This is a genomic window from Photobacterium leiognathi (assembly GCF_030685535.1).
Classification (GTDB): domain Bacteria; phylum Pseudomonadota; class Gammaproteobacteria; order Enterobacterales; family Vibrionaceae; genus Photobacterium; species Photobacterium leiognathi.
Window position 1 is genome coordinate 1,326,443 of sequence record NZ_CP131599.1, and the last position, 57,671, is coordinate 1,384,113.

A 57,671-nucleotide genomic window follows, 5' to 3' on the forward strand; every position below is an offset into this window, starting at 1 on the left:
TTGCTAACTGACCATCGTAAAAATCTCGATACACGCTCTGCTGTTTACTCGAAAACGGATTGTCTTCATTCGCTAACACATCGCTACTGCTCCGCATTTGACGTAACACCATTTGCAAAAACATCGCTTCAAATTGCCCAGCAACCACCTCTAGCCCTTGTTGATCGGAGATCGAATGTTTAATTTGCTGCAAACCATTATTATCGTGATACAGCACATTATTCTTACTGAGCGTCGTGATATTAGTTTCGCTATTCATTAAAGCCTCCTAGATCACTACCAGCTCTGCATTCAATGCGCCCGCTTCATGTAATGCCTGTAAAATAGACATCAAATCATCAGGTGACGCACCTAAGCTGTTCACGGCATTCACAATAGTATTAAGCTCTGTTCCTTCAGGCCAAATGTACATTTGCGTCTCATCTTGGTTAATATCGACAGTCGAGTTGTTGACACGCTCTGTAGTGCCTTGACTAAAAGCATTAGGCTGGCTGATTTGTTGGCTTTCTGAAATCGTCACAGTAAGGTTACCGTGACTCACCGCCGCTTCACTCACTCGAACATTTTTGCCTACGACCACGGTTCCTGTTCGAGCATTAAATACGACTCGAGCCGCTTTTCGCCCCGTCATTACTTTTAAATCTTCCAACATCGACATAAACGTCACTCGTTGTTGTAGGTCTTGCGGCGCACGCATTTCTACTCGCCCTTTACTTACCGCTGTCGCGACCTTAGGCCCAAACGTAGTATTGATTGCACGAGCAATATTCTTCGCGGTAGTAAAACTCGGTTGACGTAAATTCAGGGTGACTATGCTGCTGTTATTAAAATCCGTCGGTATTTCTCGCTCTAACGTTGCACCATTAGGAATGCGCCCTGTGGTTGGAGTATTGACGGTGATTTTTGAACCGCTTTGCCCTTCTGCTTTTACCCCTCCGACAACCACATTTCCCTGTGCAACAGCATAAACCTCACCATCTATACCTCTCAGTGGCGTCAGTAATAAAGTACCGCCACGTAGGCTTTTTGCATCACCAATAGATGAAACCACAACATTGAGCTCTTGACCGGGTCCTGCCATCGCTTCAACGGTAGCAGTAACACTCACTGAAGCGACATTTTTAAGCTTTGGATCGATCCTATCGCCAATTTGTACCCCAAATTGACGCAGCATATTGGTAATAGACTGGCTGGTAAATTTCACTTGATTTCGATCTCCTGAACCATCGAGGCCAACCACTAAGCCATAACCCACCAGCTGATTTGAACGTATGCCTTGCACATCCACTAAATCCATCATAGGTACTGCTGTTTTCGCACTAACTTTAAGCGGCATCCAACCAAACGTCACACACAAAAAAGTCAGGATTAAATAAACCATTTTTTTCATTAGAAAGGCATCCATGGGCTAGTGAAAAATTGTGTTAACCAGCCTGCAGCATTGCTATCAGCCAGTGCCCCTCGTCCTGAATAAGTGATCCTTGCATCACCAATTCGCTGAGATGAAACTTGATTATGACGATTCACATCATCAACCCGAACCACGCCCGTTAAGCGTATGTATTCATCCCCTTGGTTTAGTCGAATCCACTTTTCACCTCGGATCATCAACACGCCGTTAGGTAGGACTTTATGCACCGTAACTGTGATTGCCCCTTGCAGCTTATTGCCTTGCGTACTAGCAGCCGCACCATCAAAACCACGGTCGCCACTGACACTGGCAGAGAGATCATCAAAGGTTTTATTACCTAATGTCGGCACAGCAAAATCAATAGATGATGATTTACCAAATTTAGTATTGGCTTTTTTACTCGATTGGGTTTGCTCATTAAGTAATACAGTAAGCACATCACCCACACGGTAGGCACGACGATCTTGAAACAAGGTCATCGAGTAATTATGGCGATACAAACTGCCATGTTTGGCTTCAGGTAAGCTGTAATCAAGATCGGGCGGCGCAAAAGCAGCATCATTAGGTTCAGGTGGAATAAACTCTTCACGTACCGCACAACCTGATAATAGAAAAAGAAAACATAGCAATATTAGAAACGGATTCATCCTCACTCCTTACACGGCTTGAGCGACAAATTTCAGCATATCATCAGCAGCAGAGACGACTTTGGCATTCATTTCATAAGCCCTTTGAGTGGTGATCATATCAACCATTTCTTCAACCACCTGTACGTTTGAGCCTTCTAATGCCCCTTGCTTCAAACTGCCTGCGCCATCAGTGCCTGCGATGATCTCTTGTGCCTGTCCACTGGCTTGTGTCTCTTTATAAAGGTTGCCACCAACCGCTTCTAAACCCGCAGGGTTAATAAACTTGGCTAAGGTGATTTGACCTAATTCTTGCGGCTCAGGATCCCCTGCTAAAGTGGCTGTAACAATGCCGTCCACACCGATAGAGATACTATTGGCATCTTCTGGAATTTGGATTTGTGGCTGTAATGGTAAGCCTTGTCCGTTCACCATTAAGCCTTCTGAATTAACGTGGAACTGCCCATTACGGCTATACATAACTTGACCATCAGAGTTTTCAATTTGGAAAAAACCCGATCCCATAACCGCTAGATCCAGTTGTTGTTGGGTATTTTGTGAATTACCTTGCGTAAACACTTTTTGTGTCCCAACAACTCTAACACCACTACCAAGTTGCACACCGCTAGGAAGTTGATTTAACTGATCAACTTGCGCGCCTGGTTGACGTTGAATGCTATAAAAAAGATCTTCAAAAACAACCCGATCTCGTTTGAAACCTACCGTATTAACATTGGCTAAATTGTTAGAAATCGCAGTCATTTTGGTATCTTGCGCTGCCATTCCTGTTTTACTAACCCAAAGTGCTGAATGCATGACGACTCTCCTTGTAACTAATCAGTACCAACGCCATTAGCGAGGATTCATTAACCGTGTGCCTGCTTGTGCTAACGTTTCTGCAGTTTTCATCATCCGCACTTGCATTTCAAAATTGCGAGTCAGCGACATCACGCTAACAAGCTCATTAATCGCAGAAACATTACTGCCTTCTAAATGCCCGGCCGTTATAGCCACAGTAGGATCTTGCGCAAACACTTGATCGTTGATGGGATGAAATAGACCATCACTGTGTTTTTGCAGTTGAGTGAACTCAGGATCGACTAACTTCAATTGTCCAACTTCCAGCTTGGCACCACCGCCAGGCGGCACGACAGTCACTACACCTTTATCGCTAATTTCCACATCTTGATGCTCTGGTAGCACTAAGGCTTCCCCTTCTGACATCAAAGGAAAACCATTAACTCGCATCATGCCCTCTTCATCGACTCGAATATTGCCTGCTCGGGTATAGGCTTCATTGCCAGCTATGGTTTGCACGGTAAAAAAGCCATCACCGTTAATCACAATATCTAATGCTCGCCCTGTTTTGATCACATCACCAGCATCAAAGCGTGTCGCTGCTGAATTAGTCACAACCATGGTGCGACCATCAAAACCGGCACCTTGCAGAGGAATACTTTGTACCCGCTCCATATCTGCTCGAAATCCAGCAGTGTCTGCATTTGATAAGTTATTTGAGCGCACATGCTGCGCTTTCATTACTCGACTAGCACCACTGGTTGCGGTATATAAAAAACTATCCATAACAACCTCTTACTACACTGCATTGAACAGTGATTGGGTGAGTTTGGCCGAAGTTGAAATGGTTTTGGCATTGGCTTGATAGTTACGCTGAGCTGTCATTAAGCTAACTAATTCACTGGTAAGATCGACATTCGAGCCTTCTAGCGCACCAGCAACCAACCCGCCTAATGTGCCCGTACCCGGTGCACCATTAACGGGAGCGCCTGAACTAAAACTTTGGATCCAAGAAGTGCCATTGGTTTTTACCAAGCCTTGAGGATTAGCAAAATCAGCCAACATCACCTGACCTTGTAACTGAGATTGACCATTAGTGTAAGTGGCAAACACCATCCCGTTATCTTCAACACGCACACCAGCGAGCTCACCTGAGGTATAGCCATTTGGCGCATTAGTGCTCACGCCAAAATCCGCACCAAACTGAGTCGTCCCAGCTATATCAATATTGATATTCGCCGCATCCGCACCTGCTGGGTTGAAATTTACAGCAAAAGGAGCCGTTGGTGATTGCAGTGTACCGTCGGTATTAAAAACAACATTTTGGGTTTGCGACGGTGTAGCCGCGCCATCAACGACCACATTCACTTGCCACTCATTAGCATTAGTTTTAGTGAAATACTGTGTAACGGTATGAGGGTTACCTAAAGAGTCATACACTTTTGAGGTATAAGAAGAATTAAAGCTATCAGTTGAATTAGGATCAAACGGATTAATAGCAGGATCAATAACACTCGACCGGGCATCTAAGTTAGCCACAAAAGCTAGCTCATCTGTCGCTTTTGCTGGCAGTGAAGCGGTGGTGATTTTTAAATTTCCTACCGCGCCTGCTTGTAAATTGTTATTCGCATCAACGGTATAGCCTTGAAGTTTGGCACCATTATTACTAACAATGTTGTTATCTTTATCAGATCCAAACACACCTGAACGGGTATATAAAGTTTGCCCAGTATGATCTTTAGTGACAAAAAAGCCACTGCCCGAAATCGCCAGATCTAACGGTCGACCTGTCCCTGTAATTGAGCCTGTTTTATCAAAGTTCTGCGAAATAGCGGCAACTTCTACCCCTCCAGCTTGCATACCATTGTATACCGCTGAAAATTCAGTACGTGACTCTTTAAAACCTGAGGTAGAAACATTGGCAATATTATTACTAATCGTATTTAACTGAACATTGGTTGCGTCTAATCCACTTAATGCAATATCAAAACTCATAACATCCTCTTTTCTTCATTCCTTTATTGCTTTCGCTAACGATGAAAACCAAGCGAAAGCTTAAATAGATTTACTCGCCAAACTGGCTAATTTGATAAAACGGTACTCGACCAATACCTTCAACATTGACCAACGCAGCACCGCCATTCGATGGCACACGTACTTGTGATACTTCTCCTGCCAGCAAAACACTGGGTTGTGGTAAATCTTTCGCCACTTCAACACTGATTTGATATTGCCCTTTAGCTAAACCCAACGCGTTAGGATCAATCGTAAATTCCACTTCACCTTTATTTTTAGGGCCTAACGGCATGATTTTCTTGTTACCAAGTTGATCTGTTAAAACAACCGAGACGGTGCTTGATGCATGTTCTAATTCAATTCGTCCTTGCTGCTTAGCATTCGTCAATTCAACTTCATTACCTTCAACATAAACGGTTTTCCCTACTAACCCAGCCGTTGATAGCACTTGCATGTTATCGAGTAACACCATGCTGTTTTGCATCAGCTTTGCCATGTTTTCAGTGCTTTCTACTTGGGAAAATTGCGCTAGCTGACCAACATATTCAGTGCCATCAAGCGGATTTAACGGATCTTGATTTTGGATCTGTGCCACCATCAAATTGATAAATTCATTTTTCAATCCATTAGCATCATTGGCGCTATTCGGATTGCCCGCAACGGTAGACGTTGATGACTCAATAGCGGGAACATCGGTACTTAATGCACTAAATTGGGCAATAGTCATTAATTACCCTCCCCTAAACGCAGCAACCCTTGCTGCATACTTTTTACGTTACTAAGCACTTCAACGTTAGTTTCAAAGCTTCGGGTAGCTGACATCATGTCTGCCATTTCAGCGACTACATCTATATCAGGGTAATAAACATAACCTTCATCATTAGCGAGTGGGTTGCTCGGTTCAAAGCGCTTTTCTGCCTCACCTGCGTGTTGAACAACATCCATGATCCTTACTTCTGCACTGGGATAATTAGCTTGATCGCCAGTTAACTGTGTTTTGCCATAAACAGTCGCAAAAATAGGTTTCAACGCTTGATAGGCATCATCAGGATTTGCCGCTACCGCATCAGCATTCGCTAAATTACTTGCGACAGTATTCAAACGTATAGTTTGTGCATTCATTGCAGAGCCAGCAATGGCATAAATATCAGTAAAAGCCATGGTTAACGCCCCTTAATTACTTCAGCCAAACCTTTAAATTTCATATTCATGAAGGTTAGGCTGCTCTGAAAATCCATATTGTTCTTGGTAAATTTGGCTTGCTCGACACTCAGTTCGACCGTGTTACCATCCTTGGAATTTTGATATGGCACGCTATAACCATCAGACACCAACAGCTGAGAAGTGGCCTTTTGTACTTTTCCCAAATCCATCTGATTTACGATGACATCAAAACGAATATCTTTGGCAAGATACCCAGGGGTATCAACATTTGCTAAATTACTGGCAAGCACCTTGGCTCTTTGCACTCGAAAATCTAGTGTTTGTGGATGAACTCCCAATGCACTATCAAAATTTATAGCCATCAATCTCTCCTTAGCAAGCACAATAGCTATTGCAATAAAAAGAGAGAATCCAAAATACATGCCATAATAATAAGCATTATTTTTCAGTTATTTATGAACATTACGGAAAGGAAATTTCCTCTAAAGGAAGTCAAACGGAAAGGAAAAATTGTGCAGATATTACATGTAATTTCACTGATGATGTTATTGCTGCTACCCACATTAGGATGGGCGAATTCAGCATCACAGAAAGTCGCCTCAAAAGATCATAAACTTGATACCAAATTGTTAGAACAACAATTAAAAAGAGCCGTAAATCAAGAAATCGACAACTATAGCGAGCGTCATCAATGGTCGAACGTTACCAGCAAAATTAAGGTAAAACTGCCAACGGCAGCTTCATCACTACCTTCTTGCCCAACGCCATTAGGCTTTTCGAGCCAAGATAACCAAGCCCAACCTATTGGACGCTTAAAACGACAAGTTAAGTGTGAAAGCACGCCTATGAACTGGCAGTTCAATGCAACTATTTATGTTGAAATCACTCTCCCCGTACTGGTTGCCAAAACACAGATCAATCGAAATGAAATGATTACCAGTGACATGCTCAGTCACCAATCAATACGACTAAAAAGCTCTAAAGCCATCCTTACCTCAACAGATCAAACTATCGGCTCATATACAACAAGAAGAGTTCGCCAAGGACAACTGATCACTGAAAACTTATTAAAGAAACCCTTTTTGATAAATAAGGGAGATGAAGTGCTCATTGTGGCAAAAAGAGGAGAATTCGAAGCCTCTACAAAGGGTATCGCTTTAGAGCATGGAAAACTGAACGAGCAAATAAAGATTCAAAACAAAAACTCGCATAAAGTGATCTCTGGAAGAATTTTTGCTCAAGGAAAAGTGGAAACAATATTTTAAAACACGCCAAAAAGATACCGCTCACCTTAAGAATAAACAACAATATTTTGACAGCTTTTTAGGTATTTATATCGTTACAATTTATACCTTTTATCAATACAATACTTTTATATCAATATTGTTTCTAAATATTAATGACAGATAAATAACATTGTTAAGCCTTTATTTTTACAATATACAACAGCAATAAATTACTATTTTAGGTCATGCCTTCATGCAAAAGAAACTTATTGCAGTTGCTATTAGCTCATCAATTTTGTTGATGGGTTGTCATGATGACGATACGTCTAACACAACCATTATTCCTCCTACCGAAATTCTGCCGAGTGAACCGCTTCCGGAACCAGAGCCTGAGATCACGCCTCCACCTGTTGATCCTGAAACAGGTGATCCGGAAGTCATCCCTCCAGTAGAGCCAGATCCAACCGCCACCGCACTTTTTGCTTTAGATAGCGATCTTAGTTTTGGCAACAGCGTGCTATGTAATGGTGAAACAGCAAACAGCCTGATTATTAATAATGGCGATACTGTCAGTTGCTATTACGGTGCTGTTGAGCTTGCAACATTTAGCAATATCGAGCTTAAAATCACCAAAGGCAAAGCCTTAGAAAAAGTTAAGCGCTTAAACTTAGCGGATTCAGATCGTTTTGTTGCGATCACAGATGCTATTGAACTGCAAAATGCGTTAGATAACACTCGAAGCCTATTACTTAAAAGTGGTACTGCTATCGGTGGCGTAGTTGAGCTGTCATTATCTTCTGCTGAGCAAGTACGTTTTAACAGCTTGTATCATTCCACGGAATTACAGACCTTAAGTAAAGATGAATTTAACAAGTTATTAGTCGATAAAGTCGAAGAGAATACCGAAGCGGATAGCAAGCCTTCTACTCATGAACCGGATGTAAAACCAGAAGTCACTCCTGGTACAAGTGACGATCTAAATTCTAACTTTGTTTCTGCCAATGCGGAGGCAAACTTGGTTTATCAACCGACAGAGGTGATCCTATCTCAAGGTACACTGGTTGATAGTCACAACAATCCAGTACAAGGTATTGAGTACTACAGCCATTCATCTCGAGGCATTACCGATGAACAAGGCAAATTCTCATTCAACTGGGGTGAAACTGTCTCTTTTGGTATCGATACCTTTGAATTAGGTGAAATCAAAGCCAACAAAACGCAGTTTTCCATTACAGATTTAGGCGCTGAGCACCTAGGCCGTAATGCTGAACGTTTATTGCAGCGCTACTCCCATGATGATTCACAGCTTGTGATCAACGATCGTGTTCGCCAAGTCTTTGCCATGTACCCGAACGTCATCAATGAAGCGATTAACCTATCACTGTCAGAGCCTGTAATGCTTGATAACGGCACAGGTACTCAAACCCCTATTGATGGAGAGTTTGATAAACAATTTAACCAAGGTTTAGCACTAGATATCGACACTGCGATTTGTGAAGGTAAATGTAGTGCCACACGCAGTATCTCAAGCTTATCGTTTCCTCGTGTGATGGATGCTGGCGGTAACATTCAAGCGGATATTTTAAAGCTATGGGGTGCTGGTGTTGATGCGCAGTCAGAAGGCTGGAAACCTGTCACTAAATTCCACGTATTTAGTGACGAAACCTGGTACTACGGCAGTCCAGGTTATCCTCGTGGACAAGGTGCAATCAACATTTCAAATGCAGCATTTCCTGTATTGATGCCGCGTAACGATAATAACTTTTGGCTACGTTTTGGTCAGAAGAAAGCATGGGACGAACGTTCTCTTGCATACATTACTGAATCACCATCAACAGTGAAGCCAGATTTAGTCAGTGGTAACACTGCAACCTTTAATCTGCCATTTATCAGTATTGGTGAAGTAGGCGCAGGTAAAGTTATGTTGTTAGGTAACAGCAAATACAACACGATTCTGGTGTGTCCTGAAAGCTATAGTTGGGATAACGGCGTAAGTGACAACGGAGCATGTTGGAATAACACCCAAGATTCCGAAGATATGGCGAATTTCTTCTCCAATACCTTCCGTTATTTAATTGGTGATAAATACGCTACATCAGCAGAGCCAATCAACATTGGTACCAATATTCCTGATGTTTATTTCCGCCGTTCAGGACATCTAGTCATTGGTAATAAAGCACCATTTGTCATTGATCCTCGCTTTAAGATGACAGCTCAACAGCTTTCAAGCTTTAGTGGTATCGATCCCGTTGATATGCCGTTGTTAATTCTAAATGGCTACGAAAATAGTGTATCAATCAGTGGTGAGATCCCTTCTTTTGCCAACACCGATCAACCTAAACTAACTCAACAAGATGTTTCTGATCTACTCAGTTATGTAGAGCGTGGCGGTAATATCTTGATCATGGAAAGTATTACTAAACGTGTAAACGATGACTTTACTCGTTTACTGGACGGTGCAGGATTAGCAATTAATGGTCAATCAACCGCAGGTGGTAATGGCCCAAGTTATGGCTACCCTGATCGCGTACGTTCTCAACGTCAACACGGTTACTGGGTCTTAGAGCGCTATGCTGCAGTTAAAGATGGCGATACAGATAAACTAAAACAGCCGTATAACATAGACGAAGTGACTGGCACAGTTACATGGGATTTTATCGAAAACAAAAAGCCTGACGATAAACCAAACTTAGAAGTCGCACATAAGCTAATTAAAAACGAGCAAGGTGAAAACGTTAAGCTGTTAGCTTTCGTTGATACCTTCCAAGAAGGTAAGGAACGAGCGCCAGAAGCTATTGAAGCAGACAAACAACGTATTCTTAAAGAGTTCAATGTTAAAGAATGTACGTTAACGGATTATCACTATGAGATTAACTGTCTAGAGTATCGTCCGGGGAATGATATACGTCTATCTGGTGGTATGCATCGCGCGCTTTATAAAGAGTTACCACTTGATGAAGCGACAGCAAAAGCCATGATTAAAGCGGCAGATCTTGGTACTAATATCGAGCGTTTATATCAACACGAGCTGTATTTTAGAACTAGAGGCAGCCAAGGTGAACGCTTAAGCAGTGTTGATCTTAATCGTATCTACCAAAACATGACTGTATGGTTATGGAACGATCTCGATTATCGCTTTGAATCTGGTAAAGAAGACGAACTTGGCTTTGAACGCTTTACTGAGTTCCTAAACTGTTATGGTGATACCGCTGCAGGGCAAACCACCTGTAGTGATGCGCTAAAGAAAAGTCTTGAAGCCAACAACATGGTTTATGGCGCAGAGAAAGAAAACGTAGGTAAATACGCTGGCTGGATGAACCCAAGCTACCCATTAAATTACATGGAAAAACCGCTAACACGCTTGATGTTGGGTCGAACTTACTTCGATCTTGATATTAAAGCAGATGTTCGCCAATACCCAGGTGAAGTTACAACAAGTGGTGGTAGCACTAGCATCACTGTTGATTTAAGCAATAACACTGCCGCTTGGTTTGCAGGAAACCGTCAAGCTACGGGTCAATGGGCAATTGCACATGAACCAATGACAATCACAGCATCAGGTAATAGTAATCCGATCACAGTAACCGTTGCACTGGCAGATGATTTAACAGGACGTGAAAAACATGAGTTAGGTTTAAAGCGTCCGCCTCGTATGACCAAGACCTTTACTCTACAACCCAATGCAACAGCTAATTTTACAGCGCCTTATGGTGGTCTCGTATATGTGCAAGGTAATGAAACCAATCCTGTGACATTAAACTTCTCAGGTACGGTGAACGCCCCTTGGTTTAAGGTCGATAAATGGATTAACGATCAAAGCTCACCAGCACCAATTGGTGAAATTGAATCGAATACCTTTATTTACACCGCTGCCGCTGAGAATTTAACAGCAAGCAATTACGGTGGGGATAGAACCAAATTTGCAGCAGAACTTGATATGTTCTCCGCAGATGTCAATGATTTCTACGCTCGTGATGAAGCGGTCGGAGAAGGAAATGGTCGTAATGGCAAAGCGACAGATAGTACGCGATCGAATAACAAGCACCACTTTGTAAACGATATCGCTATTTCTATTGGCGCAGCCCACTCCGGCTACCCAGTGATGAACGGCAGCTTTAATAAAACATCAACATCACTATCAACTACGCCACTAAATGACTGGTTGCTATGGCACGAGGTTGGTCACAATGCCGCTGAAGCACCATTTAATGTGGAAGGTGCTACAGAAGTGGTGAACAACATGCTGGCACTTTACATGCAGGATAAATACCTCGGTAAAATGACCCGTGTCGAAGCTGATATAAAAATGGCACCTAACTTTGTCCGCCTAGAGCAAGGACATGCATGGGCTGCTGACGGTAACGGTGAACGTTTACTGATGTTTGCTCAGTTAAAAGAATGGGCAGAGCAAGAGTTTGATATCAATAACGCTATCAAAGCACCTTTGCCATCTTACTACGCGAATACTGTAACCGGACTAAAAGGCTGGGATTTGATCAAGCTAATGCATCGTTTAACGCGTAATAATGAAGAAGACAACACGCTATTACCAACCAATAACGTTTGTCGTGATCAAAGTGAATTAAGCAAAGGTGATCAACTAATGTTATGTGCCTCTTACGCTGCACAAAAAGATCTGTCAGATTTCTTTGCTGCATGGAACCCAGGTTCAAAAGCATACCTTGTTCCTGGTGAGTCTAAGCCACAATATGAAGGTGGGATCACTTCAGCAGGTTTAAGCGCAGTACAAGCACTTAAACTACCGAAGCCAACATTAGATCCGCTATCAATTAACAGTGTGACGGTAGCACCTCGATAAACAATTAAACACCATAACCCAAGCCGCGAGTCACTGACTGGCGGCTTTTTTTCATCAACACATTATTTCTATTTAATCTTTCAACATCATTGGTCGCCCAAGTAAAGAGAGCTTCTTGTGCAGGAATAAAACCGATGAAAATAGATAAAATCGCCACCACTCAATTCAATCAAACGCAGTTAACCAATACTGCACAACAACCAACAACAGAAAAAAAACTGTTGCTAGCGATAACACTTCAACCTCAATAGATAGCCAGTTATTAGCTCAAGCAAAGCAGCCTCTGAGCGCATTACCCGATGTGGATATGGCAAAAGTGGAGCAAATTAAAGCGGCACTGAATCGAGGGGAAATTAGCTTAGATGTTGATGCTCTCTCTAGTGCAATTTTGCAATTTCATACTGGACATGAATAAAGCCAAGGTTCACAAAACTCACGGAGTCACACATGCCGCAAGCTTTAAATAAGCAGAAAATCATTATCAACTTAATCAAAGATATTCAGCGTGATATTGCCAATTATCATCAGCTTCACGCCCTAATGCTAAAACAACATCAATGCTATTTGACCTTTAATGGTAACGTATTAGCGCAATTAACAGCCCAACAGCAACCTCTTCTTGAAACGCTAAAACTGCGTAGCCAACAACGTTATCAATCGATGCAAAGCCTTGGTTTACCTATTTCAGCTCAAGGTATCGATAAATTACACAATGTATTACCTGCACAATTACAAAAACAAGTTCAGCAGCAATGGAGTCAACTAGAAAGTTTGATAAAGCAATGCCATGCCCTTAATCAGCGAAATGGCGTGCTATCAGCGAACTTTACCGAACTGCTTTGTCAGTTATACGAGCCAGAAGCAAAGTCACGCTATGCGTTTCCTCATCTCATGCAAGGTTAATATCATGAGATATTGCTTGAGTCGTTATCAAATCGCCGCTATCAAAGCTCAGTTTAGCATCTGGATTGCTGTGCTTACACTGATTTTTCCCCTAACAAGCCATGCGATACCACAGCATTATCAAGTCAAGTTTGAGCAGCAAGTCACCAAGCACTACCAGCGTTTATCGCCCCATAAAAAAGTCATCAATAACCAGTTCACTCGCCATCAAAAAACGGTGCAACATATCATTCAGCAATTAGATAAGAATGGATTGCCTCGCAGCATGGTTTTGATCCCCATGATTGAATCAACCTTTGATCAACATGCGGTATCACATGCAAAAGCAGCAGGTTTATGGCAGTTGATGCCAGCAACCGCAAAACGCTTTGGCCTTACGGTTTCTAACCAGCAAGATGAGAGGTTTAACATTACCCGAAGCACAGAGGCAGCACTGCAATATTTGATATTTCTTTACAACAAGTTTGATAAAGATTTAAAGCTGACTTTAGCTGCATATAATTCAGGGGAAGGACGAGTACAACGTGCTTTAAAGCGCGTAGTTGATAAACATTTTTCTGCGCTTCGCTTACCTGATGAAACCGTTGATTATGTACATAAGTTTTATGCTTTGGCGAAACTGGTTGATCTTAAAAATCTTGTAGACTCATCAACAGGCTATCGCTTATCACCTTCCTCCACCAGCACGTTATCAACTCATCATGAAGTACGCTTTCTCAAACAATTATTTGAAACAAAAACCGTGATTAACATGGATCCGATCAAACCTTTGATCAGTTTTAACTAACTATCTATGTATGCTAATTAAGCAATCAATATCAGACAAAAAAGTTGTAACTTTCCCATAATGAAAAGTAACAAATGAAACAAAAATTAAAAGTCAATATAATCAATTATTTATGATTAAAATCAAAATAACCCTACAAACGTAATGCAATAAAACACATAATATTTGAGACAGTTTTAGGACAAAATCACTTACACTTCAGCTTTGTATTTTATAAAATATGATTTATGTTTTCATATTGTTAACGATTGATAAGTATTATTTTAAAATCAAATTAATCACCACAGAGAATAATTTCAACCAAAACATTCCCAGAACAAATGTAACAAATGTAACAAATGATGTGCTCTTCTTGTTAAATATAAAAATAAATCTTTTATTTTCAATAAAATAAATCATCTTATCTATTTTTTATCAAGACGATAAATATCACTAATTATCTTCTAATGCACTTGTTTTGTATAAATTACGTTAATTAAATATCTAGTCAATTAACCTTATATATGAAACTGACGCGCTTACCTTTTTTTATTTTATTGTATGCCATCTCATTTAATACCTTTGCTGAAAGCTTTACCGAACTTAATGAAAATATAAAACTTGATGCAAAGACAAATACTTTTTACAGCTTTATTGTTGATTCAAAAGGTTATCAGTGTAAGAAATTAAAAGTCTCTGGATTTATGTTTGGTCATGCTCATGGCTTACCAACTGAACCACTACTTATTACTAAGCCTAATAATAAGTGCTTATTAGACGGTCTTTATTTCAATATGCGTGGACAATGGAAAGTAAAACTATCTATTGGTGATGATGTTGTATCAGATTATTCGTTTAGTATTTAACAAGTTCACATTAACTGCTCTTATTATTTTATTAACGCTCTATTTTATTATTCATTCAAAAAGTGAAAAGCCTAGTTTTAGCAAACTTGAAATAGAGTTAATAAAAGAAACATTGTTAGATGAATCGTTAAGAGATCACAAAACAGCATTATTCAATATAGAGGATAACTCACTTCAAGCGCTGGGCTATCGTTTATTTAATGATAAGAAACTAAGTAAGAATGGTGACATTAGTTGTTCGTCATGCCATGTTCCAGAAAATAATTTCCACGATATTAATAATGTAAGCCATGACGTATTAGGGCGAGATATTAAAGCACCAAGTATTGTTGGGGTATCAACCCAACCTTGGTTCTTTTGGAACGGACGTGCAGATTCTCTATGGGCTCAGATTTTAGAAGCGCTAGAAAACGAACATCAAATAACACCTGAATTTACAGTAAATTATGTTTGCGATAACTATCAGCCATCGTTTCAATCAATACTGGCTTTCTGTGATTCAACACAAATAGACATCACAGAGAAATTCACGCTGATAGGAAAAGCCATAACGAGTTATGTAGCAACGCTAAAACACACTTGGACGCGTTACGATGAATATATTTATACTCAATTCATCCAACAACAAGATGCTAGCCACCTGCTCAGTTATGACGAAATCAGAGGATTAAAGCTATTTCTTAGTCGGGATCATACTGGCTGTGTTGATTGTCACAGTGGACAACGATTTACCAATGACAGCTTTTTTGCCATTGGCACAGGTATTGGCAGCAATGATGACCGAATAGTAGGTATTCAAAAATATAAATCTTCTGAATTTAAATGTGAGGATTGGGATAAAGCCAGTAACTGTATGAATACTCGGTTTATGAGAACATCAGGGCCTGATTTAAAAGGCGCTTTCAAAGTTCCATCCCTGAGAAACCTACGCCACTCCCCTCGCTTTATGCACGATGGTCGATTTGGCAATTTAGAAGATGTACTTAACCACTATACGTATCCAACTGGATATATGAACGATTACGTAGATATAAAACCGATACGATTAATGCCCCATGAACGTAAGCAATTAATCATGTTCCTCAATACTTTAAATGACCCCTTTGTTCCAGCAGGAAAGTAAATGAACGTTAGACATATTATTTTATTATTTATAGCTTTATTTTTTTCATCCTCATCATTTGCACACGTACAATGGTTCGTAGCACCTGAAGATATGAAAGATGTGTATTTTGAATTTGATTTATTTTATATGGCAATATTTCTTTTCATCTCTTTTTTCACTGCACTAGCAGTAATGATAACTCGTCAAAAAAATAAGCCAGAATTTGTAAAAGTATTGATGGGTGCAGATGTTAAATTGAGCCGTCGTCTTTATGTCATGGTATTTGTTTTTATTCAGGTACTCTTTTTTTCTATTCAGGTAATTAAAGGTGGCTTTATTGCCCCTAATATTGTGTTACAGCCTCAGTTTATTTTCCTCGGTCTGGTTTCACAATTATTAGTTGTGATCACAGCAGCAGTGAGTATTACACTATCAGGATTTATGGTGATACTAACAACACTTGTTATGATTGCCTTAACACCATGGGAAATTTGGATTAATTACGCATTTGAATTCTTTGCTATTGGTATTTTTATGATGCTGACTGGCTCGTATGTATCAACTATTGATAATAAATTCTTAGCTGCGTTTAACTTACCCAATACTGATGAACTATGGCGTGTGGCATTATTAACACTGCGTATAGGCATTGGTGCTCAACTTGCGATCCTTGCGTTAACTGAAAAAATGGTTTACCCAGGGCTAGCGGTTGTCTTTATTGAGATGTTCCCGTTCTACAACATCTTCCCACAAATTGGCCTACATGCAGGCACTGATCTGCACTTTGTCTTCTTTATTGGCTTATGTGAACTATCTCTAGGTGTACTACTGATGACAGGTGTTGCAAACCGTTTAACCATGACAATGCTAACCTTCGCCTTCGTGACAACTGCAATCATTCACGGTGTACATGAGGTTGAAGGCCATCTACCTATTTTCGCAGCAGCATTTGTATTGCTGTTAACACAACGTAATAAGCAGAGCACCTCTCGTCATACTCAAATGAGCAGAAGCCCAGCGTTCGCATAACAGCTATCGCAATCCATAAAAACAAAAAGTCGGTTGAATGTAATCACTTACATCCACAACCGACTTTTCTTATTGGCGCTATTTACTTATTTATAAGCACCAGCGCTGTAGGGCTTTGTTGTGAAATTCGTACAGAATACCAAACGCCCCGAAATTAAAATGTTCAGTTTCAGGCATACCAAGCTCTGTAAGCTTGTTCAGCGCTTTAATCATGACGTAAGTTTCACCAACTTGAGCAGTATATTTCTTCAGGCTTAATTTTCCACCTAACAACGGCTTCACTCAATACTTTAATTATATTTACTAAAAATGCGTGAGTCTTGGTGATTGATTGGTTGATAGCGTGCACTTATGGTAACCATAACGATTTTTCCATTCCTTGTTAGAACCATAGATTTTCTGACAACCTACCGATAAGTTTTGAGGATGTTCTCGCTCCAAAAAGACAGCCCCTTCTCATAGCGGAATGAGCGGACCAGCTCGTAAGCATCATGGCAATTTCTAGTGCCATGCTTCTTGACCTTCCACTCAACTTCAACAGTAGTATCAATGGTAAGATGTTGTATCGCTCTTCTGACTTGGTTTTTAAATGAAACCTCAACACTCTTAGCTCGTCGGCTTATAAAAAGTGTAATACAGACCAACATACAAGATGTTAGCCACCTTTAATACTGAGCCTAAAAAACTTGAAGCGCTCTCAATGAAATAAAAAATGCCTTTCATCACCGATGCAGTAATAATGGTTAAGTCACTGAGTTGAAATGTTTTACCACGTTTACTTTGTTTGTTTTGCTTCCTATCTGCTATCACTTTCTCATTAATCCAAAGCTCAGAGAACCATTTGTTTTGTAATGAAGTTTGACATGAGGCTACGACGATTAGTATATGTAGTAGCTCAGATCGTAGTTTCTTAATTTAGTTCCATCGATTTAAAATACATCAATAAATCAAAACTCAATCAAGCAATTGATATTTAAGAATTCTTTTCGAACCCTTATTATCAATCATCGATAAATATAAATCGGTGACATCTCTAAACTTAGGAATCACTGCAATTGATTCAATTTTCTGATTTTTGTTTTCTTTTTGAATCAACTGAGCATCAGAATATATAGCTATATCGTGCCCAACCTTTAGAAAATCCAAATGTATGGGAGATATATAATTAATATATTGTTGAAAGTGTTCTTTCTTATCAATTACAAACAACGAAACATAGAGCGTATTATTGAGTTTATTAACTGTTATATCAGAAATAATGGCACTGACGCCTTCATTGCTTGGCGTGAGAATATCGTATTCAAAAAACTTTATATTTTGCGTCGCATTATCAAAATCAAACTCATTTAATACCGATTTATCAATTTCTATTAACTTATTTTTTGAATTATCGTAGGTAATCAAATAGATAGTATTTTCATCATGCGTACTCGCAACAAAAGAAGACGCTTGATATCTATTTATAAACTTACTGAATTGCGAATTTAAATGTGATGAGCCAAATTGAAAAGTATGGTGTGATGAACTGACTGAATTGCCCTGCTCTGTTAGTAACGTTAACGCATTACTCTCATCTAATTGATAAATATAACTATCGGATTTAATAATAAGACTATGATCATTGGTAGATATTTTTATCAGGGAAGAGAGAGGAATATCAAATTCAGTTTGATACCTTAAAATGCAAGCAAAGACAGAAGAAGAGAACAAAAGACATAACAACGTAATATGAAATATATACATAGTGCCCTCCCCTAATCAGTGTGTGATTATGAAGTTAAAGCATTTTTCACGCCAACTTATTACCAATAACATCAACTTTTTTAGGACTATTATGTCAATTTTAAAATGTATATTCTTATACGGATTACAACTTAACCATTCTAGTTTTGCTATCTAAATTTATTTTGTTACTCTGAAATGAGATAAAAATAGCCTCAATAGTGAGGCTAATCTACACAAACAAAGGCTTTTTTAGGCTTCATGAGCACGAATTTCACGTAAATAACGATAAATCGTATGAATTGATATATCTAACCCTTTAGCCGCTATTTGTGCGCTGTCTTTTAAGTCAAATATTCCAAGATCATGCAAACGCGTGACAATTTCACGGCTCTTCTTCGATGGTGGGATCGTTGTATCATTCACGACCTGCTCACGCACATTCTCTATCGAGCTATGCATCATTTCATCATTATTTCGAGCAAAGGTTTCTGCTGTCACACTGTGATCAAAATGAGAGTGAATATTTGGCAGTAAACTCTGCATCATCGATTGGAATGGTGCATCCAAATTTGAATTCACACATAACATACCAATCGCCTGTTTTTGTTTATTACGAATAATCGTCGTTAATGAGCGTAGCGTTTTGCCATCTGGGCTTTTCGTTATATAGGCATCAGATACATCTTTACCTTCGTTTAGCTTTACCAACGCAATATTGGTAATCGGCGCACCCACTTCTCGCCCTGTAATGTGACCATTTGCAATTTTCATTATTGATGGATTTTTTGCATCTAAACAATGCAAGAGAACTTCTGTGTGCTCTCCCCACATAGCAGCAATACCATCAACAATATTCTCCATAGCGTGAAGGATATCGTAATCACTTTCTGTTAATTCATGCACTTTTCACCTCCACTTGGAACGCAGTGCTTGTAATGCTTTGGTAGCTATATTCCCAAGTAACGTTAAGGCGCTTGGTTAGGTATATTCTACCAACAATAACGTTCTCAGAATATCAATGTACGATTTTATGTCTGGTAACATACATTATTTATACAATTAATAAAGCCTAATCAGAACAATTGAATACATTCGCAACACGAAAGGAAATACACTATACCCAAGTGACTTCAAGATGCCTGATTCAGAGCGAGGTCACTGAGTTGAATTCAAGGAAGACAACGAAGCGGAATAGCGAGCTCTTTCCAAGTTGTCTGACGCAAGAAGTCGGCTCAGTGACACGCTCCCAAAGGGCGAGCGTCCTTAGCTCTCAGACTTTGTTAACGATTCTCAATGTAGAACCACTATATCTACGCATCGTTGCCGCGCCTGAGAACTAAGGTCATCTCGCTGAACATAGCATCTTGAAGTTACTTGAGTATATCCATCTTATGTTAATAATAGGTAACCATTATCCCCTTTCAAAATACTCTTACAGTAACTATTGATAGAGAAAATTCACTGCGTGGATATACAAAAAAGCCATTGTTTTACTCTGTCGTATAACAGAATAAAAACAATGGCTTTCTTTAATCTTGGAAAATTATGCTGACATAATTTCAATGATAGTGGCATCGGTATTAGACATACCTTGTTTCACCATTTTACCTACGTTACGAATTGTCTTCTCAACTTCGTCAGCCACAATACCTTGAGATCGTGCTTCGTTATTTTCAATTGCCATTAAGAAGCTCATTACCGCAGAGTTTGTTGAGCTTTTCACTTTCATAGCACAAGTTGATTTTGCACCGTCACAGTACATACCAGTGGTATCACTTAAGGTGTTTTGAATAGCAAAACACATTTGCTCAAACGAACCACCTGCTAGGTACACCATGCCCATAGCAGCAGCAGAACTGGTTACCGCATTACCACAGAATGGTGATAATGGTGGGTAGAAAGATTTCATGTAAATCGCACCAAGGTGGCTCATGATCAAGGCACGTGCTAATTGCTCCTCTGAAGAACCAAAATGCTGTGCTGTTTCTACTACAGGCATAGTAGCTGCAATACCTTGGTTACCACTACCAAAGTTACTCATAGCAGGGAGTGCTGCACCACCCATTCGTGCATCAGAGGCAGCTGCTGTTCGCATTACAATGTTGTTAATTAAACCATTGCCAAATAACCCTTTAGCAATGCTTTTTTGAATTGTTTTACCTACTTCCAATCCGTAGGAGTTTTCTAGACCTTCATCAGATAGCGCGCTGTTTAAGTCACGAGCTTCAAGAATGAATTTGATCTCTTCAAAATCAACATTCGTTGCATAGTCGTAAATCCCTTCAATTGAGATATCTACACCTTCACATACTGATGCCGTTGATTTTGGTTTCTCATCTTTATTCTGATCAGAGCTTGCATCAAACACAATGTTGCCGTTTAGGGTTTTCTTGATAACTTGTGTATGACCACCGCTGATTTCTACAACAGCAACATCATTACCTGCTTTAGCAATCACTTCACAGTAAATAAACTCTTCAACATCTTTACGACCCGCTTTTACTTTACAGGCATCAATCAGTTGTTGTGCTTTTTCTACATGCTCTGGCTTGATGTTAACAAGCACTTCTAAACCACCATTAGGGTTACCACCCACAGCATCGGCTGCTGACGCAATGGCTAAACCAATACGTCCTGTGCCCGGTACAAATACACCCATTGAGTTTTTGAAAAGGTTATCAGATACCTTTACGTCCAATTCTTCTGGCATTTTCCCCAATAGATCAGCGGCAACAGCTGATGCATAAGCGGCTGAAATTGGCTCAGTACAACCAAACGCAGGTTTTACTACTGCATTGATGATGTTTTTGTATTGCTGCCATTGTGTGTTCATGAGTGGTACCCCTACTGGTTTCTTATTATTTATTGCTGTCTTTATTATTTACGGTGTGCAATCGCTTCGATTTCTACAAGAGCACCCATTGGAAGATCTTTCACTGCAAAGCAGCTACGTGCAGGGCACTCTGTTTTAAAGAAATCAGCATAAACAGCATTGAAAGCAGCGAAGTCTTCAATGTTTGCTAAGTAACATGTTGTTTTTAAAACCGTATCCATATCACCGCCACCAGCTTCAAGAACAGAGCGTAGGTTAACTAATGACTGGCGAGATTGTTCTGCAATACCACCATCCACAATGCCACCTTTCTCTTTACATACAGGAAGCTGACCTGATGTAAAAATTAAATCGCCAAATGCATTGCCATGTGAATATGGGCCAATTGCGTCAGGAGCTGATTTAGAGGTAATTACTTTTGTCATGATTTTTTATCTCGCTATCGAAAATTCAAATTTAGTTTAACCTTTAAAACTAAAAATTTGCAATTTTTTTTGATTTTATTTTCAGTATCAATCTTTCCAAAAATGAAATAAAAAAGATAAACACATGAAAAATAGTCATAAAACACAACTATAGCTGTAAAAAATTACAAGTATGCAAATAAATATGAATAGAATAATAGCAAAAATGATTGAACAAACGACCAAGTTAAAATATATTTGCAGAAAATAAAGCAGTGGCAAAAAAGGCAATCACGGTTAATTTGCAACTTTTTTTTCATTTACGACACGACCCATAAAAAGGCGCCGCATGAAGAAACAACTTATACAAGCAGGTCTAAAATCCATCTTCCCACTATGTGTGGGGGCATTTCCTTTCTCTTTTATAGTAGGGGCAATTAGTATTAATGCTGGTATGTCCGTGCTACAGAGTACGTTATGGTCACTGACCGTCTTTGCAGGTTCAGCTCAAATGGTCGCTTTGGGTCTTGTCCAATCATCGACAGAGCTTATTGTGATTGCATTGACCACCTTTGTTATCAACCTCCGTCACGTACTCTACAGCGCATCCCTCTCGGAATATGTAAAAGAGTATTCAATGCCGACCCGTATGTTAATGTCTTACGGCTTAACCGATGAAGTATATGCTTCAACTGTCGGTGAAATGAAAAAAGAGAAACCAGGCCGTCATTGGTTCTACTTAGCAGCAATGTTTGGCTTCTGGGTTAACTGGGTTGTTGCAGATTTCTGTGGTGCGGTGATTGGTTCTTCATTCCCACACATTGCGGATTATGGTTTAGATTTCGCCATGGTTGCCGCTTTCATTGCTATCGTTATTCCACAAGTTAAAAGCCGTGAGTGTATTGTTGCAGCCGTAGTCGCGACAGTAACAGGTATCTTACTTTCAGGCCTCCCTTACTCTTTAGGTTTAGTTGTTGCTGCAATCGTTGGTGTATATGCAGGCTACCGTATGGATTTATCAACTGAACGTATGGAATCTGAGATCAAAGAAGAAGTGCGTAAAGAAATAAAACAAGAACAAAACGACTCTCAACCAATTAACGCAATTGCTGAATAATAAGGGCTACTATTATGGATTCTCACGCACATATCGCTTTAAGTAACGAATTTGTAATTTACTTATCTTTAGCAATGGCAGTCGCTACTTTCCTGATCCGTTTCTCTGTTATCGGTATGGCTGGTCGCTTTAATATGTCAGAGCGTTTTAAAAAGACATTACGCTTTGTTCCTGTAACAGTATTGCCAGCAATCATTGCAGTAGAAATTCTAGGTAAAGGTTCTAACTTTGCGTTTAACCTTGAAAACCCAAAAGTGCTTGCTGCAATTGTTTGTACGATTGTCAGCCTACGTTTTGGACTTATCTGGGTAGTAATTAGTGGTTTAGTTTCATTGGTAATCTTCCAAAATTATTTAGAACCAATTACTCAGTTTCTAACGCATTTCATGGCATAGAACACTAAGCCATTCAAAATAGATAATCCCGAGTTCTGCTCGGGATTTTTTATCTCTCATTTATCTCATCACTTTCTTTGTATCGATTATGTTCAATATGTTGATAGACGATTGCCTTGAATAACAAGCAAAGTTAAATAGATACGCTTTAAAAGGAATTGAATTTATTAATAAGCAATAAGATAAACAGTGAATAAAAAATAAGATAAATGCAATTACATATTCTAAATATGATAAATGAAGTTTTAGATAGGCATAAAATAAAACAGCCTAAGTAATAATTAGATTATTTTCTTAGGCTGAATTGCATACTCATATTATGTTATAACATGAGCAGAGTATGATTCGTTTAGATAAAACGAATTTTAACTGCTTTTAGCTTATTGCTTGAATCATCTAGAGAAAATTCAACCATGCTACCAGAAGATGGTTGTGCTTGACCGCATACTTGAGATGCGTCAAAACGAATATCACCACCAAGATCGCTTGTAATTAGGCCGATCTTTTCTACTGGGTTAAAGCTGCGAATAATACCTGTTTGTGAAGTCATAGTTATATTTCCTTTATGCCCAAACACCGCTTTCTATTAGCGTATTTGTTTGTGGCTATCAATTTGAGTTCGAATAGTTAAACCCGCAAATTAAATATTAATTACGGTAATTATCGTTTTACTCATTGACCTACTACTTCTGAGCTAAAAGTTCACCCTTCTTTTAGCCGATCATTGCGCCTTTCGTTTGCAACATTAACGAATAACAATGTTAGAAATGAAGTTTTGATTTTAAAAACACTTGAGGTCCGAGTAACAGACGAGATAGACATTAAACACTATTTTTTATTCTGTAAATATTTTTATGACAGATTTTTGTAAAAAACTGTGGATAACCACTGAGAAAGATTTTTAACTATTGTTTTTAAACAAGTTTATTTTAAAAATATTTTTATAATTAAAATCACTTTTCGTTCAAAAAACAGGCAAAAACCACTAATAAAACAACTTTCAATTAGAATTGATACCGATGATTTTTCACAATGTACGATAATACAGTCAAAAATCTGCTTATTTTTTACTCTGCATAAATGCAAGGAATAATTACGATATAAAATGATTAGAATTCTTATATAAGCAAGAGTAAAGTATGCTTAAAAGACCTAAGGTTAATAAGGAACCTCAATGAAAGGCATTCTATCTATTCAATCACATGTTGTTTACGGTCATGCAGGAAATAGCTCAGCTGTTTTCCCAATGCAGCGTATGGGCTTTGAAGTATACGTACTGCATACTGTTCAGTTTTCTAATCACACTCAATATAAAGAGGGTTGGACAGGTAAGGCATTCTCTGGTGACGACATTAGTGAATTAGTTGCTGGTATTGAAGGTATTGATCAATTAAAAAACTGTGAAGCGGTACTAACTGGCTACCAAGGTAGCGCAAGCCAATGCCTTGCTATTATCGACACAGTGAAAAAAGTAAAACAACACAACCCTAACGCAATTTATATCTGTGATCCTGTTATGGGCGATCCAGAGAAAGGCTGTATTGTTGCTGATGGTATTGCGGAATACCTGATCAACGATGTAATGCCAATTGCTGATGCTATCGTTCCTAACCAATTTGAACTAAGCCAATTCGTTGGCATGGAAATCCATAATCTGAACGATGCCGTTGCCGCTTGTAAAAAAGCACTAACAATGGGTCCTAAAATGGTACTGGTAAAACACCTACACAGTATCTCTGATGAAAAGTTCACTATGATGCTAGCAACAGCTGAAGGTTGTTTCCTAGCGCAGCGTCCACACCTAAAATTTGACAAACAACCTGTGGGCGTGGGCGATCTTATTTCATCACTCTTTACTGCTGGTCTATTAAAAGGCTGGGCACCAGAGCAGGCTTTTGAACATGCACATAATGCGTGTTACGCGGTATTAAAAGAGACCTCACGTCGTGGTGAATGGGAACTACAAACCATAGCTGCACAAGATGAGATTGTTGCACCTAGCGAAGTATTCCCGATCAGTGCAATCACCGAATAAGCCTTGGCCTGATAAAAGAACAAACAAAAAAAGCAGCATCATTGCTGCTTTTTTATTATCTGTTGCTTAAGAAAAGATTTAGCGTACTTCCCCATACGCATTAAAGGTCACTCGTCTTACAATACTTAACGTTGTTGCCACTGAAATCACCCCTGAAATAAAAATCGCCACCATGATCACTAACTGGTATTTCACCGCAACTAATGGCTCAGCCCCTCCGAGGATCTGACCTGTCATCATCCCAGGTAAACTAACAATGCCTAAAGTCGTCATTGCTGCTAATTGTGGCGTTAACGCTGATTTTACCGCAGTTTGAATAAAAGGAAGCGCAGGATCAGGAGCACCAAGAGAAAGGTAATATTGATATTCACTGTGATTTTCTTTGAGTAAGCTACCCCATCGAGACAAAGCTAATACATTCGCCATTAAGCTATTGCCAAGCAACATACCAGCGATTGGAATCATATATTGCGCTTGCCACCAAGGTTCTACTTGGATCACACCTATCAACATCACAGGTAAAGCTACGATGAGTGCTGTAAATTGACCGACGCTCACCGCTAGTAACACTCGCTTTAAATTGACCTCTGCACGTTTACAAATGGTATAGCTCGCAACTAACGCCATGATAGAAAGCCATACGATATTAATCACGACACTTTGCAAACCAAACAAGGTGTGTAAATAAATACCGACAACTGAAAGCTGCAAGGTCATACGTAACACTGAATTAATCAGAGTACGATTTAACCCTAGTTTCCAACGCTGAAATAAAAATATCGGGATCAACAGCAACAGATAAAAACCAGCCATCGCTATCCACTGAATATCTAAGGTGCTATTCACTGACTCTGACATCACATATTTTCCTTATCCAATAACATGGTATGGATCTGAGACGCTTTGGAAAGCCAAACAGGATCATGTGATACAGAAACACAAATGATTGATAGCTCAGACAGCAATTGGATAATTCGATCTCGCCCAGCAGGATCAAGTGCGGATGTGGGCTCATCCATCAACCACACATTACGATGCATTAATATGCCTCTGGCGATGGCTACACGCTGCTTTTCGCCCCCTGAAAGGGTATCAATAGACTTATCCAATAACACCGTAATACCCGCTTGTGATAAAGCAGATAAACACAGCTTATCGCTAGGTACAGGCAAATGAGTAATAGCTCTTAAACGCCAAGGAAGATGTAAGACATCACGTACACATTCTCCGCCCATCACTGCTTGTTGTGGAAAGTAACAAATGTTTTGACGCCAAAAGTTTAATGCTTTTACTTCAATCAATTGTTTATTGAAGGTAACAGTACCCAACTGAGGTGCTTTAAGTCCGGCAATCACTTGTAGCAAGCTGCTCTTACCACAACCAGAAACACCAGATATCGCAAGGTGTTGCCCTTGTTTTATACAAGCAGAAAGCGAGGAATCACTATGCGCTTCAAAGCCTGAGCGTAATTGATTAAAGACTAATGTATCAATTTGATCTTGAGATGATTCTGATTGCATCCATTGCACCCAAAATACTGAAAACGAATGTTAAGTGTATTGAAGCAAGATAGCTGACTCAAACAGTTTTCGCTCGAAATAAAATGGCGAAATGTGAAATAGGATATGGTGGAGATTCTTAGATACGTAACGCTGAATCACAGATACAAAAATGCCGACATAATGTCGGCATTTTTTAAACTTTTAACGTAAAAAAGAATTAAGCTTTTTCAACGTTAGCAGCTTGAGGACCTTTTTGACCTTGCTCGATGTCAAAAGAAACTTTTTGACCTTCAGCTAGAGTCTTGAAGCCTTCGCCAGTGATAGCACGGAAGTGAACGAATACGTCAGCGCCGCCGTTGTCTTGAGTGATGAAACCGAAACCTTTCTCTTCGTTAAACCACTTAACGATACCAGTTGCTTTAGACATGATAGTCTCCAAAATTTTTTAAATAATTCGCAAAATTGCGTATGTAGCCAGAAAAAGAATTATTTACGTTATAGCTTATGAGTGGAAAGCTTCATGACACTGGTAAAGCGTTACAGCGAAGGTTTTCTAAAACATAATGTTACATATAAATAGGTCTGACTTACAGGCCGAGGACTATAGTAATGAAATTGAGCCGATTGTATAGCTTTATTTTTCAAATAATTAATATTTTATATTACAAAGCAATAAAACCCCATTTAATCAATAAGTTAATAAGATACTTATATTCTTAATATTCTATTAATATATGGCTTTTAGCCCAAATATCAGAATTTAACTTTTGTTGAATTGGATCAATTTTATTTGAAAGCGTAAATAAGCGCTTTTAACGATCTCAACAATCATCAAAAAGCGTTTAATTTATTACATGCCTACGATAAAATTTATGGCTGTGTACGGTTTAATGTCACTACTTCATAACCAAGTGGCACAAGATGCTGACGGCTTTGATCGATGTAATCAATCACCGCTTGCGCGTCAGTATTACAACGTGTGTTTGCGGCCTTACAGTTAGGCGCTTTACCACCTTGGTAGTTAACCTTATATTTATCGCCGACTTTATCAATATTCTTCACTTTAAAGCCCGTTAGCTTACCATCAACGTAAACCACATCAACACGACCAGAGTGATCTTTCTGCGCTTGGTACAATGGTGTCCAATTATCGTTACCTGTCGCGTTATAGTTATTGATCGCAACATTGTAAGTTTTATTGTCTTGAATTGGCGTCCATACAGGGTGTTTTTCTGTCCCTGTCATTACTTCCACTTTACCAAGTTTGCCCGCTTTATGTGGTGTCGTCTCTGTGTAGCTATAGCGAATATGACCACCGTATGGGAATTTACCTGCGTGAGCCCCTTCAGGCAGTGTTGCGGTAACCGCTTCTTGCAATAAGTCTTTAATCACTGAACCTTTTACAGGCACCACTGACATGTAATTAGCAAATGGTAACAACTCTAGCGATACATTACCTTCACGGTACTCTCCCGCTTCAATGTTAGTACGAATACCGCCAGCACCAATCAGCGAAAAGTCTACTTTCATGCCTGTCACTTTCTGTACTTGTGGTTCATTTGCCCAGTAGTACTGACCTTCTGCGACAATCGGCGCAACATCTGAACCATGCTTATCGGTCCCACGATCACCAGGACGACGCTCATGTTTAATTTCTACAGGTACTTGTGCGATGGTTTTACCGTAAGCTTTATCAACCGCTGGCTTGTATTTAGTATCAATACGTTGACGTAGTAACGCATCTTCATCGGTAATGGTGATTTTGTCATGATTATCGATGAACTTTTCCACTGTCGCTGTTTCTACAGGGCTGAACATGTCAGTCTTTTTACGATCTGCATGATGATAGAACTCGTCGTTACTCAGTAATGTATTATGACCTGCGCATGTCACTACATCGCCTTTAGCATCAAATTTTACGTTTACACGACCAATGGCTTGAGCATATTCACCAGCCTGTACCACACAAGTTTCTGTTTTGCCGTTCGGGTTCTTCACCATTTGGGCATAAATACCGTTATTGTTTAAACCTAGATCGGTAAAATCACCCAATAATGTGTGAGAGTGACCACCAACAATTAAATCAATACCATTTACTTTCGAAGCCACATCAAGATCAACGGCATTACCAATATGGGTTAGTGCAATGATGTTATCAATGCCTTTACTTTGCAGCATATCAACCGTTGCCTGTGCGGTTTTCACCATGTCGTTAAACTTCACATCCCCAGTATTAGGTGCAATGTTTGGCATGTTATCCAATGCTAATCCAAATACAGCAACAAGGTTTTTATCTTTAGGTAAATGGTTAATGTCTTTAACCACTGTTTTCTGATTGCCATCAAAGGCAAAGATTTGGTAAGGGTGAAGATTGGTTTGATTTTTTAAATCAGCATCTTGGCTAACATCGACATTAGCAGCAAGGACTGGGAAATTTACGCTACTGATAAAGGCATTCAGTTTTTTATTATTTAAATCAAATTCGTGATTACCTAACGCCATCGCATCTAAGCCCATTTTGCTTAGCATATCGGCATTCATTGCACCTTGATTAAGCTTGAAGTAAGCACTGCCTTGCCATGCATCGCCACCATGTAAGAACAATAAGCTTTGATTGTCTTTCTTGGCTTCGGCTTTATATTCTTTCGCCATGGTTTGTAAGCGAGGATAGCCACCAAATTCGTTATAAACTTTGGTACCGTCAGCTTTAAAGCTCGATTTAACAGGATCAAAATTAGAGTGGGTATCGTTAATATGCGCGACGGTCAGTGAAAAAGGTTGGTGCTGAACACTAGGTGCTGTTGCACAACCAGCGAGAGCGATAGCAACAGATATTGCAATGAGTGGCTTAGTAAACATTCTGAATCCTTACAACTTTGTGATTTAATCGTTTGCGCGAAGAGGATACTCCTTATTTAATTCTATTTCATTATTGATTTTCGATTTTTTATTCTTCTATCGAATCATTCTATTTAATTTATCAATACAATAAAAAACGGCTTCTGCTCTTTAACAATATAGAGACAGAAGCCGTTCTTATTCTTTACTTTTTATTTCAGTGGCTTACCTTGATACTCACCAGTTAAGGTTTTCAAGTAAGCGGTGATCTTATCAATGTCGCTTTGACTTAACTTCACGCCAACTTGGTATAACGCCATATCATCGACCGCTTGCTCTAGCGTTTTCGCGCTTGCATCATGGAAGTAAGGAGCCGTTAGTGCCACGTTACGTAAAGTTGGCACTTTAAATCGATGCATGTCGTTTTGATCTTTCGTGACATTAAAACGACCATTATCAACTTCAGTTATATGACCACGGTCGCCAAAGTAATCGTCTTTTAGACCCATCACTTCGAATGACAAACCACCCATTGCTTGACCAGTGTGACAAGTTTGACACTTGTTCGCTTTGAACAACGCATAACCTTCTTGCTCTTCTTGAGTTAAGGCTGTTTTATCGCCTTTTAAGAACTTATCGAAGCGGCTATTTGGGGTTACTAGCGTTTTTTCAAACTCGGCAATCGCATCAGTAATGCTGTACTCACTGATCCCCTGTTTAGGATAAAGCGAATCGAATTGTGCTTTTAGTGCTGAATCTTTATCAAGCTTATCGATAATGTGTTGCCAAGAGCCTGCACCCATTTCAATTGGGTTCATTGGAGGACCACCTACTTGCTCTTGCAGATCTTTCGCTCGACCATCCCAGAACTGGTGAATATTAAACACCGAGTTAAATACTGTTGGTGCGTTAATTGGACCTTTCGCACCATTAATACCCGTTGATGTATCTAAATGATCAACACCACCTTTGGTTAAGCTATGACAGGTTGAACACGCCACTGTGTTATTACCTGATAAACGCTTATCGTGGTAAAGCTCTTCACCTAATTTAACTTTGGCGTCATTAACTTTAAAAGTCGTTGAAATAGGCTGCACCGCATCATATTTAAATTCTGGTACAACTTCAGAGTCAGCATAATATTTACTGCGTTCTTGCTTAACCCAATTTAGCAATATATCTGTTTCTTGCTGCGATAAATCCGAACGCCAGTGCATCAGTAAATATTGTTTAGGTGGCATCGCGCCATCGTTTAATACTGACTCCAATTTCGCTAGTTCAACTTCAGAAATAGGTTTATTTTGTTGAACCTGCTCCATTAACGCTGAAATATTAAATTGGCGAAGTGCCTGTTTAACATCATGTTCCATCAGCTGTTTTGCCACTGGCATATTAGCGTAAAACGGCATTTCACTATTTGTAGTGTGACAGTACTGACAGCCTTTTTGGTTAAAAATCTTAAAAGCTTGCTGAGAAAGAGGATCTGCTTTAACCAAATTAGCTTGAGAAAGATATTTTTGATGAAGGGTTTTATCGCCCTGATCAACAGCATATACCGTGGCTAAATAACCAACGACACCTGCACCGATTGCGCATGCAATCAACGATGATTTTTTCATAAATAGACCTAAGAGAAATATTTACAAAGAAAAATAATCGCTCCTAATTAATATATCCAAACGGAAAAAGTGGATATTGTCATAGACTAATCCGATAAAACATTTTTAAAACAATATTTATTGTATATTTCTCTTTAATATCATAGCAATAAATAAGGTTGTTAATAAAACATTAAAAACACATCAAATATTAACCTCTTGTTTTATTGTTTTAGATCAATAAATGAAATTGTTTATATTCTACGCTTTTTTATTCTTTTTAATCTAACTGGTTAAATATCACCTAATTTATAAATATAACTATCAATAACAATATATTAGCGTTATCAATAAAAAAGGCCATGTGAACCATCACATAGCCTTATATCTCATCTCTGTCGTTATTTTATAATGGTTAAATCATTTTTAGGTACACAACAACACGCTAATACTTTTCCTTGTTCACGATCTTGTTGTGACAACGCAGGTACATCAGGTTGCTCAACGTCCCCTGACACAAGCGTTACTTTACAGGCACCACAAAAACCTGCTCGGCAACTGTAGTCCATTGCAATGCCCGCATTCTCTGCTTGCTCTAACAAGGTTGCTTGGTTATTACCTTGGAATACTTGCCCATCAATCGACAATTCCACTGCTTTCTTTTCTTGCTGAGTATGACGCACAGGACCAAACGCTTCTTGATGATAACGCGAAGCAGACATTCCCATATTAAGTAACAGCTTTTTCGCCGAAGCCATAAAAGCATCTGGGCCACATACAAATACCTGACGCTTATCTAGATCACTCATCATGGCTAAATGTCCAATGCTCAATCGCCCTGATTCACCTTGCCAATCACGTTTTGGCTGACTGAGAACAATACGTAAGTCTAACGATGGGTGTTTTTCCTCTAGCGCATGCAACTCTTCTAAGCATGGAATATCTGCTTCGGTACGACATTGGTGGTAAAACACCACATCACGCACTCGGTCGTTATCTGATAAATAACGCAGCATTGAAAGCATTGGTGTGACACCACTACCTACTGATAACAACAGCAGTTTGTCGGTATGTACACCAAGATGGAAATCACCACTAGGCGAATCCGCCACCAGCGTGTCACCAACTTGAAAATGTTCATGCAACCAGTTAGACACACGTCCATCATCGACACGTTTAACTGAAATCGCATAGCGCCCAGGACGTGATGGACTGGAAGACAAGGTATAACGACGAGAAATATATTCGCCATTAACTTCTAGTTGGATAGGCAAATGTTGCCCCGGTAAATAAGTCGGTAACGCTAGGTTATCTTGATGAGATTCAAGCCAGAAGGTTGTGAAATCTTGCGCTATATCTTCACGCTCAACGCAAGTAAGCTGTAGCTTCACATCACAGTTATCGGCATAGTTCTCTTTCGGCTTGGTTTCTAATACTTCGATTTCATCACCCACCGTGATGATCCCTTCATTAAGCGCCACAAGATTCTGACCGAAATAAACATTCCCCGTTTCATCAGCGCGGAATTTTGCCATAGTTACTAATGGCTCTTTATGCTCACTGAAAGTAGCAGATTTAGGATCGATTGTGGTTAGAATGCAGCGAGCACAAGGTTTCACCGCTTCAAATTCAACCTCACCAATACGAATGCGCTTCCAACCATCTTCGGCAAAGGCTTCCGTATTGCTAACCACTAAGTTGGTTCTAAATTGATCCATTGTGTGATGTTCACTACTTCGCTCATTAAGCGCCTGTAGCGAGGCTTCACTGATCACCAATAACGGATAACCATCGGCAAAACTGACATTTTGTTGGATTTTAGGACGTACACGGTTAGATTGCTCACCCGTAAATAACAACTGTACCGACTCACCGATAATATCACTAAACCATGCATTAGCTTGCTCTGTAGTGGTGTAAGCGATAAATGTATCAGCCCACACCGTTGAAGATGTATCCTGCATTAAAAAATCTTTATATTTCAATGATAGATGTGATTTATCACCGTAACTTAATACTAAACCATCCGCGAATAATGCCGCTTTCACTTTCACCATCTGCGGATATTTTCGTGCCGTAACCATATCACCAGAAGGCTTGGCAACCATAAATCGGCGATCGAATGCCATGCCTTGCTTTTCAACCCATGCTTGAGATTGACTAATACCTGCAATGGATTTAACCGGAAAAACATTTAGTTGGGATAATTTAGGTGTTCCTGATGAGCTCACAACATTCTCCATTATAATTTGTTTTAGCCGCACTAGTTTAACTTATGATTAACAGTTACAAAGTACAAATAACGCATTTATTACATTGATATTTTTACACGCTAAAAATGCATATTTACATTACCTGATTTTATCGTTCTGAAATCTGTCTATTTTTTTCTCTTGTGCTAAATTCCGCTTATATACCCATAAGCCTAAAAATGCAGGCTTTAACATAAGTTACCTCAAGGCGACTCAGGTATTTCTTAACTCACTGTGTTTGGCACTTAATTGCTAAGGATTTACTATGCCACTTCTTCATTCATTTTGGCGCTACATCAAACATTATTTCCCAAACACTGGATTGCGCCATATTCATACCTCATTAGCGACCTTAGTTATCCTACAGATCTTAAACAGTAACTTTATGCACATGACCCACACCGGTATGAAATCGAAGGCGGTGTTTTCTCTACCCTCTTCTTATGGGTACATATCATTCTTGGCATACTGACAGTTGTCGTTACGCTGGCAATGATTAGCTATATGTTAGTTAAACAATCATTCCGCCAGTTCTTTCCTTACCTATTTGGCGACAATGCTATTTTACTCGATGATTTAAAACAGCTACGTCACGGTAAATTACCGGAGCCACGAGAAAAAGGCTTAGGTAACATTATTCAAGGTTTAGGTATTGGGGCGTTGATCTTAATTGAAGCTGCAGCATTAGTATGGCTTGCGCTATGGTTAAACCACTCACCTTATGCTAACGATGTGCGAGAAATCCATAAATCGCTAACAGGTCTAATTGAAGTGTATTTGATTGGTCATGGTGGTATGGCACTGCTTCACTTCTTTATTGAACGTAAGAAGTTCGCTTAATTTTAAATACCCGTATATACCCAAGCGACTTCAAGATGCCTGATTCAGAGCGAAGTCACTGAGTTGAATTCAAGGAAGGCAACGAAGCGGAATAGCGAGCTCTTTCCAAGTTGTCTGACGCAAGAAGTCGGCTCAGTGACTCGCTCCCAAAGGGCGAGCGTCCTTAGCTCTCAGACTTTGTTAACGATTCTCAATGTAGAACCACTATATCTTCGAATCGTTGCCGCGCCTGAGAACTAAGGTCGTCTCGCTGAACACTGCATCTTGAAGTTGCTTGGGTATAAACAAAAAGCAGAGCCTATTAAGCTCTGCTTTTCTGTATTTGAACTGTTGGTATTAACGTTTATCGTTATTTCACTTTTACAGCCCAACCACATTGTTGTAGGTAGATTCGACGAAACACTTTCTGATTGCGCTTCTTCAATAAGATATGACAAGTTTCGATTAATAAACCAAACGCCATAGCAAAATACACATATCCCTTATTGAAATGGATCTCAAAACCTTCTGCCATCAACATTGCACCTAACATTACAAGGAATAGCAATGCTAAGGTTTTAAAGCCAGGGTAACGAGAAACATAATCGTTGATCTTCTCAGCACACAGCACCATCACAACAGCTGATGCCAATATAGCTGCTACCATCAATGGTACTTCGCTTGTCATGCCTACCGCTGTGATCACCGAGTCCATCGAGAACACCGCATCAACGGCAACAATCTGCAATAAGACTAAAGCGATACCTGCGCGAACTTTACTTGCTTCTTGATGATGATCATCAGAGAAACACATCCATAGTTCTTTTAAACTTTTCGCTAACAAGAATGCACCACCACCAATCATGATCAAATCACGGCCCGAGAACGGAGCCCTGGCGATAGAGAATAATGGTTGCGTTAGTGACATTACCCAGCTGATCGAGAATACCAGACCGATACGCGCAGCAACAGCCAATGCAATACCTAGGTTTCGCGCCAATTTACGTTGATGTTCAGGTAATCGTTCACAAAGCACAGAGATGAAAACAATATTATCCACGCCTAATACCACTTCAAGGGCAAATAAGGTGGCAAATATCATCATCGCTTCAGGTTGAAGGAAAAGATCTAACATTGAATAGACTCCTTATTTAAGGAGTTCAGGAATAGAGAACAACTCGAGGGGTCGTCCATATGTATTTTATACCTCATGTAATTTAAGTAGCGCTATTCAATCATAACGCTTAATAATCACAATCAAGATTATGTAACCAGATGTAACGAATTAATTATCGCATCAATCATTTTTAGCTATATCTTTCAAGTAAATCATTAGATAAATGAATAATATTGAAATACACCTCTCAAAATGTAAACTCACAGTTTTACTTTAGACTACATTAATAAGAATAATGAAAAATAAATCTCTTTTATTTGCTGTTTTAGTAAGCGTATTTTCAACCTCGATCCAAGCAAAAGATCTCGTAGATACTTTAAATTCTGTAGATAATGGTCTTCAGAAACTGCAAAACAGTATTCAAGAATCTAAGCGTCAAATTAGAGAACGAAAAGAGCGTCGTGAGCGCATCGAAAATGCGTGAGACAATTTAAAAGACGACGATTATGTTGAAAAGCGTTGGGATAGTTATGTCGATCAACAAGCACGTGAACGTAAGCAACGTGCAGAACAACGTAAACGTCGATTTGTCGATAAATTAACGTCAGATCTTAATAGCGCTATTCGAGATGCTACCAATACTCACTAATCGCATATTGCCGCATAAAGGAAAATCATGAAAAAAGCTTGGCTCATTATGATCGCTGGTTTAATTGCCACAGGATGTTCATCCTCAAGCCAACCCGAGTGTATCTATAACTGCACTCCCACTTACCCTAATAACGGTAATAACAATCATGGCGGTGGCATCAATACTGGTAATATGACTAATGAGCAAGCGATTAAAGCATTAATGGCTTACCTTGCAACCCAAGCGAAAAAACAATGGGGTGATGATGAATTTCTTCAAGCAGGTAAACACCGTTATGTGAAGTATTTCGATGGCTATCGTACGCGTGCACACATTGATTTTGATAGCGGCAAAATTTACGTTTCCACTGTTGCTCAATACGCACCAGAAGCCACGCTAAAAAAAGCAATTGAAGAAACCTTGCTGATGCCAGCCGATCCTTCTCAGGTTGATTTATTCAGTGATAAGTCCATTCCACTGAACGGTAAGCCTTTCCTACTTGGGCAAGTTAAAGATCATGATAACCAAGATATTCAATGGCCGTGGCGTGCTGGACGTTTCGCAGATTATTTAATTGAAAATAAGCTACGCACCAAACCACTCAAACGTGGCACCGCTTACTACGTTGAAATAGATATGGTGAGCGATCACCTTGAGCAACGTGAATACCAATATGCTGATTTAATTAAGCGTGCTTCTCGCCAATACGGTATTTCAGAAGATCTGATCTATGCAGTGGTAAAAACAGAAAGTAGCTTTAACCCGTTTGCTGTCAGCCACGCTGGGGCTTATGGTTTGATGCAGGTTATTCCAAAAACAGCGGGGGCTGATGTCTTTAAACTGGTGAAGAACAAACCGGGGATACCGACCAAAGACTACCTGTTTGATCCGGCTAACAACATTGATACGGGTACAGCGTATTTGCACATTTTACAAACCCGCTATTTAAGGGATGTGCGAAATCCAACCACTAAGCATTACAGTATGATTTCCGCTTATAACAGTGGTACAGGTGGCGTGTTATCAACCTTTGATTCAGATAGACAGCGCGCAATGGATAAGCTCAATCAATTACAACCGAATCAAGCCTATTGGGCGCTCACGAATAAGCATCCCAAACTTGAAGCTCGTCGTTATCTTGAAAAAGTACTCAATTTCCAAAAAGAATTTCAGTCACTTTAATCTCTATATACCCAAGCGACTTCAAGTTAGTAGGTTATAAAACAAAGCCCTATCATCGACCATCGAGATAGGGCTTTGTGTTTTGTATCATTAAGCTTGGATCGCTTGGCGTGTAAAACCGTTATTTTTCGCTAATAAGTCTGCGGCTGTTTGAGCATCTACACCTGCAAGGATCATTACAATCGCTGTTTTACAGTGACCATTACATTGAGTAAGTGCTTGCTCTGCTTCTTCACGGCTACATTCAGTTGCTTGCATCACAATGTTTTTCTGACGTTCAACCAATTTGGCGTTGGTCGCTTCAACATCCACCATTAAATTGCCATACACTTTACCGACACGGATCATGGCTCCCGTTGTCAGCATATTTAGTACTAACTTTTGTGCTGTGCCTGCTTTCATGCGCGAAGAACCCGTTACGACTTCAGCGCCCACCACAGGGGTGATCGCCACATCAGCCAGTGCTGCCATTGGGCTTTGTGGATTACAGCTAATGCAAGCGACCATCGCGTTTTGTGATTTTGCATATTCCATTGCCCCCATGACATAAGGTGTACGACCACTGGCAACAATACCAACTAACACATCTTTTTCAGTAAAATTAAGATCAATCAGATCTTGCGCACCCATTTCACGATTATCTTCTGCGTTTTCAACCGCTTTTAAAATTGCTTGATGACCACCAGCAATTAAGCCGACCACTTGCTCTGGCTTGCTACCGTAAGTAGGTGGACACTCACTTGCATCTAAAATACCTAAACGGCCAGATGTGCCAGCGCCTGCATAAATTAAACGCCCACCTTGCTGAAATGCTATCGCAATCGCATCAACTACTTGAGCAATTTCAGGTAACACCTGCTCTACCGCGAGTGCGACTTTTTTATCTTCATTATTGATCACCTGTAACATATCTACTGTCGATAACATATCGATATTTTGGCTAGCAGTATTGCGGCTTTCAGTGACTAATTGGGTAAGATCAATCTTCAAGGTTTCGTCCTAGTTTTTATTCATTCTTTATCAATCATAATCAACAAGCATATCAGGCTCTAGCTTCTTGCATACAATTAACATAACACAATAAATATCACGGTAATTAAGCGTGGATCAGGCTATTATCAAAGCAAATGTTTGAACTGTTATTACCATGACTGCACTTGATAAAATCGCCAGCCTACAATCACAATTCTCCCCTAACGGTCAAAAGATTGCGATCTTTGTATTAGCGCAGCCTGAATTGGTGGTGTCGCTTTCTTCTCAAGAATTGGCAACTGCGGCGAATGTCAGCCAATCAAGTATTGTGAAGTTTACCCAGCGAGTTGGGTTTAAAGGCTTTCCCGCTTTCAAAATGGCAATCAGTGAGGAGTTAGCTCGCCATAATACCATTGGTGGCAACGTGCTTAACCAATTGCCTACTCAACCAGAGACTAATAATACGCTTGCTAGTAGTTTAAGCAAAATGGCACAGCAAAAAGCCAATGCGATCATCGATACCACTAAGGCGATAGATGTTGATTTACTTGAGAAAATCGCATCAAGATTAAAATCAGCCACCCGCATTCAGTTAATTGGACTTGGCTCAAATGCATTAGTAGCTCATGATTTTAATGACAAATTACTTTCGTTAGGGCTACCTGTGATCCACAGTGCAGATCCATCACTACAAAGCACTATCGCTCATACGCTAACAGAGCAAGATGTGCTTTTTATCCTTAGCAATAATAGTGAACATCAAACATTACAGTTGGCGTCCCATGCAGCTAAACTTCACGGTGCTACTATCGTTGTGATCACCACGCCTGATGATTTGCCATTAACCAGCCTTGCTGATTTAACCTTGCTGATGCACTGCGAGCCATCGCTACATAGAATCGTCAATCAGCCTTTTACCCTCCACCTTGCAGCACAGCAAACCTTAACCGATATTCTTTGCCTCGCAATACAAGAGTAGCGCCTGTCGATAATTTACTTTTTGTTACCATTATCCACAGCGTTCATGGAACCCTGTTTTTGATATACTGTCAGACTATAAAAATTTGGCATAAAACATTATTTTGCTAGTTATTTGCAGCACCGACTGACACAGACGTTTCAAAAGAAGCGATCACATGCTGCTACACTCATTACCGAAAAAAGAAGTCTGGCGTATTATGAGTTCATCACGCATTCCATCTGCACCTGTTTCATCAACCGACAGTGATCACGCAGAGCAACCAACACCACAGCCGCCTAAGAAAAATAAATTAAAAAAGGTCGCTAAGTGGACATCCATCGCTTTACTCACGCCAATCATTGCAGCAACAGGTATGCTAGCTTACGGCGTTAAGATTGATTTAACCGAGCACCGACATGATATCAACCAATGGTTAAGTTCTACGTTAGATCGCGAAACAACCATTGGTGGTGACATGTCACTGACCTTATCGTTTAGCCCTGAAATTGAGCTTAGCGATGTCACCATTACGAATACCGAAGCCATGAAATGGGAACCGATGCTGAAATCGGGATATATTGGCGCGAAGATTTCGGTATTACCGCTGCTCTCTCACACACTAAAAATCGATTATCTTGATCTCAAAGATACTTCCCTACATTTGGTCAAAGATAACCAAGGCAATCCAAACTGGATGTTTGGCAAAGATCCGCAAGCTAAGCCTAAGCAATCAACCAGCTCTACCCCATTTAAGTTAGCGCTAAGTAACAATATTCAGGCGGATAAAGTTGCCGTTGATTACTTAGATCAACAAACAGGGCAATACACCAATGTGTACTTAGAGCAATTAGCATTAACCAAACCAGATAAATGGCTATTACAAGCCAAAGGTAATGCAATGGGGAATGACTATGATGTCTCACTGGCTGGTGATTTAGAATCACTGATCAATGAGCAACAAGGCAAACTCGATGCTACGGGCAGTTTTGCAGGAGCAAAGCTCAATATTGATGCCGATATTCATCCATTCCACAGTAGTACGTCGTCAAAAGCCAACGTAAAACTCGATTGGGTTGATACTGCACAACTGGAATCTCTACTTGATATTGATTTACGTCATGCGGCACCGATGTCGCTGACAACGCAGATCACCGCATCTAGCAAAGGAATTTCACTGGCTGATATTGCGTTAACTAGCCCAATTACGTCAGCGAAAGGTTTCCTTGATATATCTCTGGCGCAAAGCGACAAAGCGCTTAATCACATTAACGGTAAACTCAACATTCCATTGATTGATTTGCGCCCATGGCTACAGCCTCAGCCACCTGTGATGTACGGTGTTGGTTATGCAGCCGCAGCTCCACAACAATCACCACTGCAAAAAGCACTTGATCAATGGTTAGTGAAAACCGAGACCCATCTTGATCTATCTATCGATGAGATCAAAGGCTTAGGCACGCCTGTCAATAACATCTCACTAAAAGTGGAAGGTGATAAAGGTAAACTTCATGCCCCAATGACCGCCAATATTGCCAATGTACCGTTTCGTGGTGCAGCCGATATTGATGCCACTCAATGGACATCAACCGTTGATGTTAAATTGGGGGCGAAAGATTCTCAGTTAGGTGAAATGGCAGGTTGGATTTCAGGCATTCCTCATGCAAAAGGACACCTTGAAAATGCCCAGTTACAGCTGACAACCCAAGGCACTAAACTTCAAGATTGGATTGATAACAGCCAGCTCGCGCTTAATATCGATAAAGCGCATCTTGATTGGGGAGCAAAAGCCTCGTTTGCCATCGATAAAGCAGTATTAACCTCAGGCATGGAACAACCTTTTAGCTCTGACATTCAAGGTCAGATCATGGATATTCCCGTTAAGATCACCGCTAAAGCAGGCACATTATCCGACATTATTAATCATCGTAATTGGAGCCCATCGCTACACTTTGCTAGCCCAGTGATCGATATTAAAGCCAACGGTGAATTCGTAAAAACTAACTGGCAAAAAGGCAGTTGGTTAGATTTAACCGTGCACAGTGATGATGCAGGTAAGCTGAGTCCGTGGCTCGGCACACGTGCATCAATGAATGGCAAAATCGATTTTAAAGGTAAGCTAACCAATACTGGTGATTGGCTGACATTAGATATCCCGACCATGGCATTAATGCAAAGCCAAGGTAAAGTCGATTTTAAGTGGAAACAAAACACTAAAACGCCATTCTTAAAGCTCAATGCACAGTTTGATACTTTAAATTTCAATCAACTTGGACAATTTGTTGAACGCGAAAAAGTACCAACTGTTGAGCAAACCGTGCCAACACAAGGCGTAAACCTTGATATGCCATTACTTAGCAACAAAGTTGTGATTGCTGATGCTGATGTAAAACTTGGCGTGAATAAGATGCTATGGGCTAATCAGCAAATTGATGATACCCAATTTAGCGGTCAGCTTCGTGGCGGTAAATTAGCACCCGCTCCATTTAGTGCACGTTACGCTGGTAGTTTATATCAAGGTGATATTTCACTGGATATCAATAATAACGCTATCCAATCCCAGCTACATTTAGGGGTAAACAAGCCAAATATTGGTCAGATCTTAAAGCAATTCAACGTAACTAATGATCTTGGTATGACACTCGATAGCGCTAAATTATCTTTGTCATTATCTGGTCGTACTGTGCTTGAGTTGATGGAGCAAGCCAAAGTCGAAGCACAATTAAACGGTGGTAAGTTGCGTGTTGCCGATACTTATACAGGCAAAGCATTTGATGTTGCACTTCGTCAAGGTAAGTTTATTACAGGTCCCGATACCGCCACTCACTTAACCATTTCAGGTAAAGCTGCTGATAAACCAGTTAACATCGTGATTGATTCAGTCTCACTGAAGCAAGCCAATGATGGACGCAAATCCGTGCCAGTGACATTGACAGCAAATGTGGGTGACATTGCACTCAATGCTGAATCCGATGTATCACTTCCAATTAATCCACAAAGACTAAATTTAACTTTTAAAGCGACAACACCTAACCTAGATCGCTTCAATACATTTACTGGGCTAGAGCTGCCGCCTTATGGTCCTGTGACTGTTGCTGCTTCACTTTCAACCGATAAAGTCGGGTACCACTTGCGTAATATGCTGGTTCAAGTTGGCAGCAGTAAATTACAAGGTAAAGGTGATTTCTTACCGCCAATGAAAGGTCAAGATCGCCCAACTGTTTCGTTAGATCTTCGTGCGCCATTCATTCAAATTAACGATTTTAAAGTTAAAAATTGGCAAGCATGGTTACCTAAAGACAGCAAAGAAAATACTGAGCCAGCTAAAGCAACAACAGCAGATAAACCAGTACCTGTGCTTAGCCCTGAAGGTCTAAATAAGCTAAATGCTAATTTCAAACTTAATGTTGGAGAAGTTCGTTCAGGGAAAGACTGGTTAGGGGCAGGAAAATTAGACTGGACGTTACATAACGGCTTACTGAGTTTAAATCCGCTACATATCAAACTTCCGGGTGGTAATGTTGATATTAAAGGCTCAGTGAAAGCACAAAAAGAGTTGTTTGATATTCATTTAGAAGGCTTAGTGAAAAACTTCGATTACGGCATTATTGCTCGCCGTATTGATCCTAAAACAGATATGCATGGCAAAATTAGCTTTAAGTTTGATTTAAACAGCTTGGCAAATACGCCAGATAGTTTAATGAATAACGCTAATGGCTTTATTGGTTTTGCAGCATTACCAAAAGCTTTCCAAGCGAACTTAATTGATCTTTGGGCGGTGAGCTTAGCCGATGCAGTGTTACCTAAGTTTATGAATAAAGATAACTCGGTATTAAACTGTGTTGCAGGTGGCTTTAATGTCAAAAATGGCAATATGACCCAGCGTGATCTACTGCTCGATACCTCACGAATTCAAGTTCATGGTGCATTTGATGCTAGCTATAAAAATCGTGATTTCAGCCTGTACTTATCGCCAAAATCAAAACGAGCACAAATTTTCAGCCTACAAACCCCTGTTGAGGTAAATGGTAGTTTTGAAAAATTCCATTTCGGTGTACCGCTATCAGCAATACTCGAAACCTCAGTACGCTTTACTACCAGCCCAGTAGTAGCACCACTGCAATGGTTATTTGAAAAGCCTATTGCAGCCAATGGCTCTGCTGAATGTCAGCGTATTTGGCAAGGTAAGCCTTAACCTTATATCTAATAAGTTAGATATTTAAAAAATAAAAGCCCCGATGAAATCATTCATCGGGGCTTTTTTAAAAAATCGCTAATAAGGTTATCTATCACCAAGGTATTTACTTTTATACGTCGATGCTTTTGCAAATATAAAGATAGGGAAAAGAGCGACAATATAACCAAATGCGTATTCAATCTTGTTGTTTTGCAATAATTGATACGTGCATAAAATAAGAATAGAAAAAACCAATAAAATGTTAAACATATGCACTAACGGATAATTTTTAGACAAACGAGCATACGCACGGATCATAGTTACTCTACTAACATTAATAGCCAAAAAGATTGGCAGATTATAAGTAAGTTCAGGGTTAAAAATAAGCAGATTTATACGCGTAAGATCACCAAACATTAAAACTATGAGATGCATTCAAACTTGGCGTCATTTTTAAATCATCATCAGCCTAATAACGTTGTTTTTTTGACACTTTATGCATTGATATAACCTGATTTTAAAATAACAATGCACTGACAATAAATAACCCTGCTCTTTTTAAGCTATTTACCCAAACTCCCCTTATTGGAATATAGCGTGTTTAAATATAGTTTTCTGATCATTGCTTTGTTAGCACCTTCACTTTCATGGGCACATGGCCCGAAACATCATGGTCCACCACCTAGGGCACACTGTAAAAAAGGTCATCACCACAAACATGACTGTGATAAATATTATAGAAAGCATGAAAATAAACATGATGATCATCATGAACCTTGGTATGAAAAACACCATTTGCCTGAAATTGCTACTTTTGCAGTGATCGCAGGAGCGACTTACGCCATTATCAATAATACCTACTACAAAAAAGACGGCGAACGCTACGTTTACAGCGAAAAACAGAACGCAAAATAAGAAATAAATTTAACGAACATAAAAGATGCATTTTAAATGCATCAAATTTATTTTCTTTGTTCTAGATTAACTCTCATAGCCCACATCTGTGTTGTTATTAATACATCAAACACGACAACATAAGTGACAGCAATGCGAGTAAATGTCGATAAGGTTCTTCTCAATATTGCCTTAAACCTGAGTGCTCATCTAGCAACTGATGAGCATTATCAAACCCTCATCGATGGCGTAGAAGCCGTCTTTCCCTGTGATGCCAGCGCACTGTTTGTACTCGATCACCACGGCTTTTTGACGCCTGTTGCAGTGAAAGGTTTATCTGCCGCAGTTTTAGGCCGTCGCTTCTTTCCTAAAGCGCATCCCCGCTTAGCAACCATCATGGCAAGCAAGCAACCTGTTCGCTTTGATGCCCATTCAGAACTTCCCAATCCTTTTGACGGTTTGTTATTAAATGAAGAAGTCAGTATTGATGTTCATGACTGCTTAGGCTGTAGCTTATATGTTGATGAACAGTTAGTTGGCGTGCTGACCTTAGACTCATTAACGGTTGGTGCTTTTGATGATATTGATAGCGTCGCCATTGAGACATTTGCCGCTCTTGCTGCTGCGACCGTTCGTAATATCGCGCAATTTAATGCATTAAAGTTACAAAACAAAAAACAGCAATCACTCAATAAAACCTTGATCCAACAAGCACGTTCCCAACAAAACGAAATGATTGGTTTTAGCCCTGAAATGGCACAGCTTAAAACCAATATATCAACTGTTGCTCAATCTGATTATGCCGTACTAATAAGCGGTGAAACCGGTACAGGTAAAGAGTTAGTTGCCCATGCTATTCACGCGCAATCCCATCGTGCTGATAAAGCCATGATTTATGTAAATTGTGCAGCTCTACCTGAAAACTTGGCAGAAAGTGAATTATTTGCTCATGTCAAAGGGGCATTTACTGGTGCTAATAGTCATCGAGCAAGCAAGTTTGAGTTAGCCGATGGTGGCACACTGTTTTTAGATGAAATCGGTGAGCTTCCTCTACTACTACAAGCAAAACTATTACGTGTTCTTCAACAAGGTTATGTTCAACGGGTCGGTAGTGATAAACATCATCATGTTGATGTACGGATCATCGCAGCCACTAACCGCAATCTAGCGCAAGAAATCACACTCGGTAGCTTTCGAGCCGATCTTTATCATCGTCTCAATGTTTTTCCGATAGCTGTTCCACCGCTTCGCCAACGACTCAGTGATATTCCGGTACTGGCTGGCTATTTATTGGAAAAAGTCCGACTACAATTTAATGTGCCTAACCTTCACATCAACCCTAAGGCATTGCGTTCTCTAGAAAACCAGCCATGGCTCGGTAATATTCGAGAGTTAGAGCACAGCCTTACGCGTGCGGCACTTAGAGCCATTCAAGAAGGGCAACAGACCATTACTTTAGTGCACTTTGACAATGAATTTAGCTCTATTGATGTAAAAAACACATCAAACCTATTTCCTGAACATTCTCAATCAATGCGTGAACTTGTAGAGAGCTATCAAAAACAGTTAATTCACCATAGCTATGAAAAAATGGATAAAAACTGGTCAAAGGCAGCACAATTTTTACAAATGGATCGTGGTAATTTGTACCGTATGGGGAAAAAATTTCAGATCCATTAATCTCTTAAAATTGAACCTGATGTCATTAACACAACATAGCCTGTTGTGTTAATGACATCAAACAAAACCCTTAAATATCAACATATTAAATTTGGCACACTTAGTGCTATCTAGTATCAAAAAACGAAAGCTATTCGTTACAAACAACAGAATAAATTGATACTGGAGATTTTCATGTTTTGTATTCAATGTGAGCAAACAATTCAAACCCCACAAGTAAAAGGCTGTGCATTTGCCGCAGGTATGTGTGGAAAAACCGCTGAAGTCTCAGATCTTCAAGACGTACTTGTCTATGCCCTACAAGGGGTTTCTTACTGGGCAGAGCTAGCAGCCAATGTCGATATCATCGATAATGAAATCAACCAATGGGCACCACGTGCATTCTTCTCGACATTAACCAATGTTAACTTCGATCCTGCTCGTATCATTGAATTAGCCGAGCAAGCACAACACTATAAATCACGTTTACAAGAACAAGTTGTTAGCGCATATACCCTATCTGATAAAACATTGCCCGATTTACCTGCTGTCGCACTGTTTGAATTACCGCAATCTGCCGAAGCCATTTTAGCTTTCGCACCACAGGTCGCTGTAAATCGTGGCTATGACATATTAGATGAAGACGTTATCGGCTTACCTTTATTATGTTTATATGGTTTGAAAGGCGCGGCTGCTTATCTGGAGCATGCGCGAGTCCTTGAGCAAACGAATAATGATGTGTACGCCCAATATCACCAAATCATGGCTTGGCTGGGTACCGATCCAACTGCACTCAATGAGCTTCTCGACTGTTCAATGCGCATTGGGTTAATGAATTACACCATTATGGAAATGCTAGATACGGGCGAGACAACGACTTTTGGTCACCCTGAGCCACCCCAAGTTAATGTAAAGCCAGTAAAAGGAAAATGTATTCTTGTGTCTGGTCACGATTTACATGATCTGGAAAAAATCCTTCAGCAAACAGAAGGCACAGGTATCAACGTCTACACCAATGGTGAAATGCTACCAGCCCACAGCTACCCTGAACTGAAAAAATACCCGCATCTTGTGGGTAACTTTGGTAGTGCATGGCAAAACCAGCAAAAAGAATTTGCTAACTTTCCTGGTGCCATTGTGATGACCTCTAACTGCTTATTGAACCCAAACGTGGGCCAATATGCTGATCGTATTTTCACGCGCAGTATCGTAGGTTGGCCTGGCGTGGCACACATTGATGGTGATGATTTTAGCCAAGCCATAGAATGTGCATTAGCGTTAGAGGGTTTTCAACATAATGAAATCGAACAAATGATCACTATCGGTTTTGGTCGCAACGCACTCATGAGCGCAGCACCTGCTGTGATTGATGAAGTGAAGAAAGGCAATATTAGCCACTTTTTCCTTGTTGGTGGCTGTGATGGTGATAAATCTGAGCGTAGCTACTACACCGATTTTACTGCAAAAGCACCTGAAGACTCAGTGATCTTAACCCTTGCTTGCGGTAAATATCGCTTTAACAAAAATCAATTTGGCGACATTAACGGAATTCCTCGTCTACTCGATGTTGGTCAATGTAACGATGCATATTCTGCGATTCAACTTGCTTTGGCACTGGCAAAAGAGTTCGACTGTGACATCAATGAACTGCCGCTAACATTGGTACTGTCTTGGTTTGAACAAAAAGCCATTGTGATCTTACTGACGTTGTTCGCACTTGGTGTAAAAGGCATCTACACAGGCCCTACAGCTCCTGCATTCTTAACGGATAACTTACTCGCGATTATCCAAGAGAAGTTTGATATGCGTCCGATAACGACGGTTGAAGCTGATCTAAAAACCATCCTTGCCGCTTAATTTCCACCTCGTCTCTCCTCTTTCACTTAAAAAGAAAATGAAAGAGGAGAGCTACCACTTAAAGAGTTTTCCATGTTAAGTACTTTGTTAGCGCCATGGCTAAAAAATCAAGCAGTGAAATTAACCTGTTGTGATAAGTGGCATGAAACCGAAGATACCATCAGTATTAAACTAGCCTGTACCGATGAGAATCACTTAGCGAAATTTAAACCCGGTCAGTTCGTTAATATCGGTCTACATATCGATGGGAAAATGGAGTATCGCGCATACTCATTAAGCTCAACACCTTTTGACACAGATTTACAACTTACCATTAAGCGTGTCGAAGGTGGGCAAGTATCGAACTATCTTATCGATCAGCTTCAGATCGGCGATTCTATTATGATGCTTCCACCTGCAGGTGAATTTAATAGTGTCGATCATCCACCGCGGCACAATAAAGTCTTATGTATTAGTGCTGGTTGTGGAGTAACACCTGTTTATTCCATGGCAAAAACCTGGCTAAGTCATAATCCGCACTGTGATGTTCACTTTCTTCATATTGCAAGATCACCAGCACACACGATTTTCTTTAATGAACTAGAACAACTTCATCGTGATCATGACCGTTTCACGTTAAGCCTTTTATTAAAAGACAACTTGCAAACGTCATACCCTCAAGGGCATTTAGATCAAGCGTGGTTAGAAAAACTTATCCCCGATCTGCATGATAGAACCGTCTATTTATGTGGACCAACTCAGTTTATGGAAGATGTAAAAAGTTACCTAATTGATCTCGACTTTGATATGTCGCATTTCCATGCTGAAAGCTTTACTCCAACCACAAACACTCAAGACCACATAGATAAAAAGCCATCACAAACAATGACGTTAACGGTACCGAGTTTCAATAAAACGGTTGCTATTGAATCCGGCAGCAATATTGCCGATGTATTAGAAGCGCAAGGCCTACCACTTATTATTGCTTGTCGCAGTGGCATTTGTGGCTCATGTAAGTGCAAAGCAACACTCAATAGCACAAACTCCACCAGTCAAGCGACACTCACTGCAGATGAAATTGAACAAGGCTACATTCTTGCTTGCTCCTCACAAATCATCAGTGATAGTGAAATTTCATTGGGATAATAAAAAAGCTACCCGCAGGTAGCTTTTTTCAATTGAGGCAAATAATTAGCGACGCAGTGAGTTTAGCTTCATTTGTGCAATGCCAAATACAGTATCATTTGGATACATACCTTGCTCAGCATCCACACCCGTCGGTTTGCCTGTAAAGATCTCAATAGCTTGAGATACATGGTCAATCGCCCAGATGTGGAACTCGCCTTTTTCAACCGCTTCAACAATATCTTTACGCAGCATCAGGTTATGTACGTTAGATTGCGGAATGATCACACCTTGCTCGGCAGTGCGGCCTTTGATCGCACATACATCAAAGAAGCCTTCAATCTTCTCGTTCACCCCACCAATTGGTTGTGCTTCACCAAATTGGTTCATTGAACCTGTGATCGCAATATCCTGACGTAAAGGCAAACCTGAGAAAGCAGAGACAATTGCACACACCTCTGCCATTGAAGCACTGTCACCATCAACGCCACCGTAAGACTGCTCAAAAGTCAGGTGCGTAGTCAGTGGGATCTTGGCCGTTTTACCAAATACCGAGGCTAAATATGCCGATAAGATCATCACCCCTTTCGAGTGAATACTCCCGCCGAGCTCAGCGCTGCGCTCAATATCAAACACTTCGCCAGAGCCATAAGCCGTGGTTGCTGTAATTCGACTTGGTGCGCCAAATTGATAATCTGATGTTGAAATAACTGACAGTGCATTCACTTGCCCTACCGCTTGTTTATCCACATCAATCAAGGTGGTGCCAGTAACGAAGTTCTGCATTACATGATCTTTTAAACGGCTAACACGCTGCTCTTGATTTTGTAATGCTTGCTCAACGTGATTGCTACGGATCATCGTGGCATTGGATGATTTCGCAACATAGTTTGTTTCACGCAATAAATTAGCAATGTCTGCGGAGTGCAATGACAGTTTGTTTTGATCATCTGCCTGACGCGAGCTGTATTCAATGATCCGAGCAATGGCTTTACGATCACAATGCAGCATATCGCCATCATGAACAATGCTGGCAATAAAGCGCGCATACTGCTCTTCAGAGGTATCGGTACGCGGCATATCATCTTCAAAATCTGCCGTAACACGGAACAACTCTTTAAACTCTGGATCGTAATGTTGAAGCAATTGATAAGTTTGATAATCACCAAACAGGATCAATTTAACGTTCAACGGAATTGGCTCTGGTTCAAGAGAAATAGTGCCAGATAGCGTCACCTCACGTTCAAGCGAGCTTAAATTCAACTTCTGAGCACGCAATGCACGTTTTAAACCGTCCCATACATAAGGACGCTCTAACACTTTCACCGCATCCATCATCAACACACCACCATTGGCACGGTGCAAACTACCCGGACGGATCAACGAGAAATCGGTAAATACCGTGCCTTTGAACGTCGCGTTTTCCACGTAACCAAAGATAGAGTGATAATTCGGACTCTCTTCTACTTCGATCGGGAATTTACGCTCAACGTCTTGATGCACCAATACATTTACTTGATAACGACGAGGCATTTTCTTATCTAACGAGGCGTAAGCAAGGGCAACTTGCTCTTCGCTTTCTTCCAAGAAAATATCAATATTCTCAAGGATATCGTCATACATTGCCGACAGATATGCTTTGATATCTGGCAATTTACTGTATTTGGTTTTCAGATCTTTAATACAGTGTGCGGTAACATCTTTAGCAATATCTTCATCAAGCTTTTGTTGCTTATCAGAATACTTCTCTTCCCATTCAGTTAGCTGACGAACAATACTGCGTAACTCAACTTCTAGCTCATTGATGGTATCTTCAAATTGCTGCTGTTCTTGCTCTGAAAGCTCGGCAAATGATGCTTCAGTATGTGGCTCTTCACCATTCATCGCCACAAGCTGATAGTCACCTTGCGTCGTAATGGTTAATGCAACACCGCGCTCTTCTGCGCCTTTTTTCATTGCCATTAACGCACTTTCTTGTTTCTGCGCTAATTGTGTTTTCAGTTTTTCAGCACGGCTAATATAGAGTTCGTTATCAAACGCCATTGGAAACGCTTTAACTAAACGCTTCATCAGCTGTTCGATATCTTTTTTGAAAGCCGTACCCTGCCCAGCCGGTAGCTTCAGTACCTTAGGACAACGGGTATCATCGAAATTAGAGACATAACACCAATCATAGAGTGTATTGGCATTACCATTTGGATCATGACGATTTAGATAGCGCATCACCATAGTGCGTTTACCCAAACCATTACGGCCTATCGCATAAATGTTATAGCCTTTTTCTTTAATCGACATCGCAAACTCAACCGCTTGTTGCGCTCGCTCTTGTCCTACAATTTCATCTAATGGTGTAAGGTGTTTTGTTGACTTACACTCATCACTCAATCCATTCAATGCTGATACGCGATACAGCTTGTCACTTGATAGAGGTTTAACTGACATAATCGATCCCTCTCGTTACGACGTCTTCCTTTCAGTCTACTCATAAAATATTGAAATTTTAGAGAGTTAAGCAGCAAAAATCGGTTTACGTCTCACTTTTCAATGTTTATTGCTGAAATTTTAAACATAAAAAAGCCCAACTTTACTTTTGTCACCTTAACTATAATGAACATAAGCTTGCTGGGCTGTTTTGTTAAGCTGTTAAAAACTTAGTTACAAGGTTGCCATTGCGCCTTTACCGACACCTTCATAAGCAACAACTTCTAGCACGTCACTGTCAGATAAACTCGGTTTAACTTTCTCGGCGATATAACCTGCCAATAGCTCAACCGTGGTATCTGTACTTAACATTTCAGTTTCTGAGCGTGCAATGGCTAATTCAAACTCACCTTGTGGCGCGGTATAACGGAAACCATAGTGTGTTTCATTAGTAACTTGTTTAGCGCATTCACTTAAATTAAGTTCTGTCACGCTCAATACATCTTCTTGCGAGCCAAGGTAGATATCTTGCCAACGCTTCGCCCACTGCTTTTCAAGCTCAGCATTACGTTCACCATTAACAATCAGCTCAATTGGAGAGCGATGACCATGGGCAATACGCTGACAGTTACCATCATGCTTTTTCAAACCATGGCTGTAATGGTAAAACGCACCATTGATCATTTCATGGCGTAGTGTGATCTCTAAACCTTGTACGTTTTCAGGTAAGTTACCTTTTAGTACTTGGTATACATGCTCAGTTACGCTCTCGATAGTGACGGCTTCCGCATCAATAAAGCAGAACGCTTGCTCTGGGCAATGAAGATGAATGCTTTTGTTCTCTCGCAAAAGATCAACCGTCGCATAACCGGTCGTTGTCGCGGCAGTGTTAATCGCTGGAGATTTAGCTGGCACAATTAGACGGTGATCAACATATTGATCCACTAATTGTTTAATCTGTTTCTTAACACGACTGAAATCGAGCACCATGCTCATTTCATTTAACTCGCCCGACATCACCACATCAAGAATCCAACTTTCGCCTACCATACCACGCTCGGTACATAGGTAAGACGCATCAATTACAGTGAGATCTCTGACAAATAGCTTCAAAGTGAAGTCCTTAGTGATAATGGTTGTCGTTTCTAGGGGAATGCATTATACGCTGCTGAGGCGTTGAGTAAACAATCAAGATTATTTGACGTTAGGCAATAAAAAAGCAGCCATTACTTTAATAGCTGCTTTCATCGATTTCTGCCCGTTAAATAGGATTAAAAACGGTAATTTGCAGACATGTAGAACGCCGTGATGCTCTTTAAATCGGATTTAGTATTTTGATTCCAGACCACGCTTCTTGCTCTTTACTTTGGGTAGCCGAGTGACGTGCCCCCATTTCTGCAGTGAAGTGATCTGACATACGCCATGCCACACCAGCTTGCACACCTAGTAGCTCACCCGATTGCTTATAGCTACCGTAACCATCACCTTTACTGTCTGCGATCATGTAACCTACATGCGCACCAATAAATGGATTAATGGTTTTATCTGCACGGAAAATATAATCCGCACTGACTAAATGAAGCGATACATCGGTATCAATGGCTTTTTTGTCATTATGATCAGACTCACCACTCATTTTCTGGTAGCTATAGTAAATACGACCTTTTCCACCTGCGGTATAAAAACCAATATCAGCGCCAAATAAACCACTTGCGTCAGGTGATTGCAGTTTGTCTGCTCCAGCATTCACATCAAGGCTTAAGTCAGCCATACCGCCAGTGATACCAACGAAGTAATGCATGGTATCGTCAAATTTAGGGGCTTCTTCAGCCAATGAAGCATCATTTTCTTCTGTCACAACAGGTGTTAATACCAAAGGCTCACTTGGGGTATATGCCGCTGTTTGTGATGTTGATTGTTCTGCTGCAAAAGAGGTTGAAGAGAAAATAGCACTCAGCAGTAGGGTCGCAAGCAATGTCTTGTTCATAAAACGATCCATTTCATCCTGTTTTATTGTAATGAAGCTTCAAGCGACTGTTTGTGCTCAAGCCTGTCTTTATTCCAATCAAGGTGCTGATTATACCCAAGCCACTTCAAGTTACTAGGTTCAGCGAGAATATCTTGGTTTGTAGGCAAGGAGATGATTTGAAGAGGAAAAATAAAACAAGTGATTTAAGTGGTGTAGAAAGCCAACGACACCATTTAATATTGATAGCATTACGCCTCTTTTAACCAATTCAAGGCATCAATAGCATCGTCAAAATAACGCACTTCACCTGACATAAACCAATTGCCAATTTTAGCACCGAGCTCTTGCCAATGTTTATTGCCATAAAGTGCAACTTTGCGAAAACTTTTGCCATGCTTTAAACCCAGTTTAAGATCATCCCAAGCAGCATGGAGATCCCAGCCGTCGCAAGCCGTACCATCAAAATATACATCAACCACAGGCTTATCGATACCTTCCAGTGCCGTATCAATTTCAGGTGTGATCATCTGATAATCTTGATGAGTTAACTTACCTGTTGCCTTTATCTCAACAAAGAATTTGCCATCGTTATTATCAATTTCAATTTGAATACCGTGAGACTTTGTCATGTCATCATCTCCTTGTTCACTTGCTAGCTGTATTTAGATAAAAGTTATTGATTGTTCTAGTATAGAACTTACAACTCTCCCAATTTTTCGATAGCAATATTGATGAAAAATGACTCTACATCGTTACAGGTTGACATAATGTGAAAGGTTTTTATCCCAATAGGGTGTCTCACCGATATACTCTTTAAAGAAACTTATTGCAGCCACTATTTTCTTCGGCAAATGCTTACGACTTGGGTATACCGCATAGAAGTGCATTCCTTGATTGGCCTCCCAATCATTGAGTAATTGGATCAGCTTTCCAGTTTTAAACTCATCGGTTAAAAGATAAGTGGCAAGATAGGCAATGCCCCACCCTGAAACACAGGCATCACGTACCGCTTCAGCTAAATCAACCCGATAATTGCCTGATACTGTGACACACAAGCCTTCTTGATCACGTATAAACGACCAAGTGCCGTGATTCACCTGCCTATTTTGGTAAACCAAACAATTATGCTCTTGCAAATCACGAGGATGAGTGGGCGCGGAATGATGCATAAGATATTCAGGCGATGCTGCAACGATAAAACGGGTATCCGCTAAACGCTGGGCAACATAACCTTCTGGAATGTTTTCAACATTGGTGATCCACAGATCGAGTCCCTCTTCGACCATATTAGCGCGATGATCAAATAGGCTGACTTCGACATGAAGATCTGGGAACTGACGACGAAAATGTTCAATGGCAGGGATAATATGCATAGTGCCGAAAGACTGTGATAATCCCAAACGAAGTGTACCTGATACCTCATCGCGGATGTCAGCCATCATGGCATCTGCATCTAATACAGCAGATACTACCTGCTCACAAAACTTGGCATATTCAATACCTTCATCAGTTAAGGTAAAGCTACGTGTCGTGCGTTGCACTAACTTCACTTGTAACTCTGCTTCTAATAAGCTCAGTTGCTTACTGACATGTGATGTTGATACTCCGAGTTTGTGTGCAGTCGATGTAAAGTTACCGCTATTAACCAAAGTATGAAAAATTGCCATTCGTCCGGCACGATCTTGAAGCACTGCAGCTACCTACCTATTACCTGTCTATCCCACTCTCTCTGCTAGTGTACTGTAGAACACAAACGAACTCGCCATTATTCCTATAACAGATGTCAATTATTACTCAACAGCAAAAGTAATTTCACAAAACATACAATTATCATCTTAAGAGAAATAATTATAATCACTTCATCGTTAGAAATTAGATTGGAGTTTGGTTGTGAGTTGGTTATTTCTTTTATTAGGTGTGTTAGCAGAAGCGACGTCACACGTTGCACTTAAATCTGCAAATGGTTTTACCAACCCATTACCAACAGCCGTTGTCATTCTTGGGCATATCACTGCCTTTCTATTTCTATCACAAGCAATGAAAAGTATTCCAGTAGGCATTGTCCATGCGTCTTGGGCTGGGCTTGCCATTATTCTCGTTACCACGCTTTCAAGCGTTATTTATAACCAACATATCGACACTAAAGTTTGGATTGGGATGATAATTGTTGCAGTGGGTCTTGCGGTTATGAATTTATCAGGCGCTGCACACCACCACTAAACATCCCATATATACGGGGTTTATTATGAATCAGCAACGAGCAGAAAATTTATATTACTACTTACGTAAACAAAATAGTTCTCAAAAAGAAATTAACGTAGTAATTAAACAATTAAGTGAAAATTACGGTATTAATTTATCCGATCTTGATCGTCGTTATCGCTCACGCATCGGATATTCACCAAACCGATATGATATTAATACTTACGGTACCGCAGGTTCACGTACAATGAATCAAACTCGTGGTATGCAAAAAACACATTAATTATTTCCTACCTCACATCGTCACTAATAAAAATATTAGTGACGATGTTCTCATAACTACTTTTCTATACCCAAAGAACTTCAAGATGCAGTGTTCAGCGAGACGAACTTAGTTCTCAGGCGCGGCAACGATTCGAAGATATAGTGGTTCTACATTGAGAATCGTTAACAAAGTCTGAGAGCTAAGGACGCCCGCCCTTTGGGAGCGTGTCACTGAATAAGCCACCTTGAAGTCACTTGGGTTTATAACATTATTTCTGATTTCTATTATTGCAATATCTTATATTTACCCGCCATTTTTTTGACGCTAGTGTTTAATAATTGTTCATAACGAAGTAACAATAATAATGAATCGATTAACTAAACAGCTACTTTGCTCAACGCCGCTTCTTATAGCCTGTAGTATTCATGCCGCAGTAATAAATAATGAACCTTTAGCTCAACCACAATCTCTCACTCAATCTAATGTGAACAATAATACCAATCATCCAATGGGCGGTAATATTGTTATTAATCAATCAACGAGTTCGCCACTACCGAATGGGCAATATCAGAACACGGTAATTGGAACAGCTCCAACCATTACAGGCTCTCATAATGTTGGGATTGGCTCAGGTGTAAACGTTGGTCATTATTCCCTTGCTGTTGGCGATTACAGCCATGCAAAAGATAATTCAGAAGCTTTTGGTACAAGCTCTAACTCATTGGATAATGGCGTAGCTATCGGCAATCAATCCTATGCTAATCATGCACTTGCTATAGGTGCCCATGCCTATGCAACAAACAACAGCATTGCTATTGGTAACGATAGTAGAGCTGACGAAAAAGACACGGTGAGTTTTGGTGGTAAGGTCAATCACCAAACGGTGGTCGATGGAAAAGTTCAGGTAACAACAACAGATGTAACCCGTCGACTAACTAATGTTACCGCAGGTATCAATGCTACAGATGCAGTTAATGTTAGTCAGTTAACCGAGGCTAAAAACACCTTACAAGGTGAGATCACCCATAACAGTCAAAACATTAGCAACAACTCAAGTGAAATCACCCGTAACAGTAACGATATTAAAACTAACATGGTGAATATTGAGCAAAACAATCAAGCAATTGATATCAATAAAAATATCATCGCTAACAATGCTAATAATATAGGTATTAACAAAGAAAATATAAATAAAAATATAACCAACATTCAAAATAACACGCAGAATATTACAACCAACTCAAAACAAATCAGTCAAAATACAGCAGGTATTAATGATAATAAAACTGTAATCATTAATAATGGTAATAATATTCAAAAAAACAGAAAAGATATTCTAAATAACACTAATTTAGTGAATAAAAACACGCAAACTATTACGAGCAATACTAATAATATTCAGCAGAATACAAGCAACATCAATAACAACAAAACAAATATAGCGAATAACAGTCAAAGTATTGAGAAAAACACGGCTGGTGTAAATACCAATGCTTATAACATTAGTCATTTGCATAATGAATCGATTAGCTACACCAATAATCATGTAATGGCGTACTACAACAAGTCTAAGCAATACACTGATGAAAAATCGCAACAGACATTACAGAATGCAAATAACTATACAGATCAAAGAGTCAACCAACTCTCTAACGTGTTTAATGAGAAATTAAAGAGCTTAGAAAACAGGGAAGATGCTGGTATTGCATCTGCAATGGCAATGGCTGCTATTACGGCTAAACCAAATCACAAATATAATATTGGTATGGGGTTAGGCTATTATGGCGATCAAGATGCTATCGCAATGGCTGCGAAAATCAATACATCTCCAGACAGTGTAGTCACTCTTGATACCTCATATAACTCAAATCACAACGTCGGTGTTGCTGCAGGTATGACATTCGGCTTTAACTGATTTTGCTCGTCAATTTAAAAACAAAAAACCGACGTACACCGTCGGTTTTTTATTGAGCCTTGCAAAGCTTACTTCATGCGTTCCATAACCCAAGGAAGCAA

The 57,671-nt window shown here is 40.0% G+C and carries 51 protein-coding genes and 1 pseudogene (2 of these 52 running past the window's edge); 23 read left to right on the forward strand and 29 right to left on the reverse strand.

Annotation, left to right across the window (positions count from 1 at the left end):
- The 9 genes from Q7674_RS06145 to flgB form a co-directional block, all read right to left on the reverse strand.
- Positions 1-259, reverse strand: partial view of a rod-binding protein gene (locus tag Q7674_RS06145; RefSeq protein ID WP_045065695.1) — the 5' portion only. Its footprint begins 224 nt before the window's first position; the window shows 259 of its 483 coding nt (coding positions 1-259); its start codon is at positions 257-259; the stop codon falls past the left edge of the window.
- 9 nt (positions 260-268) lie between these two features.
- Positions 269-1,336 (reverse strand): flagellar basal body P-ring protein FlgI, encoded by a 1,068-nt coding sequence (locus Q7674_RS06150; protein WP_237156752.1) that lies wholly within the window; start codon positions 1,334-1,336, stop codon positions 269-271.
- A gap of 53 nt (positions 1,337-1,389) precedes the next feature.
- The gene (gene flgH, locus Q7674_RS06155; RefSeq protein WP_045065698.1) at positions 1,390-2,058 is read right to left on the reverse strand and encodes a flagellar basal body L-ring protein FlgH; all 669 of its coding nucleotides are present in this window, start codon (positions 2,056-2,058) and stop codon (positions 1,390-1,392) included.
- 9 nt (positions 2,059-2,067) lie between these two features.
- The gene (flgG, locus tag Q7674_RS06160) at positions 2,068-2,853 is read right to left on the reverse strand and encodes a flagellar basal-body rod protein FlgG (protein ID WP_045065700.1); all 786 of its coding nucleotides are present in this window, start codon (positions 2,851-2,853) and stop codon (positions 2,068-2,070) included.
- 36 nt (positions 2,854-2,889) lie between these two features.
- Entirely contained in the window at positions 2,890-3,621 is a 732-nt protein-coding gene (locus Q7674_RS06165) for a flagellar basal body rod protein FlgF (RefSeq protein WP_045065702.1), read from the reverse strand.
- 12 nt (positions 3,622-3,633) lie between these two features.
- Positions 3,634-4,830 carry a flagellar hook protein FlgE gene (gene flgE / locus Q7674_RS06170; RefSeq protein ID WP_107229619.1) on the reverse strand — a complete coding sequence of 399 codons (1,197 nt, stop codon included), beginning with the start codon at positions 4,828-4,830 and terminating at the stop codon, positions 3,634-3,636.
- A 70-nt stretch (positions 4,831-4,900) separates the two neighbouring features.
- Entirely contained in the window at positions 4,901-5,578 is a 678-nt protein-coding gene (gene flgD, locus Q7674_RS06175) for a flagellar hook assembly protein FlgD (RefSeq protein ID WP_045065703.1), read from the reverse strand.
- Positions 5,578-6,012 (reverse strand): flagellar basal body rod protein FlgC, encoded by a 435-nt coding sequence (flgC, locus tag Q7674_RS06180; protein WP_045065705.1) that lies wholly within the window; start codon positions 6,010-6,012, stop codon positions 5,578-5,580. Before flgC ends, flgD begins: the two co-directional genes overlap by 1 nt.
- A gap of 2 nt (positions 6,013-6,014) precedes the next feature.
- On the reverse strand, positions 6,015-6,377 hold the full coding sequence (gene flgB / locus Q7674_RS06185) for a flagellar basal body rod protein FlgB (protein ID WP_045065717.1): 363 nt from the start codon (positions 6,375-6,377) through the stop codon (positions 6,015-6,017).
- Between the two features lie 150 nt (positions 6,378-6,527).
- Here flgB and flgA point away from each other — a divergent pair, with 150 nt between their 5' ends.
- The 8 genes from flgA (at position 6,528) to Q7674_RS06225 (ending at position 16,729) form a co-directional block, all read left to right on the forward strand.
- Positions 6,528-7,280 carry a flagellar basal body P-ring formation chaperone FlgA gene (gene flgA, locus Q7674_RS06190; RefSeq protein WP_237156747.1) on the forward strand — a complete coding sequence of 251 codons (753 nt, stop codon included), beginning with the start codon at positions 6,528-6,530 and terminating at the stop codon, positions 7,278-7,280.
- A 214-nt stretch (positions 7,281-7,494) separates the two neighbouring features.
- Positions 7,495-12,060, forward strand: a complete 4,566-nt coding sequence (locus tag Q7674_RS06195; protein WP_305422092.1) for an SslE/AcfD family lipoprotein zinc metalloprotease — start codon at positions 7,495-7,497, stop codon at positions 12,058-12,060.
- 247 nt (positions 12,061-12,307) lie between these two features.
- A complete protein-coding gene (flgM, locus tag Q7674_RS06200) occupies positions 12,308-12,475 on the forward strand; it encodes a flagellar biosynthesis anti-sigma factor FlgM (RefSeq protein ID WP_230625681.1) in 168 nt (55 codons plus the stop codon).
- A 32-nt stretch (positions 12,476-12,507) separates the two neighbouring features.
- Complete coding sequence (gene flgN / locus Q7674_RS06205; RefSeq protein ID WP_045065710.1) at positions 12,508-12,963, forward strand: flagellar export chaperone FlgN; 456 nt, start codon at positions 12,508-12,510, stop codon at positions 12,961-12,963.
- Between the two features lie 4 nt (positions 12,964-12,967).
- Positions 12,968-13,750, forward strand: a complete 783-nt coding sequence (locus tag Q7674_RS06210) for a lytic transglycosylase domain-containing protein (RefSeq protein WP_052679906.1) — start codon at positions 12,968-12,970, stop codon at positions 13,748-13,750.
- A 503-nt stretch (positions 13,751-14,253) separates the two neighbouring features.
- Positions 14,254-14,595, forward strand: a complete 342-nt coding sequence (locus tag Q7674_RS06215) for a hypothetical protein (protein ID WP_052679907.1) — start codon at positions 14,254-14,256, stop codon at positions 14,593-14,595.
- The gene (locus Q7674_RS06220) at positions 14,561-15,718 is read left to right on the forward strand and encodes a cytochrome-c peroxidase (protein WP_305422572.1); all 1,158 of its coding nucleotides are present in this window, start codon (positions 14,561-14,563) and stop codon (positions 15,716-15,718) included. The genes Q7674_RS06215 and Q7674_RS06220 overlap by 35 nt, the downstream gene beginning before the upstream one ends.
- Complete coding sequence (locus tag Q7674_RS06225; protein WP_045065712.1) at positions 15,719-16,729, forward strand: hypothetical protein; 1,011 nt, start codon at positions 15,719-15,721, stop codon at positions 16,727-16,729. It begins immediately after the preceding gene.
- A gap of 165 nt (positions 16,730-16,894) precedes the next feature.
- Here the strand turns inward: Q7674_RS06225 and Q7674_RS06230 are convergent.
- The 5 genes and pseudogenes from Q7674_RS06230 to Q7674_RS06250 all read right to left on the reverse strand — a co-directional run.
- Positions 16,895-17,614: pseudogene (locus tag Q7674_RS06230) on the reverse strand (transposase); the annotation flags it as partial.
- A gap of 69 nt (positions 17,615-17,683) precedes the next feature.
- Complete coding sequence (locus Q7674_RS06235) at positions 17,684-18,472, reverse strand: hypothetical protein (protein WP_045065715.1); 789 nt, start codon at positions 18,470-18,472, stop codon at positions 17,684-17,686.
- A 231-nt stretch (positions 18,473-18,703) separates the two neighbouring features.
- Positions 18,704-19,357 (reverse strand): helix-turn-helix transcriptional regulator, encoded by a 654-nt coding sequence (locus tag Q7674_RS06240; RefSeq protein ID WP_008989714.1) that lies wholly within the window; start codon positions 19,355-19,357, stop codon positions 18,704-18,706.
- Between the two features lie 640 nt (positions 19,358-19,997).
- Entirely contained in the window at positions 19,998-21,287 is a 1,290-nt protein-coding gene (locus Q7674_RS06245; RefSeq protein ID WP_305422098.1) for an L-cysteine desulfidase family protein, read from the reverse strand.
- A 44-nt stretch (positions 21,288-21,331) separates the two neighbouring features.
- The gene (locus Q7674_RS06250) at positions 21,332-21,712 is read right to left on the reverse strand and encodes a RidA family protein (protein WP_008989716.1); all 381 of its coding nucleotides are present in this window, start codon (positions 21,710-21,712) and stop codon (positions 21,332-21,334) included.
- A gap of 328 nt (positions 21,713-22,040) precedes the next feature.
- Here Q7674_RS06250 and Q7674_RS06255 point away from each other — a divergent pair, with 328 nt between their 5' ends.
- Positions 22,041-22,808, forward strand: coding sequence for an AzlC family ABC transporter permease (locus Q7674_RS06255; RefSeq protein ID WP_008989717.1), 768 nt, complete (start codon positions 22,041-22,043; stop codon positions 22,806-22,808).
- Positions 22,809-22,822: 14 nt separating this feature from the next.
- Positions 22,823-23,203, forward strand: coding sequence for an AzlD domain-containing protein (locus tag Q7674_RS06260; protein WP_008989718.1), 381 nt, complete (start codon positions 22,823-22,825; stop codon positions 23,201-23,203).
- A 349-nt stretch (positions 23,204-23,552) separates the two neighbouring features.
- Here Q7674_RS06260 and Q7674_RS06265 read toward each other — a convergent pair whose 3' ends face one another.
- Positions 23,553-23,753 carry a cold shock domain-containing protein gene (locus tag Q7674_RS06265; RefSeq protein WP_008989721.1) on the reverse strand — a complete coding sequence of 67 codons (201 nt, stop codon included), beginning with the start codon at positions 23,751-23,753 and terminating at the stop codon, positions 23,553-23,555.
- Between the two features lie 624 nt (positions 23,754-24,377).
- Between Q7674_RS06265 and pdxY the strand changes: the two genes are divergently transcribed.
- Positions 24,378-25,238, forward strand: a complete 861-nt coding sequence (gene pdxY / locus Q7674_RS06270) for a pyridoxal kinase PdxY (protein WP_305422100.1) — start codon at positions 24,378-24,380, stop codon at positions 25,236-25,238.
- A gap of 78 nt (positions 25,239-25,316) precedes the next feature.
- Here the strand turns inward: pdxY and Q7674_RS06275 are convergent, their stop codons facing one another.
- From Q7674_RS06275 to Q7674_RS06300, 6 genes are all read right to left on the reverse strand, one after another.
- Positions 25,317-26,096, reverse strand: coding sequence for an ABC transporter permease (locus tag Q7674_RS06275; protein ID WP_237156749.1), 780 nt, complete (start codon positions 26,094-26,096; stop codon positions 25,317-25,319).
- Positions 26,096-26,758 carry an ABC transporter ATP-binding protein gene (locus Q7674_RS06280; protein WP_045064235.1) on the reverse strand — a complete coding sequence of 221 codons (663 nt, stop codon included), beginning with the start codon at positions 26,756-26,758 and terminating at the stop codon, positions 26,096-26,098. The genes Q7674_RS06275 and Q7674_RS06280 overlap by 1 nt, the downstream gene beginning before the upstream one ends.
- Before the next feature lie 199 nt (positions 26,759-26,957).
- Positions 26,958-27,167: a transcription antiterminator/RNA stability regulator CspE gene (gene cspE, locus Q7674_RS06285; RefSeq protein ID WP_008989725.1), complete on the reverse strand. Its 210-nt coding sequence runs from the start codon at positions 27,165-27,167 to the stop codon at positions 26,958-26,960.
- A 443-nt stretch (positions 27,168-27,610) separates the two neighbouring features.
- The gene (locus Q7674_RS06290; RefSeq protein WP_045064237.1) at positions 27,611-29,599 is read right to left on the reverse strand and encodes a bifunctional metallophosphatase/5'-nucleotidase; all 1,989 of its coding nucleotides are present in this window, start codon (positions 29,597-29,599) and stop codon (positions 27,611-27,613) included.
- Between the two features lie 191 nt (positions 29,600-29,790).
- Entirely contained in the window at positions 29,791-31,197 is a 1,407-nt protein-coding gene (locus Q7674_RS06295; RefSeq protein WP_305422103.1) for a cytochrome-c peroxidase, read from the reverse strand.
- Positions 31,198-31,577: 380 nt separating this feature from the next.
- A complete protein-coding gene (locus Q7674_RS06300; protein ID WP_305422105.1) occupies positions 31,578-33,419 on the reverse strand; it encodes a hybrid-cluster NAD(P)-dependent oxidoreductase in 1,842 nt (613 codons plus the stop codon).
- Between the two features lie 420 nt (positions 33,420-33,839).
- Here Q7674_RS06300 and Q7674_RS06305 point away from each other — a divergent pair, with 420 nt between their 5' ends.
- Entirely contained in the window at positions 33,840-34,268 is a 429-nt protein-coding gene (locus Q7674_RS06305) for a cytochrome b/b6 domain-containing protein (RefSeq protein WP_369526305.1), read from the forward strand.
- Positions 34,269-34,617: 349 nt separating this feature from the next.
- On the opposite strand, the gene Q7674_RS06310 is transcribed toward Q7674_RS06305, so the two are convergent.
- On the reverse strand, positions 34,618-35,382 hold the full coding sequence (locus Q7674_RS06310) for a TerC family protein (protein WP_305422107.1): 765 nt from the start codon (positions 35,380-35,382) through the stop codon (positions 34,618-34,620).
- Positions 35,383-35,659: 277 nt separating this feature from the next.
- Here Q7674_RS06310 and Q7674_RS06315 point away from each other — a divergent pair, with 277 nt between their 5' ends.
- Entirely contained in the window at positions 35,660-35,848 is a 189-nt protein-coding gene (locus Q7674_RS06315) for a hypothetical protein (RefSeq protein ID WP_237156750.1), read from the forward strand.
- A gap of 192 nt (positions 35,849-36,040) precedes the next feature.
- Positions 36,041-37,177 (forward strand): membrane-bound lytic murein transglycosylase MltC, encoded by a 1,137-nt coding sequence (gene mltC / locus Q7674_RS06320; protein WP_008989732.1) that lies wholly within the window; start codon positions 36,041-36,043, stop codon positions 37,175-37,177.
- 90 nt (positions 37,178-37,267) lie between these two features.
- On the opposite strand, the gene murQ is transcribed toward mltC, so the two are convergent.
- Positions 37,268-38,167 carry an N-acetylmuramic acid 6-phosphate etherase gene (gene murQ, locus Q7674_RS06325; RefSeq protein ID WP_045064242.1) on the reverse strand — a complete coding sequence of 300 codons (900 nt, stop codon included), beginning with the start codon at positions 38,165-38,167 and terminating at the stop codon, positions 37,268-37,270.
- Positions 38,168-38,324: 157 nt separating this feature from the next.
- On the opposite strand from murQ, the gene Q7674_RS06330 reads away from it, so the two are divergent.
- The 6 genes from Q7674_RS06330 to Q7674_RS06355 all read left to right on the forward strand — a co-directional run bounded on the left by Q7674_RS06330 (position 38,325) and on the right by Q7674_RS06355 (position 48,819).
- Positions 38,325-39,128 carry a MurR/RpiR family transcriptional regulator gene (locus Q7674_RS06330; protein WP_045064243.1) on the forward strand — a complete coding sequence of 268 codons (804 nt, stop codon included), beginning with the start codon at positions 38,325-38,327 and terminating at the stop codon, positions 39,126-39,128.
- Between the two features lie 199 nt (positions 39,129-39,327).
- Entirely contained in the window at positions 39,328-43,302 is a 3,975-nt protein-coding gene (locus Q7674_RS06335; protein ID WP_305422574.1) for an AsmA family protein, read from the forward strand.
- A gap of 579 nt (positions 43,303-43,881) precedes the next feature.
- Entirely contained in the window at positions 43,882-44,199 is a 318-nt protein-coding gene (locus tag Q7674_RS06340; RefSeq protein WP_052679883.1) for a hypothetical protein, read from the forward strand.
- Positions 44,200-44,331: 132 nt separating this feature from the next.
- The gene (gene norR / locus Q7674_RS06345; RefSeq protein ID WP_305422110.1) at positions 44,332-45,858 is read left to right on the forward strand and encodes a nitric oxide reductase transcriptional regulator NorR; all 1,527 of its coding nucleotides are present in this window, start codon (positions 44,332-44,334) and stop codon (positions 45,856-45,858) included.
- 174 nt (positions 45,859-46,032) lie between these two features.
- Complete coding sequence (gene hcp, locus Q7674_RS06350; protein WP_045064245.1) at positions 46,033-47,694, forward strand: hydroxylamine reductase; 1,662 nt, start codon at positions 46,033-46,035, stop codon at positions 47,692-47,694.
- An 84-nt stretch (positions 47,695-47,778) separates the two neighbouring features.
- On the forward strand, positions 47,779-48,819 hold the full coding sequence (locus Q7674_RS06355) for an FAD-binding oxidoreductase (RefSeq protein WP_425260598.1): 1,041 nt from the start codon (positions 47,779-47,781) through the stop codon (positions 48,817-48,819).
- Positions 48,820-48,864: 45 nt separating this feature from the next.
- Here Q7674_RS06355 and Q7674_RS06360 read toward each other — a convergent pair whose 3' ends face one another.
- From Q7674_RS06360 to Q7674_RS06380, 5 genes are all read right to left on the reverse strand, one after another.
- A complete protein-coding gene (locus Q7674_RS06360) occupies positions 48,865-51,240 on the reverse strand; it encodes a Lon protease family protein (RefSeq protein WP_045064248.1) in 2,376 nt (791 codons plus the stop codon).
- A gap of 213 nt (positions 51,241-51,453) precedes the next feature.
- Positions 51,454-52,332, reverse strand: a complete 879-nt coding sequence (locus Q7674_RS06365; RefSeq protein WP_045064250.1) for a 6-pyruvoyl trahydropterin synthase family protein — start codon at positions 52,330-52,332, stop codon at positions 51,454-51,456.
- Positions 52,333-52,534: 202 nt separating this feature from the next.
- A complete protein-coding gene (locus tag Q7674_RS06370; RefSeq protein WP_305422114.1) occupies positions 52,535-53,206 on the reverse strand; it encodes an outer membrane beta-barrel protein in 672 nt (223 codons plus the stop codon).
- Between the two features lie 230 nt (positions 53,207-53,436).
- Positions 53,437-53,817, reverse strand: a complete 381-nt coding sequence (locus Q7674_RS06375; protein ID WP_045064253.1) for a SpoIIAA family protein — start codon at positions 53,815-53,817, stop codon at positions 53,437-53,439.
- Between the two features lie 123 nt (positions 53,818-53,940).
- The gene (locus tag Q7674_RS06380) at positions 53,941-54,879 is read right to left on the reverse strand and encodes a LysR family transcriptional regulator (RefSeq protein ID WP_023935318.1); all 939 of its coding nucleotides are present in this window, start codon (positions 54,877-54,879) and stop codon (positions 53,941-53,943) included.
- Positions 54,880-55,078: 199 nt separating this feature from the next.
- Here Q7674_RS06380 and Q7674_RS06385 point away from each other — a divergent pair, with 199 nt between their 5' ends.
- The 3 genes from Q7674_RS06385 to Q7674_RS06395 all read left to right on the forward strand — a co-directional run bounded on the left by Q7674_RS06385 (position 55,079) and on the right by Q7674_RS06395 (position 57,570).
- Positions 55,079-55,408 carry a DMT family transporter gene (locus Q7674_RS06385; protein WP_008989746.1) on the forward strand — a complete coding sequence of 110 codons (330 nt, stop codon included), beginning with the start codon at positions 55,079-55,081 and terminating at the stop codon, positions 55,406-55,408.
- Between the two features lie 25 nt (positions 55,409-55,433).
- The gene (locus Q7674_RS06390) at positions 55,434-55,673 is read left to right on the forward strand and encodes a hypothetical protein (protein ID WP_008989747.1); all 240 of its coding nucleotides are present in this window, start codon (positions 55,434-55,436) and stop codon (positions 55,671-55,673) included.
- Positions 55,674-56,019: 346 nt separating this feature from the next.
- Positions 56,020-57,570 carry a YadA-like family protein gene (locus tag Q7674_RS06395; protein ID WP_045064255.1) on the forward strand — a complete coding sequence of 517 codons (1,551 nt, stop codon included), beginning with the start codon at positions 56,020-56,022 and terminating at the stop codon, positions 57,568-57,570.
- Positions 57,571-57,638: 68 nt separating this feature from the next.
- Here the strand turns inward: Q7674_RS06395 and Q7674_RS06400 are convergent, their stop codons facing one another.
- Positions 57,639-57,671 carry the final stretch of a hypothetical protein gene (locus tag Q7674_RS06400; RefSeq protein WP_237156751.1) on the reverse strand. The gene runs 303 nt beyond the window's last position, so only the last 33 of its 336 coding nucleotides appear in the window; the start codon falls outside the window, past its right edge — the gene reads right to left on this strand; the stop codon is at positions 57,639-57,641.

Coding starts and splice junctions, on each gene's coding strand:
- Q7674_RS06150 (WP_237156752.1), bottom strand. CDS start 1,336: ATGCCGCTTAAAGTTAGTGCGAAAACAGCAGTACCTATGATGGATTTA.
- flgH (WP_045065698.1), bottom strand. CDS start 2,058: ATGAATCCGTTTCTAATATTGCTATGTTTTCTTTTTCTATTATCAGGT.
- flgG (WP_045065700.1), bottom strand. CDS start 2,853: ATGCATTCAGCACTTTGGGTTAGTAAAACAGGAATGGCAGCGCAAGAT.
- Q7674_RS06165 (WP_045065702.1), bottom strand. CDS start 3,621: ATGGATAGTTTTTTATATACCGCAACCAGTGGTGCTAGTCGAGTAATG.
- flgE (WP_107229619.1), bottom strand. CDS start 4,830: ATGAGTTTTGATATTGCATTAAGTGGATTAGACGCAACCAATGTTCAG.
- flgD (WP_045065703.1), bottom strand. CDS start 5,578: ATGACTATTGCCCAATTTAGTGCATTAAGTACCGATGTTCCCGCTATT.
- flgC (WP_045065705.1), bottom strand. CDS start 6,012: ATGGCTTTTACTGATATTTATGCCATTGCTGGCTCTGCAATGAATGCA.
- flgB (WP_045065717.1), bottom strand. CDS start 6,377: ATGGCTATAAATTTTGATAGTGCATTGGGAGTTCATCCACAAACACTA.
- Q7674_RS06195 (WP_305422092.1), top strand. CDS start 7,495: ATGCAAAAGAAACTTATTGCAGTTGCTATTAGCTCATCAATTTTGTTG.
- flgN (WP_045065710.1), top strand. CDS start 12,508: ATGCCGCAAGCTTTAAATAAGCAGAAAATCATTATCAACTTAATCAAA.
- Q7674_RS06210 (WP_052679906.1), top strand. CDS start 12,968: ATGAGATATTGCTTGAGTCGTTATCAAATCGCCGCTATCAAAGCTCAG.
- Q7674_RS06215 (WP_052679907.1), top strand. CDS start 14,254: ATGAAACTGACGCGCTTACCTTTTTTTATTTTATTGTATGCCATCTCA.
- Q7674_RS06220 (WP_305422572.1), top strand. CDS start 14,561: ATGATGTTGTATCAGATTATTCGTTTAGTATTTAACAAGTTCACATTA.
- Q7674_RS06225 (WP_045065712.1), top strand. CDS start 15,719: ATGAACGTTAGACATATTATTTTATTATTTATAGCTTTATTTTTTTCA.
- Q7674_RS06235 (WP_045065715.1), bottom strand. CDS start 18,472: ATGTATATATTTCATATTACGTTGTTATGTCTTTTGTTCTCTTCTTCT.
- Q7674_RS06245 (WP_305422098.1), bottom strand. CDS start 21,287: ATGAACACACAATGGCAGCAATACAAAAACATCATCAATGCAGTAGTA.
- Q7674_RS06250 (WP_008989716.1), bottom strand. CDS start 21,712: ATGACAAAAGTAATTACCTCTAAATCAGCTCCTGACGCAATTGGCCCA.
- Q7674_RS06255 (WP_008989717.1), top strand. CDS start 22,041: ATGAAGAAACAACTTATACAAGCAGGTCTAAAATCCATCTTCCCACTA.
- Q7674_RS06260 (WP_008989718.1), top strand. CDS start 22,823: ATGGATTCTCACGCACATATCGCTTTAAGTAACGAATTTGTAATTTAC.
- Q7674_RS06265 (WP_008989721.1), bottom strand. CDS start 23,753: ATGACTTCACAAACAGGTATTATTCGCAGCTTTAACCCAGTAGAAAAG.
- pdxY (WP_305422100.1), top strand. CDS start 24,378: ATGAAAGGCATTCTATCTATTCAATCACATGTTGTTTACGGTCATGCA.
- Q7674_RS06275 (WP_237156749.1), bottom strand. CDS start 26,096: ATGTCAGAGTCAGTGAATAGCACCTTAGATATTCAGTGGATAGCGATG.
- Q7674_RS06280 (WP_045064235.1), bottom strand. CDS start 26,758: ATGCAATCAGAATCATCTCAAGATCAAATTGATACATTAGTCTTTAAT.
- cspE (WP_008989725.1), bottom strand. CDS start 27,167: ATGTCTAAAGCAACTGGTATCGTTAAGTGGTTTAACGAAGAGAAAGGT.
- Q7674_RS06290 (WP_045064237.1), bottom strand. CDS start 29,599: ATGTTTACTAAGCCACTCATTGCAATATCTGTTGCTATCGCTCTCGCT.
- Q7674_RS06295 (WP_305422103.1), bottom strand. CDS start 31,197: ATGAAAAAATCATCGTTGATTGCATGCGCAATCGGTGCAGGTGTCGTT.
- Q7674_RS06300 (WP_305422105.1), bottom strand. CDS start 33,419: ATGGAGAATGTTGTGAGCTCATCAGGAACACCTAAATTATCCCAACTA.
- Q7674_RS06310 (WP_305422107.1), bottom strand. CDS start 35,382: ATGTTAGATCTTTTCCTTCAACCTGAAGCGATGATGATATTTGCCACC.
- Q7674_RS06315 (WP_237156750.1), top strand. CDS start 35,660: ATGAAAAATAAATCTCTTTTATTTGCTGTTTTAGTAAGCGTATTTTCA.
- mltC (WP_008989732.1), top strand. CDS start 36,041: ATGAAAAAAGCTTGGCTCATTATGATCGCTGGTTTAATTGCCACAGGA.
- Q7674_RS06330 (WP_045064243.1), top strand. CDS start 38,325: ATGACTGCACTTGATAAAATCGCCAGCCTACAATCACAATTCTCCCCT.
- Q7674_RS06335 (WP_305422574.1), top strand. CDS start 39,328: ATGAGTTCATCACGCATTCCATCTGCACCTGTTTCATCAACCGACAGT.
- norR (WP_305422110.1), top strand. CDS start 44,332: ATGCGAGTAAATGTCGATAAGGTTCTTCTCAATATTGCCTTAAACCTG.
- hcp (WP_045064245.1), top strand. CDS start 46,033: ATGTTTTGTATTCAATGTGAGCAAACAATTCAAACCCCACAAGTAAAA.
- Q7674_RS06360 (WP_045064248.1), bottom strand. CDS start 51,240: ATGTCAGTTAAACCTCTATCAAGTGACAAGCTGTATCGCGTATCAGCA.
- Q7674_RS06370 (WP_305422114.1), bottom strand. CDS start 53,206: ATGAACAAGACATTGCTTGCGACCCTACTGCTGAGTGCTATTTTCTCT.
- Q7674_RS06375 (WP_045064253.1), bottom strand. CDS start 53,817: ATGACAAAGTCTCACGGTATTCAAATTGAAATTGATAATAACGATGGC.
- Q7674_RS06390 (WP_008989747.1), top strand. CDS start 55,434: ATGAATCAGCAACGAGCAGAAAATTTATATTACTACTTACGTAAACAA.
- Q7674_RS06395 (WP_045064255.1), top strand. CDS start 56,020: ATGAATCGATTAACTAAACAGCTACTTTGCTCAACGCCGCTTCTTATA.